Genomic DNA, 57,671 nt, shown 5'->3' with positions numbered 1-57,671 from the left:
GGGTGAAGATAATGGAGATGGAGTTTCTCTCTGTATGGAGAGAATGGATTGAAATTAGTTGACTATTTACAAATTGTTAGAGGCGAAGAAGTTTCTCTCTGTATGGAGAGAATGGATTGAAATAAATAACGCTAATCATTTATTTAAAGGAAAACAGTTTCTCTCTGTATGGAGAGAATGGATTGAAATGGATTCGTTTTTAAACGTTTGGCAACCTCTTTGAGTTTCTCTCTGTATGGAGAGAATGGATTGAAATTATTCGATTAGCGTTGCTACCGCTGCGTCAGCTGTTTCTCTCTGTATGGAGAGAATGGATTGAAATATAGCATTGTTTAATCTGTTTTGCGATTGTTCAAGTTTCTCTCTGTATGGAGAGAATGGATTGAAATTGTAGAACCTTGTTTTGTTGTATGTTCACTTGGTTTCTCTCTGTATGGAGAGAATGGATTGAAATAAACATTGATTACGATACACGATACAGCTACACGTGTTTCTCTCTGTATGGAGAGAATGGATTGAAATAACTCAGCCCAAGCCATTTTAAGGGCCATTGTGGTTTCTCTCTGTATGGAGAGAATGGATTGAAATCTCTACATCATCACTGTGGACGGCAAATGAAAATGTTTCTCTCTGTATGGAGAGAATGGATTGAAATTCCCATTTTTCATAATTCCCATTATGCTTTATATGTTTCTCTCTGTATGGAGAGAATGGATTGAAATAATTTTAGCATTGTATAATTCTAATTTATTCACTAGTTTCTCTCTGTATGGAGAGAATGGATTGAAATCTCTTGTGGCAACCAATTGAAATGTTGACCACATGTTTCTCTCTGTATGGAGAGAATGGATTGAAATTTAGTATTTAAAATTTTTCTCCAATACAATGATCGTTTCTCTCTGTATGGAGAGAATGGATTGAAATATAGCAATATTACGTGAAGCATTGACATCTGCATGTTTCTCTCTGTATGGAGAGAATGGATTGAAATTATTAAAGGAATTAAAATAGATGGGAACAAACGTTTCTCTCTGTATGGAGAGAATGGATTGAAATGGGTAGCTTTTTATCGCGTTTGTGAGCCGGTAAGGTTTCTCTCTGTATGGAGAGAATGGATTGAAATTGTAACTCCACTTTTTATTGATTATTCATCGTTGTTTCTCTCTGTATGGAGAGAATGGATTGAAATATTTTGGTACCATCAGCTTTTATACGTGTCGTTGGGTTTCTCTCTGTATGGAGAGAATGGATTGAAATATGAATGTCAAAATTCAATCTATCTCAGCTTATGTTTCTCTCTGTATGGAGAGAATGGATTGAAATCCAAATCAACATAATTTGACATACCTGTAATATGGTTTCTCTCTGTATGGAGAGAATGGATTGAAATATTTTCGCCATTATATAGAAGAAAGTCAGATATAAGTTTCTCTCTGTATGGAGAGAATGGATTGAAATCACGCATGAGCCTGTTGATTGGTCGTTGGATCAAAGTTTCTCTCTGTATGGAGAGAATGGATTGAAATTAGTTCATAATTTTGTACTTGAAGCTCATTTTTTTGTTTCTCTCTGTATGGAGAGAATGGATTGAAATTTAAAATTAAATGAAGTTGAATTTTTGGATTGGGTTTCTCTCTGTATGGAGAGAATGGATTGAAATAAAACAGAACGCTTAACAGCTCCACGTTTAGCGCCGTTTCTCTCTGTATGGAGAGAATGGATTGAAATGACGCGAACGAAAGAAACAATTGAGCTCACAGGTGTTTCTCTCTGTATGGAGAGAATGGATTGAAATAACTGAACCAGGTGTTGCAGCTGTTATGGCGGCTGTTTCTCTCTGTATGGAGAGAATGGATTGAAATAACTGAACCAGGTGTTGCAGCTGTTATGGCGGCTGTTTCTCTCTGTGTGGAGAGAATGGATTGAAATCTTTATGGTCAAGCATTAGGCCGCGTGCATACGTGTTTCTCGCTGTATGGAGAGAATGGATTGAAATAACTGAACCAGGTGTTGCAGCTGTTATGGCGGCTGTTTCTCTCTGTGTGGAGAGAATGGATTGAAATCTTTATGGTCAAGCATTAGGCCGCGTGCATACGTGTTTCTCTCTGTATGGAGAGAATGGATTGAAATAACTGATCCAGGTGTTGCAGCTGTTATGGCGGCTGTTTCTCTCTGTATGGAGAGAATGGATTGAAATCTTTATGGTCAAGCATTGGGCCGCGTGCATACGTGTTTCTCTCTGTATGGAGAGAATGGATTGAAATCTTTATGGTCAAGCATTGGGCCGCGTGCATACGTGTTTCTCTCTGTATGGAGAGAATGGATTGAAATCAGTTTTCGCAAACTGCCTCATTTTGGGTTTTAAGTTTCTCTCTGTATGGAGAGAATGGATTGAAATTCCCCACCCTGCTACAAAACGCAGTGCATCTTGGTTTCTCTCTGTATGGAGAGAATGGATTGAAATCTCTTCACGCACCAACCAACTATAAAAACTTGATGTTTCTCTCTGTATGGAGAGAATGGATTGAAATTTTAGCTTCTTCTATTGTATCAACCTCATGGTATCGTTTCTCTCTGTATGGAGAGAATGGATTGAAATAAAAAGGCTGGGAAGAGGTGCTTTGGATTTACGGTTTCTCTCTGTATGGAGAGAATGGATTGAAATACGTCTAATTACATTGTTTTGACCGTTTATATTGTTTCTCTCTGTATGGAGAGAATGGATTGAAATACTTATAATGTCCCTATACAGTTCATTATCTTCGTTTCTCTCTGTATGGAGAGAATGGATTGAAATATCAAGTGCATCAACTTTTCTTTTTTGTCTATTGTTTCTCTCTGTATGGAGAGAATGGATTGAAATCTTGCGGTAGCCCTTTGTATGTTGACCTACAAAGTTTCTCTCTGTATGGAGAGAATGGATTGAAATTTTCCAGATCCACTCATATCTAAACAGTTTAGGAGTTTCTCTCTGTATGGAGAGAATGGATTGAAATCATTTGCTCTATCCTTTATAGCCCCCGCTAAACTCGTTTCTCTCTGTATGGAGAGAATGGATTGAAATAAGTGTTTAGTGATGGTTTTAGTCAATTTGCACAAGTTTCTCTCTGTATGGAGAGAATGGATTGAAATAATTGCAATCATTGGTGCAAATGCTGCAACTTCTGTTTCTCTCTGTATGGAGAGAATGGATTGAAATCAAGGAATGATAGATTCAGTGTCCCCACCTTCTCCGTTTCTCTCTGTATGGAGAGAATGGATTGAAATATGGTATGGGTAACCCTCATTTTGAGCATCAATCGTTTCTCTCTGTATGGAGAGAATGGATTGAAATCTGTCTAAGAAGATTAAACAGTGACCTTTGGGTGTTTCTCTCTGTATGGAGAGAATGGATTGAAATAACTTGTTTGGGTTTAATGTTAAACATGACATTAGTTTCTCTCTGTATGGAGAGAATGGATTGAAATTTGAAAAAGCATTGCAAGTTTGTAATGACAGGTTGTTTCTCTCTGTATGGAGAGAATGGATTGAAATAGCTAAAGAAATAAATAATACTTCCAATAAATGCGTTTCTCTCTGTATGGAGAGAATGGATTGAAATTAAATGAAAGTGAAACTCCAGAAGTTGCTACACGTTTCTCTCTGTATGGAGAGAATGGATTGAAATTTGATTAATATAATATTCTTTAGCTAAAGCTAATGTTTCTCTCTGTATGGAGAGAATGGATTGAAATATTTACAAACTCAATTAGAAAAGCTATGGAACTTGTTTCTCTCTGTATGGAGAGAATGGATTGAAATAATAACGGTTGAAATCACGAATAATCTTGAACATGTTTCTCTCTGTATGGAGAGAATGGATTGAAATACCCATGCGGTAGTGACCGTATTTTAAGTCCCTCCGTTTCTCTCTGTATGGAGAGAATGGATTGAAATGATATGAAAAACTTTACATTTGCAGCAACTGGGGTTTCTCTCTGTATGGAGAGAATGGATTGAAATGGATAACCCTACTACAGCAGGGAATCCTGTCGCTGTTTCTCTCTGTATGGAGAGAATGGATTGAAATTTTGATAGTGAAGAAGAAATGAAAGGTGAAGAAGTTTCTCTCTGTATGGAGAGAATGGATTGAAATTTTGATAGTGAAGAAGAAATGAAAGGTGAAGAAGTTTCTCTCTGTATGGAGAGAATGGATTGAAATATTTTATAAGTCAATATTATAATTGATATCACCTGTTTCTCTCTGTATGGAGAGAATGGATTGAAATAACAATGTCAGCAGCTGAATTTGAACAAATATGGTTTCTCTCTGTAAGGAGAGAATGGATTGAAATTAAATGAAAGTGAAACTCCAGAAGTTGCTACACGTTTCTCTCTGTATGGAGAGGATGGATTGAAATAACAATGTCAGCAGCTGAATTTGAACAAATATGGTTTCTCTCTGTAAGGAGAGAATGGATTGAAATTAAATGAAAGTGAAACTCCAGAAGTTGCTACACGTTTCTCTCTGTATGGAGAGAATGGATTGAAATAACAATGTCAGCAGATGAATTTGAACAAATTTGGTTTCTCTCTGTATGGAGAGAATGGATTGAAATATCAAATGTCTTGCCTGTACGCTTTTCATAAGTATTGTTTCTCTCTGTATGGAGAGAATGGATTGAAATAGTATCGTACAAATCACGAATTTTAGTATCCTGAAGTTTCTCTCTGTATGGAGAGAATGGATTGAAATCTAGTCAAAGACCCATGTCTAATAAAAGACCTAAGTTTCTCTCTGTATGGAGAGAATGGATTGAAATAAAGAGCAAGTATCGATCTAGGGCATAAAAAGTGTTTCTCTCTGTATGGAGAGAATGGATTGAAATTAATTCATCATCGTCTAATTCGTTAGCTTCAATGTTTCTCTCTGTATGGAGAGAATGGATTGAAATAAAAAGATTGATATTATCGCTGACGATCCTAAGCTGTTTCTCTCTGTATGGAGAGAATGGATTGAAATCGTCTGAGTTTTGAGATAGTATCCCAGCACTTCTGGTTTCTCTCTGTATGGAGAGAATGGATTGAAATTTTGGTGACGCAAAAGCGTTTTGTGCATTCTTCGTTTCTCTCTGTATGGAGAGGACAATTGAAATTTTGAGCCAGGCTTTTATTATACATTTGATTAGTCATTTCCCTTTGTATAGAGAGTTAGTTAAAGCGTGGTAAAATTAACTAGGCATGATTTATAATCAGCTAGAAAAAATAAAGGAAAACAACCATAAAGGAGACAAGATGGAAAAGACAATTGGTTGGAATTTTGATAATCATTATGTTCATTTGCCCAGTATTTTTTATTCTGAGGTTCCGTTACAGCCTGTACATTCACCAAAGCTAATACTATTGAATGAGGCACTTGCAGCATCGCTAGGATTAGATAGTCAAGCATTGCACACGGAGGAAGCGATTGCTCAATTGGCAGGCAATCAAATTCCAAAAGGAGCTAAGCCGATTGCACAGGCCTATGCAGGGCATCAGTTTGGTCATTTCACGATGCTTGGTGATGGACGTGCTCTGCTATATGGCGAACACCTTACACCTCAGTATGAACGATATGATATTGCATTAAAAGGTTCGGGGCGGACAGCTTATTCTCGAGGTGGCGATGGACGAGCTGCGCTAGGACCGATGCTGCGAGAATATATTATTAGTGAGGCAATGTTTGCATTAGGGATTCCGACTTCGCGAAGCTTGGCGGTTGTGGCAACAGGAGAAACGGTTTTACGTGAAACTGAACTATCAGGTGCGATTGTGACACGCGTTGCAAGCAGTCATTTACGAGTGGGCACTTTCCAATATGCGGCACAATGGGGAACAGATAAGGAGCTACAACTACTAGCAGACTATGCATTAGAACATCATTTCCCTAATAACGGCAATAGCCAAAATCGTTATCTTTATTTACTACAAGCAGTTATTAACCAACAAGCCTCTTTAATTGCAAAATGGCAATTAGTTGGGTTTATTCATGGTGTTATGAATACAGATAATATGACCATTAGTGGGGAAACGATTGATTATGGACCTTGTGCATTTATGGATACCTATGATCCAGCAACCGTGTTTAGCTCGATTGATCGACAAGGTCGTTATGCTTATGGTAACCAGCCAAATATCGGTGGCTGGAATTTAATGCGCTTAGCCGAAGCTTTATTACCACTAATCCATGACAATCAAGAGGAGGCTGTTCAACTTGCACAAGATGCATTACAGCAATACCCACAGCTCTATTATCAAAATTGGCTAACAGGAATGCGTACAAAGCTTGGACTTTTTAATAAAGAGCAGGAAGATGGACAGCTTGTTGAAGACCTTCTCGAACTTATGACACAATACAAGGCAGATTACACAAATACATTTATCGCATTAACTTTAGAGCAGGCTGATGCATCGGAGTTATGGAATGCATCTGCATTTAAAGAATGGCATCAAAAATGGCTTGCTCGCTTAACAAGACAGCCACAAACAAAGGAAATGTCCCAACAATTAATGCAACAGCACAATCCTGCTGTTATTCCACGTAATCATCGGGTAGAAGAGGCATTAGAGGCTGCTGTTGAGCGTGGGGACTATAGCTTGGTTAATAAACTACTGAATGTTCTTGCACAGCCCTTTGCCTATACAAAGGAGCAGCAGGCTTATGCTTCATTGCCAGAGCCATCGCAACAACCATATCGCACTTTTTGCGGCACATAAGCTTAAAACGAGGGGACTTATTCTCTCGTTTTTTGGTGTCCCTATAGCAGCCAAAAGCATATTCTATGTTATGAATATCGCTAAAGGGGAATGGAGAAGATGCATAAATATTCAAAAGGATGGTTTGTAAAAGAGCTACGTGCACATGGAATTTTAGTACATCCTCAATTAAAAAGTCATCTAGGCTTATTTAAGGAGTCCGAATTACGTAATTTATATTATCGCTATGTGGAAGTGCAGGCAAAATAGTTTGAATAACTCCTTTCTTGGAAAAACTAGACGATAGAAAGGAGTTATACTATGTGGATTGGGACGCAAACATGGCAAGATGTATTATTTTTACATTGGCCAATAGCACCTAAAATATTGGTGAAATATATTCCGCAAGAGTTAAAACTGGATATTTATAAAGATAATGCTTGGCTTAGTGTCGTTCTTTTTAAAGTCAAAGGACAACGGCTACGATTTCTCCCGCCACTTCCTGGAATTAGCTCCTATTTACAATTAAATGTTCGTACATATGTGGAGTATAACGGCAGGAAAGGTATTTATTTTTTTCATTTAGATATTACGAATCAACTTCTTGTAAAACTAGCTACAATGGGTAGTTTACCATATCGTTATACAGAAATATTTTTACAACAGGGTTTATATACAAGCCGCTATAAAACATTTGATGAAAGATTAAGGGTTATTTATAAGCCAGCAGATAATACTAATTTAGTGTTCGATCAATGGCTAGTGGAACGTTATCATTCATGGGCAAAATGGGGCAATGCTTTATTTCGTATTGATATTCAACATGCCCCATGGCAGCTACAGCAAGCCTATGCTACGATCCAAAGCAACACGCTAGCACCTTTTCTTAAAAATACATTTCAGCATACACAACCCATCGCTCATTATGCAAAACAGCAAGTAGCAAAGGTTTTTCTACCAGTTATTGAACATACTTAATCTTCATAGATCATTTTCTTTGTCATACCCCCATCAACTGTCAAATTAATACCTGTAACAAAATTATTGTTGGGGTTTGTTAAATAGAAACAAGCTTGGGCAATATCTTCAGGAACACCGACTCGTCCTGATAAATGCTGGGTATGATCGATTGGACGAAGCGCCTTATAATCTCCTGTTTCAATCCATCCTGGTGAAATACAATTTACAGTAATGCGATCAGGACCCAATGACCGTGCTAAAGCATGAGTCAATGCGACAATCCCGCCTTTTGTGGCTGCATAGGCTTCTGTATAAGGCTCAGACATTTCAGCTCGCGTAGAGGCAAGCGAAACAATTGCACCACCTCTTGTATTATTTCTCATTACTTTCGCTGCTTCCCTTGCACAGAAAAAGGCACTTGTTAAATTTGTTTGTAAGAGATAATTCCATTCCTCACATGTCACATCATAAGGAGATTTATGCTGAAATTTGCCAGCATTATTAATGAGTATATTAATCGTTCCAAATTGCTCAACAGTGTGTTGCATTAAATAAACAATATCCTGTTCCTTTGTGACATCCGTTTTCACAAATAAAGCAGGGAGACCTTGCGCTAGCATGTCCTTTTCTAGCTGCTGTCCTAAATCATCATTGATATCAGCAATAACAACGTTCGCGCTATTTTGCGCATAAGCCAGCACAATGCCTTTACCAATCCCTTGAGCCCCACCTGTAACAATCACAACCGAATCCTTAAACATCCACATACCTCCAAGTGTTATAGTGCCAATATTTTAACAAATATTTGCTTGTTCCTACTATCTAAAAGAACAAAGAAATGGCATAATAACGTTGTGGCAACCTATTATTAATCATCATGAGGCAAACCTTGCCTTCAGAGTAAAATTAATGTTGACATTCTGCTTCAAAGTACATATAATAAATATTGTCCTTCATATGGGACATCTAAAATAAAGTATCCAAAAGTATTATAATAATATTATGTCTCAGTAGCTCAGCTGGATAGAGCAACGGCCTTCTAAGCCGTCGGTCGGGGGTTCGAATCCCTCCTGGGACGTCTGAAAATCAGTCACAAACCATTGAGATAATTGAATTTGTGAGAAATTGGGGATTCAGTCACTGATGCTGAGTCCCTTTTTTGTACCCAAAATTATGTCATCTACTACAAACCAAAGTATCTTCCAATTCACGTGAATAGAGGATTTTTTATGTAGATTTTACATTCCGAGCAATGGAGATTATTTATGGAAGAATGCACTATGAATTGCAAACCCTTTTATAAAACATTAGCAGCATAACCATGACAGAGGTGTATGCTGCTAATGCCAAAATATTTCCTTAGATTGTATTAATTATGTTGTTAGTTCCCAATTCTCGGCTGCTTGTCGGATATTGATAAAGTGACGATAGACACCGTTTTCTTTTAACAATGAGTCATGTGTTCCTTTTTGGGCGATTTTTCCGTCTTTCAGCACGATAATTTGATCGGCATTTTGGATCGTTGCTAAACGATGGGCGATGATAATGGTTGTTTTCCCTTGCGTTAATTTTTCAAGGGCAGTTTGGATAAGTGTTTCGTTTTCAGGATCAAGACTTGCTGTTGCCTCATCCAGTATAATAATGGGTGCATTTTTCAAAATGGCACGGGCAATAGAGATTCGCTGTTTCTCACCACCTGATAGTGAAGAGCCGCCATCACTGAGAACCGTGTTATAGCCATACTCAAGTGACATAATAAAGTCGTGACATTGTGCCTTTTTCGCAGCTTCAATCACTTCGTCTTTCGAAGCATTTGGGTTACCAAAAAGAATATTATTATAAATTGTATCATTGAATAAATAGACCTTTTGGAATACCATGCTAATGGATGATAAAAGACTGTTTAACTGTATCGTATTAATGTTAATACCATCAATCAAAATAGCCCCTTTATGGACATCATAAAAACGGGCAGTCAAATTGCAAAGAGTGGTTTTTCCTGAGCCTGATGGTCCAACAATGGCTGTTGTTGTCCCCTCTGGAATGGTGAATGATACATCTTGAATAATAGGTCTATTATCATATGAGAAGGAGACCTGATCAAACTGAATAGTATGATGCTGAAGCTGAATATCTTTACCTTCTTCGTCAATGAAGGTTGTATTTTCAATGGATTCCAGCTTATCTAGGGTACGATTGATCGTTTCTAAGACATGTGTAGCATCACTAATAGGCTCAACACTGTCAAACATCACAAATGAAAATAGGATAATCAAGAACATATCAGCAAGCACCATTTCTTCATTGGTCACGAAGTAAGCAGCAACAAATACTAGCAGTACAGAAGCAAGTTTTAAAGCCATTCGATGTCCGACATTGAAAGCACCAAAACCTTTTTGAATATTGATATTGACTTGCTTGCTATTCTGGAAGGCTTCTTGAATATTGCGAGCTGCAATACCTTCTTGATTAAAATTTTTAATCACGGCCATCCCACGTAAATATTCTAATGTCGCACTGACAAGCTGGTGCTGGCTTTTTTGATGGTAACTAGCATTTTTTCTACTATGATGTTGAAGAAGTTTAAGAAAGATGGTAGAAAAAATAATACCACCAATAGCTACGAAAGCCAGCATTGGCTGATAAAAGAACAGGAAGAGAATCATCGTAAATGTCATAATGTAGCCATTGACAACTACATCAATCATTTTGATGCCCATCATTTCAAAAAATGATAAATCGGTTGTCACAGCACTATTAATGTCACCAATCCGATGCTTATGAAAAAATCCAAGGGAGACCCTTTTTAAGGTATGCCCCATTTTGATTCGGTGGTCAGCTGTTATTTCATAGCCAATGCTTTCCTGCACGATTGCCTTTAAATAGGAAAAGATAAATCGACCAACAATAGATAGCACTAAAAATAATAGTAATAACCAAATTATGTTTACTTCTAATGTTTTTATACCATAATAGTCGTCAAGCATTAGCTGTAAGCCATGAGCGGTGATAACAATTGGTAGAGCAATACAGACAGATTGAAAAAAAGAGAAAACAAAACCTAAATATAAACGCCTTTTGTATGGACCAATCCATTGTGTAATTCTTTGTAAGATTTTAACCATTTGACGATACCTCCTGCGAATTATCCGATTCAGATAGGCGTTCATTTTTCTTTGAACTAATATGTGCCTGCCATAATTTTTGATAAAGATTATTCGTGGCGAGCAGTTCAGCATGGCTACCAATATGATGAATGCGCCCATCTTTTAACACAACAATTTGATCGGCATGCTTAATGGTCGATAGTCTGTGTGCAATAACAATCAATGTTTTAGCTTTCGCTAGTTCATTAAAAGCCTTCTGAATTTCTGCTTCATTTTCAGGATCTGTAAAAGCTGTCGCTTCATCAAGGATAATAATCGGTGCATCCTTTAAGATGGCACGAGCAATCGCAATGCGTTGCTTTTCACCACCCGATAATTTATTGCCAGCTTCACCAGAATCAGTATGATAGCCATTTTCTAATCGAGAAATAAAGGTATCGCATCTTGCTAGACGTGCTGCTCTATATACATCTTCATCACTGGCATGTGGATTACCCATTCGAATATTTTCTAAAAGACTTGTTTTAAATAAAAAATTATCCTGAGCAACATAGCTAATTTGTTTAGACAGGGTATTAGGGTGAATATCTTTAATATTTATACCACCAATGGTAATACTTCCATCTGTCACATCCCAAAAGCGTGCCAGTAGTTTGGCAATGGTCGATTTACCACTTCCTGAAGGTCCAACAAGTGCTGTGTAACTTCTTTCAGGAATCATCAATGAAAGATTGTCAATGACTTTATGCTGGTCATCATAACTAAATGAAATATTATTCATCTCAATCGTATAATTTGTTGGTGTTACAGCCTCTTGAACGGTAATTGGTAGTGACTCGAGCTGTAAATATGCTTTTGTATCCTCAATGGCAAATTCAATAGCCTTGAAGTCATTGACAAAAACAGTAAACTTCATAAGTGGATAAATAAGCCCCATAGATAAAATAAGACAAATCATTAATTGTGCGGGGTTAATGGCATTATTATAATAAAGCCATAAACCAATTGGTAATGTCCCAACAAGCGTAGAGGGTAAAATTGCGTTCCCTAATGTCATCCATGGCCATGTACTACGAAACCATTTCATTGTATAATTTTTAAAATCTGTAATAGCCATAGAAAACTTTTTATAAGATTCATTTGTTTGATTAAATGTTTTAATGACCTCTATACCTTCTACATACTCTACAATAACACTGTTCATATGATTACTAGCATCCATATACTGCTGATATTGCGCGTTAAAATTTTTCATCATAAAGGCATAGACGATAAAAGCAATTGGTACTGTTACAAGTGAGGCAAGTGCTAGTCGATAATCAATCGTTAGCATATAGATGAAGACACCAATTGGTAATAATAGATTGGAAATACCTTCAGGAATAATATGGGCTAGTGGCAATTCCAATGTTTCAACGCGATCAATGACAACGTTTTTGATTTTTCCAACTGGTTGATTAAGAATATGACCGAGTGGTGCTCGTATTAATCTTTCAGCTAGCTGTAAACGTATTTCCTCCAGAATATTATAAGCAGCCCGATGTGAGAAATAGCTTGATATCGCATGAAATACTGTTTGAGCAAAATAACCGATTGCTGCTATCGTAATCCAAAAAATGATACTCTGCATTGTTTGTACATCATCAATTAAAGAAGTGAGTATTTGATAGACGGCTACATATGGAACTAATCCACCAAATACACTAATAATCGCTAATAGCACAGATAATGTAAGAGGTATTTTGGAACTCCCTGCAAATTGAATAATTGACTTTATCCAGTGTTCTTTTCTTTCAATATGTTCCAAGTTTTCACATCCTTTATTTATTAAATATCATTATGTTCTTGATCGTGCCCTGAGCTAATTCAAACGTTCCATCACAACAAAGTGAAATCAGCTCAGGGTCATGGGTAATTATAAAGACTTGTTTATGCTGGTTCCGCAACATATTGACACAATACGCAACCTGTTTCATATGATGATAATCAAGTCCGCTCGTTGGCTCATCCATAATAACTAATTGTGTATCTGCGGCAATCGCAGAAAGAATGGCTATCCGTTGTTTTTCACCACCAGATAGAGACATTGGGTGAGCATTTTTAAATTGAATGGCATCCAATAGGGAAAGTAATTCAAGTGCCCTATCTTTATTAGGCTTAGGCATAGAAAGGAGAATTTCTGTTAAAACACTCTCCGTAAATAATTGATGATGTACATCTTGCATAACAATACTACTTATTTTTAAGCATTGCTTTTTCTTAAAAGAAACATTGTTGATGTGTAGTGTAGGGGAAGCTTTCTTATTGATGCCAGTTAAAGATTTAGCAAATGTTGATTTACCTGCACCATTATGACCAGTGATTGCAAATATTGCTGGAAATGGAAGGTCTAATTTTTCTATACATAATTGAAAATCATGATGAGTATACATGAGTGCGTCAACCTTAAAATGTGAATTTGTCTTTAGGGGGCAGGTTTGTTGAGGCATCAGTTCTTCAAGATGAATTGCTCGAAGGCCAAGCTGATAAAGTGCCTCATTTGACATATTGAGCATCTCTTGTTGTGAAAAAATATATTTGATTGTACCTTCTTCCAGCAATACAAATCTGTCTGCAAGCATCTTTAAGTAATGCAGTCGATGCTCAGAAATAATAATCGTTTTACCTTGAGCTTTCCAACGTACAATCATTTCGCTGAGCTGTGCCGTTGCCTCTTGATCCAAATTAGCAGATGGTTCATCAAGGATGATAACAGGAGGCTCATGAATCGCGACAGATGCACAGGCTATCCTTTGTTTTTCTCCTCCTGAAAGGTGAAACAAATTTTTTTGTAGGAGGGGATATAACCCAAACTGTTCAACAATTTTTGCTTTTCGACTGAGTATCTCTTCTATCTGGTATCCCAAAGTTTTCGACTGTAAAAACAAGCTCACTATCTGTGTCACTGTTATAAAATTGCGTTTTAGGATTTTGAAAGACAGGCCAGTGAGCTTGGCAATTTCGTATATTTTTAAAAATTGAAGATCTTGATTATCCAAAAAAATAGCCTCTTTCAGTTGTCCATCTATGTAATGAGGGATAAGCCCATTCAATAATTTTGTAAGCGTTGTTTTGCCACAACTGGATTTACCACATAGCACGATCACCTCACCTTGAGGAATAGTTAAGTTTATATTTTGCAAGGCCATTCTTGTTTGATGATTGTATAAAAAGGATACATTTTTGAGCTGTATCATAAAAGCGCCTCAAACTAAACGCAGCATATGATAGAGACATAGAAAATGAACTTGATTTAAGTTTGATAAAAAGAATATCAGCAAACAATCCACACACCATCCCAGTAAGTAGCGGATAAATGCCATTTCCACCCATTGACATCATAATTAATCCACAAATAATACCGCTTAATGTAATCATGCCAAATCTCTCAGTTTTTGCTAAAAACAAAATAAAGGGAACACCACCAACAATACCAACTAAAACAGGTAACAATGCATTAAAAATAGGTATGTAGCCTAACAATGAGACTGTAAATAGAAGGGCAAAAAAATGCCTGTGTAAATACCGACTGTCATAAAATCTTCTGTACGTAAAACTTTCTTTTTTTGCATAATAATAACTCCTTTCAAAATAAATTAACAGATTATTTACTTTTTTGAATATTTTAGGTTAATCTAAAAAGAGTATAGTTGATAATGAATATCAATGTCAATTAGATAGTGAAAGAAAATTTTATTTCCGAAAATAACCAATAAAGAGTATTGCATTTATATTTAGAATAATTTAGAATATAAGACATCATCGATAATGATATTCATTCTCAATTAATTATAGAATAATTTTATTGGTATTGTTAAGCAAATATTAAAATATTTTTGAAAGTGTGGAATTTACTTGTTAAAAATCAGTCATATTCAATGTAGAGTAACCAATATTAAAAAGGCTGTTAATGATTTTAAAAAAGCTGGGTTTCAGGTTGAATGGGGGAGGAACCCCAAAAATTCTCTTAATGCATTTATATGGTTTGAACAAGGTCCTTTTGTTGAATTATTTGAAATGAAGCGATTTATGTCACCTATTAGTATTCCATTAGGAATTATCTATGGGAAATCAATGCAAGAACGTTGGAAGAAATGGATGGTTCAGCATGAAGGTCTAATTGACTTTGCTTTAGAAGGATATAAAGAAGAAATTGCTAAGCAAGATAACTTAGACTCCGTAAGAAGAGAAATAAATAATCTAGGCATTAAAACATCTAAAGTGCTAAATGGTAGGAGGAAGAAGCCGACAGGAGAAATTATAACATACGGATTTTTCTCTTTATCACCTATTGAGCTACCCTTTGTTGTTTCTGCTTATAGTACGCCTCAAAGACCTAAATCTATTCACCATACAAATGGGGCTAAGCATATTCATTCGATGTCAATTAGTTGCACCAAACATACAGCAGAGGTACTGAGCACTATTTTGAAAGATGATGTGAAATTGCATATTGATGTGGCTAATAATTTCAAAATTAATAATGTTGTCATTGAAGGATTAACGGAAAAGGTTGACGCTCAATTACTACATGGCGCGAGCTTAATAAACAAGGATTACATATTACATGAAAAAGGTGAGGGTGCGAAGTGAGCCAAAATATGAAGCATTTAAGAGATGAAATATACAAATTAAAGGCACAAGGAATCGTATTATGGACTAGCAACGGTAAGTTAAATTTTAAAGCTGATAAGGATAAGCTATCCGAAGATATTATGTCGTTTCTTAAAACTTATAAAGAGCAATTGATAAATGTTTTGGAGCATGAGGAGCAAGATAATACGTTTCCATTAACACCTATTCAATCAGCTTATTTAGTAGGCAGTATGGATAGTTTTGAATATGGAGGTGTATCAAGTCATATTTATATGGAACTTGAATATGATCAACTAGATAAAACGAAGACTGAGCATGTGTGGATGGCACTAATAGAACGTCATGAAATGCTAAGGACTACAATGAATCATAATGGATATCAAAGTGTATTAGACGAAATGCCAAAAATAGAAATACGCTATGAAGACTTAACAACAAATGGTGTTGATGATTATCAGCGTCTCGATGCAATTAGACAGGAATTAGGGAGTAAAACCTATTCATCAGATCGTTGGCCGTTGTTTGATATTGCGTTGAGTAAAAGAATGCACGGGACAACAATGCATGTGTCTTTTGATTTTTTAATTGTTGATTGGGCAAGCATTTGGATATTAATAAAAGAGTTTGAGACGATTTATTTTAAAGAAAACGTAATATTACCGAATAATGATTTTACCTTTAAAGAATATGTGAAGTTAGTAGATGAGATGAGACATCAAAAGAAATATAAAGAGGATCAAGCCTATTGGTATAACAGAGTAATAGATCTTCCAGCAGCACCTACATTGCCTAAATTGTCATTATTACATGATGAAAAATCTTTTGAACGCTATTTTATTCAATTGAATAAAAATGATTGGGATACATTAAAACGTTCTATTGCTAATAGGGGCATAACTGCTACAAGTGTGTTGTTCACCTTATATAGTCAGTGTTTAGCCAAATGGAGCATAAATAAGCATTTTATCATTAACCTTATTCTGTTAAATAGATATCCTGTCCATCCAAATGTCAATCGCGTTGTTGGTGATTTTACATCTATTAATTTAACCGAAGTTGACTTTAGAAATAAAGAAACAACTTTTTTTAATAATGTGAATAATATACAACAACAAATGTTTCGTGATTTAGACCACAGTAATTTTTCAGGTATAGAGGTGTTGAGAGAGATTACAAGACAAAAGGGACAAGCACATGCTTTTATGCCCTTTGTTTTCACAAGTGCTATCAATTTAATTGATTCACATGGATTAATAGGGAAAATGAATGAATATGGCATTAGCCAAACACCACAAGTGTTTATTGATTGTCAGGTAATGGATGATGACAATGGCTTACGTGTGAACTGGGATGTAAGAAAAGGCGTTTTTCCTGCCAATTTAATTCAAGATATGTTTTCATCATTTGAAGCTGCTTTATTAAGGCTAGTACATGACGATGAGGCATGGGAATCGTCATCGCTAGTGACGTTGCCAGATGCACAAATTCAACTTAGAGCAAGCGTAAATAATACGATCAATAATAGTGTAGTGAACCGTTTGTTACATCAAGGATTTTTTGAACAGGCATTACAACAACCTAATAGTATAGCAGTTATAGAGGGAGAACATCATTATTCATATCAAGCCCTACGCAGTATGGTATTTAAATTAGGAACATTGCTTCAGAAGTATCAGGTCAAAGCAGGTGATAGGATAGCCATTATTTCTGATAAATCCGTATATCAAGTTACGAGTGTATTAGCAATACTATCATTGGGAGCCGTCTATGTGCCAATTGACAAGGCACAGCCAATTAGTCGAATAAAAAAAATAATCGATCAAAGTCAAGTAACCACTGTTTTAGTTGATGAACCTGATCCGATATATAACATTTTGCAGCAGCAACTAATTATAGCTAACCAATTAGTAGAGATTGAGGAGGCATCATACGAAGTTTATGACGGAGATGCTGACAAGCTTGCCTATATTATTTTTACGTCTGGTTCAACAGGAGAACCAAAAGGTGTAGCGATGTCTCATGCAGGAGCAATGAATACAATTGAAGATATCAATAGGAGATTTTGTATTACCAATAGCGATCGTGTTTTAGCATTATCAAAGCTTAATTTTGATCTTTCTGTTTATGACATTTTTGGTTTATTAAGTGCTGGTGGTACGATTGTCTATCCTGAACAAGGACATCTGTATGATGCTAATTATTGGTTAACGTGTATTAAAACAAAGAAGATTACAATGTGGAATACAGTACCTGCACTGATGAAACTGCTTTTAAGTGCAGATGGAATAGAGCAATTAAACATTAAATCGATGAAAACTATTTTATTATCAGGGGATTGGGTACCACCAAAAATGGTCAAACATTGTGCAAGTATTTTTCCTGAAAGTGTCATCATTGCTTTAGGTGGTGCGACGGAAGCGGGTATTTGGTCAAACTATCACCTCTGTTGTAAAGAAGATTTTGATAGAGAGACAATTCCTTATGGTTTTCCATTGGCTAATCAGCACTATAATATTTTGGATGAAAATAATGAAGATTGTCCGAATTGGGTTTGTGGGGAATTGTATATTGGTGGTAAAAGTCTTGCACAGGGCTACTATAATAATCCTGAAATAACAAAGGAGCGTTTTATTACCAATGGTAAACAAGAAAGATTATATCGTACAGGTGACTACGGCAGATATATGGATAATGGGGAAATTGAATTTATAGGACGCCTCGACAATCAAGTGAAATTACGAGGGAATCTTGTGAATTTAGGAGAAATCGAATCATTATTGAATAAACATGAAAAAATTGATATTTCATGTGCTGTTGTACTAAATGAGCAACAACTTTATGCGGTTGTTAAATTATTGGATAAGGGTAGTCAAATAAATATTTATGGTGAGGATTTCATTGATTATCTTACTAGTTTATTACCTCAATATATGGTGCCAGTCAAAATATTTATTCTATCGGATATTCCATTAAATTCTAATGCAAAATTAGACCGACAATATATAAAAAATCAGGTACAACAACTAGTTGTGGAAAGTGCGAATGTTGTGGTGGAAATTGAAGAGGTTGAAACGCAAAATCAATTGGAAGAGGCACTCAGTCATTTTGCACAGGAGATACTTCATGTAGAACATGTTCAAGTAAGCAAAAATTTATACGATTATGGAGCGGATTCCTTAACATTATCGCAATTAGCGGGAAAAATAACAAAATATATTGAGAATGATAATCAATTTCGTGGCTTGACATTTGATTTTATTCTTAGACAACTGTTAAATGAACCAATTATTGAATTTGTTGCACAGAGGTTAGTGCAATCTACAGTGAAAGAAGGTAATGAGGCACACCAATCCATTAAATTGAACCATTCACAATCAATTGGCTTAGTAAAAGAAGAGTCGCCTTTACATGGTGAACCTTTACGTATTGTTGTCCATGCTGGGTTAGGAACGATGAATGCTTTTAAATATTTAAATAAACATTTAGTCGAGCAGGCTGTAGGTACAGTAGTTAGTATATCTGTTCAAGATATTCATCAATATTTAGCAATTGATCCTTCAGTATTAATTGAGCATTTAGCAGATGATTATGTTTCACAAATAGTAGAAAGAGAACCCGCTCAAATTCAATTAATTGGCTATTGTATGGGTGGACTTATAGCTCTTGAAATGGCAAGAAGGTTACTGGACAAAGGAATAGAGATTATAGACTTTACCTTAATTGATAGTGCTCCTGTTTTATATGATATTGAGGATTCAATTCCATTAGAACTAATTTTTATCACAAACTTCTATATTACTGTTGAAGATGTATATGAAGGTGCTACAAATCAAGAATTGATGGATGCTATTATCTATGTTTTTTATCAAAATAATGAAAGTCTAAGTGCGGCAAATCTTGAGGAGCTAAAAAATGAAGCAAAATATGAAGCAATCTACCAATTTATTAGAAAGCTATCACAGCTAAGTAGAGAACAGCGGTTTAAAGATTATCGCGCAGCTATTGAACGAAAAACAGGAGAAATTATCCCAGATGAGATGCTAGAAGGATGTTACAATATTTATTTACAAAGTTTTAAGGGGTCAAACATACGACCGATGGCTTACTTTGGCGATATTCGTTATTTAGTTGCTAAGGAGGATATGGACTTTATCTTCACAAATAAACAGGATACGTTAACATTTTGGAAGGAATTATGTATTGGGCATTTTGAGGAAATACCAATCGAAGGAAATCATATTACATGTATAGAGGATAATGAGAATGCCTATAAAGTTGCTGAAATGCTACTAGAGCCCATCAATCATCAATTAATTAGGAGCATTCATCACCATGAATAGAAAGTCTATTGGAATTGTTGGTGCAACAGGACAAGTAGGTTCAGGAGTTGTTGAGACATTATTAGAAAATAATTCTTACCAATTATTACTAGGTAGTAGAAAAATAGAAAAGTTAGTTGAGAAATATGGCAATGAATCAGAAGCTATCCAATATAAAGCAGTTGATGTTTTTGACAAAAAGAGCCTTATTTCCTTTTGCTATAATTGCGATTTAATGATTAACACTGCTGGGCCTTCCTCTATTGTACTTGATCGAGTAGCAGATGCTTGTATGGAAACGAACACAAATTATCTTGATGTGTCTGGCGATAAAACGATGAAAACAGCGATAAAAGATGCGATGACAAAGCGAAATAGTTCAATAACTCTAGCCATTTCAGCTGGCGTCTATCCTGGATTGACCGAAATGTTTCTTGCATTCTTGATGCAAAATAATCATGAATCTATTGATGATATACGCTGTTATTTTGCAGGTAAAGGAAATTTCTCTGAAACGGGAGCCTACGACATTATATCAAGCCTAGAAAAAGATGAGGGACACGGGATGGCTTATTACTGTAATGGAGCGATTAAGAAGATGACCTCAGGAATAGGCAGTCAAATTATATTACCGCCACCGTTTAATGAAGTATACACTTTACCAGTTATAAGTGAGGAGTATATGGAATGCTTAAACGATTTTAAGATTACAAATGCTCACTTTTATAATACCTTTGCAACGCAAAAAATGTTAACAGATTTTATTACGATTAAGGCAATGCAGTTATTTAAGACAGAAGAGGAAAAGAGAGCTTCTGCTAATCGTTTGATGAAAACCTATAGTACAAAGGATAAAAGCCAAGGATTCATTATATATGTTGTTTGGGATGAAAATGGAGTAAAAAGGAAAAAGTGGTTACAAAGTAGTACAAACTGGAATTATTGTTCTGGTGTAGTAGCAGCTTGTGTGGCCATGCAAATGTTAGATATTGATTTTACAAAGAAAAAAGGGTGCTACTTTGCACAATCAATAATCGATAGTAAAGAGCTTTTTAATCAACTACTGAGAACAGGATATATCTCAATGATAGAGGAGAATTAATGTGGATGTAGAGAAAATGAAGATCATTCATATGATACAAGGCTATTCACAATCGTATGTTGTATATAGCTCTGTAGAATTAGGCATATTTAACACATTATTTACAGAAAGTATGACAAATCAGCAACTTGCTAAAAGGTTAAAGCTCTCTGATCCATTATTAGAACGTTTGATGAAGGTTCTTAGGGCAATGGATTTCGTGAATAAAGAGAAGGACAGGTATTATTTAACTTCTCTTGGTAAGAAGCTATCACGCTATAGTGAGCAATCAATGGAATCTATGATTTTATTTAACGGAAGGATATGTATGAAGGCATGGGTTTTTTTTCTTGAAGGGATAAAAAGCAATAAATCGCCTATTGAACTGATGGAGGATGAAGCTTTTTTTGAGATAAATGCAGGGAGTGATCATAGATTAAGTACATTTAACCAAATGATGCGGCACTCAAGTACCCAGCTAGATTTAGCAATACTATTCCAAACAAGAAATAGAGCTGAGGTTAAACAAATTATTGATATAGGAGGTGGTGCAGGAGATGTAATCGTACAACTTTTAGAGGGTTTCCCTTTAGCAAAGGGAATTATCCTTGACAAGGGTTATATAAAAGAAGAAGCAGAACGAACGATTCATAGACATGGTTTAGAAGAGCGATGTCAGTTTGTAGAAGGAGATTTCTTTTTACCGCTTGAACATCAATCAGATATTTATATATTATCGAGAATTCTTCATGATTGGGATGATTATAAAGTTAGCTTAATACTAAAAAACATTGCAGAGGCTATGACGGATACAAATGTATTGTTTATTGTAGAAAAATTGTTGCCTGAAAGAGTAACTAAGCAAACGCTTCCAGCTTTTTTAGGAGATATGCATATTTGGGCTATGTGTAATGGCAAGGAAAGAACTGAAAAGCAGTATGAGGAGCTCCTCCGCCAACACGATTTATATATTGTCAGAAAGCATTTACTAGATGAGGATGTCATATTGGAGGTTAGAAAAGATGGACAACGTACAGACAGTAGATATAGTTACGAAATTTGTGGAGCATTATGAAAAAGCTGGTTACCTTGAACAGTTATCCTTAGCAGATGCATTAAAAAATTGGGCTGATATGTATAAAGGCAAAGTTGCGCTAGTAGATCAAACTGGAACGGTAACATATGAGAAATTGTATCGTTCTGCAAATTTCTTAGCGCAGGGCTTATTAGCTAAAGGCATTAAAAAGGGAGACAATGTACTCGTACAATTACCAAATACTATGTATTTTATAAAGGCATGCTTTGCATTATTTATTATAGGCGCGAGACCTATTTTGTTATTGCCGACGCATCGAGAAAAAGATATCGCGAATGTAGCTAATTTAACGGAACCAGTAGCCATGATTATTCCATCATCATTTCTTGGCTACGATTATAAATTAATGGCTATGAGCGTAGCAAAGGAACAGCCAAGTATTGTTTCGATTATTACAGATGAACCAAATGATGTATTTATTTCTTTACAAGAAATTGAGGCTGAGTCGTTTACACAAAATAGCGACTTGATGAAACATCAATCTTCTTATAAAGATATTGCTCTATTTTTGCTTTCAGGTGGCACGACAGGTACACCTAAAGTTATTCCCAGATTGCACACGGCGTACTTATATAACGCAAAAGCTGCTGCAGATCATTGTCAAGTGACGCAAGAAAGTACGTATCTTGCTGTGTTATCAATTGCACATGATTATCCACTATGCTCACCAGGGGTAATAGGCACTTTCAGCAAAGGTGGTAAAGTTGTACTTAGTTCAACTAGCACATTTGATGAGGTTCTTGGCTGGATAGAAAGAGAGCGTGTCACGTTTACGTCAATTGTGCCTGTTATTGCAAATTTATGGGTAGAATCTTTAGCTTTAGAAGAACATGCTGATTTATCTTCAATAGAATATATTCTATTGGGCGCAGCTAAGTTAGACAAAAAATTGGCTCTTCAATTGATGACACAATTCCAGTGCCAGTTAATACAAGGGTATGGGCTTGGTGAAGGAATTACATGCTTTACTTCACCAAATGATGACATTGATACGATTATATCATGTCAAGGTCAACCAATTTCTCAAGGAGATAAATTTAAAATCGTTGATGAGGATGGACATGAGGTTCCTCAAGGCCAAGCAGGGGAATTAATTCAAAAAGGACCTTATACATTCCTAGGCTACTATAAATCGCCTGATATGAATAAGAAAAGCTTTACAGCAGATGGTTATTTTAAGACAGGGGATAAGGCAAGAGTAACAAGTAAAGGAAATATTCAGATTCTTGGAAGAGTGAAGGAACAAATTAATCGCGCTGGGGAAAATGTTATACCTAGTGAGGTAGAGAGCTATATTCGTGAACATACTGAAATCATAGATGTTTCCGTTGCTGGTGTTTCTGATGCGGAATTAGGTGAGCGGATATGCGCATTTGTTGTTAAAAAGAACAAGGAACTAACCTTGACTGAGCTGTGTAAATTTTTGACGAAAGTTGGTGTAGCTCATTATAAACTTCCTGACCAATTAATTTATGTAGATGCTATACCTTATATTAATGTAGGTAAGTCTGACAAGAAAAAATTAATTGCACAATATATAGAGTAGGAGGAATTTCAATGAAGCAGGCAGTGGGCTTACTAAAATGGCAAACATTTAAAGATACAGTATGTAGTATGTTGAATCATGGCGGAGAAATAGCAGAGGATGAAAATTTGTTACATATGGGATTATCATCCATTCAAATAATGAAATTAATCAACTTAAGTAAAAAACTAGGCTATCGTTTGACCTTTGAGCAATTGGTGAAAAACCCTTACTTAAAGGAGTGGCAACCATTATTTATGAACGAAGCATTCATACAAGAACAGATGGCATGTAGGGTTGAAATAGAGGATGTAGACATGTATCAGCCTTTCCCATTAACAGAAGTTCAGCATGCTTATTGGATAGGACGATATGATGGCCAGTACCTGGGCAATTTAGGCTGTCATGGATATTTAGAGGTTAATGTTCAACATATAGATACTGAAAGACTCGCTTCTGCTTGGAAGAAGCTGCAAGAGCACCACCCTATGCTGAGATCTATTTTTACCGCAGATGGAAAACAGTATATTTTAAAAAAATCACAGGTAAGGCCTTTAATTATTCATGATTATCGAACAGCAAATAATCATCAAATTCAAGAGCATTTAGAAGAGATGCGACATCAAACCTCTCATAGGTTATTAAAAATTGAAGAAGGCCAAGTCGCAGAATTACAAATTACTTTATTGCCAGACAATAAGGGTCGCTTATTTTTCGATATTGATCTTTTAGTGGCAGATGTTCAAAGCTATCAAATACTATTAAGAGATTTAGTGGCGATATATAATCGAAATGTGCAGCCTCAAGCACCTCTTGGATGGAATTTTGCTACATATTTGGTAGAAAAAGATGAAGAGCAAAAAAATGAAAGAAACGAGGCAAAGGCTTATTGGACAAAAAGATTGGCAACCTTGCCAACTAAGCCTTTATTGCCTGTTGCCAATAAGTCAGAAATAAGGCCTCTATTTAATCGACGTTCTTTCTTTTTAAGTGCAGAGTTATGGAAAAAACTACAGCATCTTTCTTCTAAATCAGGTGTTACACCAGCGATGGTATTGCTAACCATCTATAGTCTTGTTCTAAATAAATGGAGTGAAAATGATCATTTTTTAATCAATATTCCGTTATTTAATCGACAATCATCTGATAAATTTAATATTGAAGAAGTAGTAGCAGATTTTACAACACTGCTTTTATTAGAGGTAGATTTAAAGGAGCCAAGACCATTTTTACAGGATATACAAGCAATTCAGGCGCAATTTCATCAAGATATGCAATATACATCCTATTCAGGTATTGATGTTCAACGAGATTTTATTCGTCAGCATGGCAGTGAACAACAAATTGCACCAGTTGTTTTTTCTTGTAATATAGGTACACCTTTATTGAATGAAGAGTTTACCGAAGTGTTTGGTGATATTCACTATATGATTTCTCAAACACCACAAGTTTGGCTAGATTTTCAAGTATTTGAACAAGACAATGGTTTATTACTAATTTGGGATAGTTTAGATGATATTTTTAAGCCTCATATATTGGATGATATGTTTGCAAGCTTTAAACAAACCGTTGAATATATATGCCATACCGAGGATTGGTCAAGTCCTTTACTTGTTCCTCTAACAGATCAACTAAATGTAAGAAACAATGTGCTAACACAATTAGAAATTGAGCCTACTTGTTTACATGCTCCGTTCTTTGAACATGCTCAAAGATCTCCTAATGATGTAGCATTGATTTTTCCTGCAGCTAACATGTCATGTACATATGGCTTATTACAGGAAAAAGCCCTTAGTATTGCACAATACTTGAAAAATAATGGTATTAAAAAAGGGGATGCAGTAGGAATACTAATGGAACGAGGCATCCAGCAAATTGCTACAATCTTAGGCATTTTAGCGGCGGGGGCAGTATATGTCCCAATTAGTCTAAAGCAGCCATTGTCACGAAGAAGCAAAATTTATCAGGCAGCCGATATATGTGTTGTTGTAACGGATCAGCCACAATTGGAGAATGGCAGTGGTATTTCCTTTTTATCTGTTACTGATGCCGAACAATGTCGTCAAAGTGTTGAAATTTCATATGATCCAGCTTCAACTGCATATATCATTTTCACCTCAGGTTCAACGGGTGTACCAAAAGGTGTAGAAATGACCCATGAAGCTGCATGGAACACGATTTATGCTGTGAATCAATTACAGCAAATTGACGCTTCAGATAGCGTGTTGGCCGTGTCAGCAACTGAATTTGATTTATCTATCTATGATATGTTTGGCTTACTAGCTGTAGGCGGTAAACTCATTTTACTTAATGAACATGAGGTTCGAACTGCTGATAAGTGGGTCAAGTACGTGGAGGAATTTAATATTACAGTATGGAATTCCGCCCCTATTTTATTTGAGATGTTATGCGCTGAATTAGAACATGAAGGAAAGATTCTTTCATCCGTTAGGTATGTTTATCTTTCTGGGGATTGGATTAAGCCGGATTTAGTCAAGCAAATGCAGATCAAAACACCTAATAGCACCCTTATCGCGATGGGCGGAGCTACTGAAGGTGGTATTTGGTCCAATTATTATCAAATAACAAATGATGAAGCGTGTGAGCTGTCTAGCATACCGTACGGATACCCGTTACCAAATCAAGCATATCGAGTAGTAAATGAAAGAGGAGAAGACTGTCCAAATCAAGTAGCTGGTGAATTATGGATTGGTGGTAAAAGTATTGCAGTAGGCTATAAAGGGAATGAGCAACAAACCAAAAGCCAGTTTGTTTATATAGATGGTGAAAAATGGTATAAAACAGGAGATTTTGGTAAGTATTCAGAAGATGGCATTTTAGAATTTTTAGGTCGTAAAGATGAACAAATTAAAGTCAATGGACATCGCATTGAGCTAGGTGAAATCGAAAGAAGCTTAAAGGGAAATAAGGGTATTAAAGATGCAGTTGTCTTAGCAAATCAACAGAAAAATGCGAATACTCTTCATGCGTTTATTACGGCTGATAGTTTTGGTGATATTTTTGATATTCATTCAACCTCATCTGACATACCAAAGCTTATACAAAATGTAATGGAAGTTATTTCTGAAAGCTTTAGTGTCGATGCTCGAAGCTGTTCAAAAACCATACAGCACTTTCGTACAGAGATCGAACAATTAACTTGCTATGGTATAACGTTCATCCTACAACAAGCTGGTTTCCCTATGAAACAAGGAGATGTTTATCATTTACAACAAATACTGGAAGAAAATAATATAGATGCTAGGTATTATGCACTTTTCCATCAATGGTTTGGATTCCTGCATCAGCTTCAGCTAGTAACTACAGCAGATATGGTAATCTATGAAAATACATGTGACCTGTCTGATTGCAAGATGCCATTATTAGAAAATTATCCAAGAATAAAACAATTTGGCACTGCTTTTATAGAGAGTGGGCAAGCCATTATTCAGGGAGAAGTGGCGCCAGCAACTCTATTATTTACAGAAGACACATTAACACCAATGGAAGTAATTTCTGAGGAGCCAGGTGCTAAGGAAAGTAATCAAGTGCTGGCAACTATTATTCACATGCTAAGTAGTGCCAAAAATAAATGGAAGCGTCCCCTGCAAATTTTAGAATTAGGTGCAAGAGGTAGCTCGCTTACAAAAGCAATTGTGAAGCAACTAACAGGGATTAACTATCGCTATACAATTACAGATACCTCCATGTATTTTAAAAACAAGTTTGAAAAAATACTATCAGACACTATTGAATATAAAACTTTAGATATCGACATAGACCCTATTTTGCAGGGATATCAACGTAATCATTATGACATCATTATTGCCAACAATGCATTGCATAGAGTGAAAAACTTACCAAAAGCTATGCGATTGATGGAACAATTATTAGATGCAGATGGGCTGATGGTTGTTACAGAAAATACACAAAATAATAGTTTACAGTTAATTACGACAGGTTTTGAAGAACAAGGCTTTACACAATTTGAAGATAATCGAAAAGATGTTTGTCAGCCGCTATTATCGGATGAGCAATGGCTAGATGTTTTCAGTGAATCAGGTTATGCGAATGTGAAAGTAATTAACCATCCGCAACTATATGCGCATCATATTTTTCTGGCACAACCATCACCAGTAAAGATTCAACTAAATCAAAAACAATTAGAGAGCTACTTAAGAGAGCAATTGCCTGATTATATGATTCCTAAAAATGTAACAATGTTACTTGAAATGCCTGTTACAAATAACGGGAAATTGGATCGTAAGTTATTAAGAACAAGCATCAATACAGGTGTTCATGAGCAGATGGAGCCTACACGTTCAATGAATGCTTTAGAACAAAAAATCGCAAATATTTGGCAAGATGTTTTAGACAAATCGCCTATTTCACTAGAAGATAATTTTTACCAACTTGGTGGAGATTCATTAATTGCGACACAGCTTAATAGTCAATTACAAAAAAAATTAAATATACCAATTTCATTGGAAACAATTTTTAAATATCCTATATTTGGTGATTTTGCGAATTATGTATCTGAACATTTGCAGATTGTAGAAACAAGTAATGCGGATAGTAAATTGACTTCATTTGCCGCTATCCAATGTGATACAGACCATTTATATGATCCATTCCCATTGACGGATATTCAGCAGTCATATTGGCTAGGAAGAAGCGGTGTGTATGATTTAAGTGATGTTTCTGCTCATTGTTATTTTGAGCTTGAGTGTGACGAATTGGATATGGCGACAGTTACAGCTGCGTGGAATCAATTAATTCAACGTCATGATATTATGAGGGCTGTTGTATTAGACAATGGACTTTCTCAAAAGATTATAAAGGAAGTACCCTATTATCAAATTAAGATCAATGTTTACAAATATCAAGATCAAGTAGCTTTTGAAAAAGGGGTGTTATCTACAAGAAACAAGATGTCACAACGCCAATTTGATGTCAGTAAATGGCCCTTGTTTGCCATTGAAGCAAGCTTAAGTCATGATCAAAAAAACCGATTACATGTCAGTTTTGATAATACGGTATTTGATGGTTATAGCATTTTTCTATTATTTGATGAATGGTACAAGCTATATAATGCGCCAGCTCTAACCCTACCAATGATTAATATTAGCTTTAGAGATTATGCGATTGCGCTCGCTGATTTAAAAAAATCTTCTCAGTATAAAAAAGATATGGACTACTGGGAGGCACGCATTCAAAAGTTGCCACCTGCACCTGAATTGCCGATAGAAAAGCAGCCACATGACATTGCTGAACAAAAGTTTACTCGATATCAAGCTATGTTATCGAAGGACAAATGGACAGCCATAAAGCAAATGGCATATCAACTTAAATTGACGCCTTCAAATGTTATTATGACTGCCTATGCAGAAGTTTTAGGACGCTATAGTAGACATCAACATTTTACATTAAACTTAACACATTTTAATCGATTGCCCTTACATGAAGATGTAGATAAATTAGTTGGTGACTTTACATCATTAGTATTGGTTGAAATAGATCATCGCCATGAAAGCAATTTTATTATGCGATGTCAAGATACGCAAAGACAATTATTACAGGACCTTGAACATACATTGGTGAGTGGTGTAGAGGTAGAAAGAATGTTGAGGAAAGAAAAGAACACGCAGTTTAATGATATTGTCATGCCTATTGTTTTTACAAGTGGTATTGGTGTAAATAAGGATCACTTGGAGGATATATCATATTTAGGGAAAATTGTTTATGGAGCCTCTCAAACACCTCAAGTTTGGTTAGATCACCAAGTATTTGAACAAGATGGTGAACTTATCCTATCGTGGGATGGTATTGAAGCATTATTCCCTACAGGTCTGTTGAACGAAATGTTTCATGCCTATATTCAATTATTAGATAAACTTAGTCAAGGTATTGAGGCGTGGCAGCAATCATCTTTCTTAATTGTTTTACCAGATGCTAAACAGAGAGAAGTGATTCATCAAGCAGCTATTATCCCGTTATCAGAAGAAACATTGGTTAGTTTGATAGAAAAACAATGTATAGAGAATAGGAAGAATACAGCTATTATTGCTCCTTCAGCTACCATTTCCTATGAGGAATTGGATACACTGTCTAAAAATATAGCTTATTCAGTAAGCCCAGGACAAGCACAGGTCATTGTCGTGTTAATCGAGAAAGATTGGCAGCAAATCGTTGCAGCGCTAGGTATTATGAGAGCAGGGATAGCCTACTTGCCAGTAGATATAGATACACCAATAGAACGATTACATCAAATCATTCAGCAAGCACAGGTCGATAGTCTAATGACAACCCAGTCTTTGGCTAGTCGTTATAGTAATTTAAGAATGAATATATATATTGTGGAAGAGCTTATTGCGACTAATAAAGATAAGCCATCGATATTTAGAGATGTAAAACCAGATGATTTAGCCTATATTATTTTCACTTCAGGTTCCACAGGTAAACCTAAAGGTGTTGAAATCACCCATCGCAGTGTTGTGAATACAATTTTAGATATTAATAAACGTTTTGACGTAACAGATTCTGATAGAAGTATTGCCTTATCGAATTTTACCTTTGACTTATCCATTTATGATATCTTTGGCCTGTTATCTGTCGGAGGAGCAGTTGTTATACCAGAAATTCAGAGGTTGAAGGACCCCGAACATTGGTTAGATATGTTGCATAAACATCACATTACGATATGGAATACTGTGCCAACCTTTATGGAGATGTTAGTTGATTACCATAAAACAGCTCGTACGATTGCTGAAAGAGGTCATGATTTAAAAGCAGTGCTATTAAGTGGTGATTGGATTCCATTAACTCTACCAGAAAAAATAAAGAATATTTTTGAAGGGGCAAATGTAATTAGTTTAGGTGGTGCAACAGAATGTTCTATTTGGTCTAACTACTATATTATCAATACAGTACAAGAGAGCTGGAAGAGCATTCCTTATGGCAAATCACTATCACATCAACAATTGTATGTATTAAATAAAAACTATGAAGATTGCCCTGTCTGGGTGAAAGGGGACTTATATATTGGTGGTATTGGTTTATCCGTAGGGTATTGTCACGATCCTGAAAGAACCAAAGCACACTATATCCACCATCCAATAACAGGTGAACGTATCTATAAAACAGGGGATCTAGCTAGATTTCTTCCTGATGGCAATATTGAGTTTTTAGGCCGTGAAGATCAGCAAGTTAAAATCAATGGTCATCGAGTAGAATTAGGTGATATTGAAGCGAATTTATGTAAATTCCCTATCATACAACAGGCGGTTGTCACGATGCAAGAGCAAAAGCTCATTGGCCATCTGAAGCTTTATGAACATATTCAGCATGAGCTTATTCAAACGATTGCAACAGATACAAACCTAGTGAAAAGCATCGAGATGATTAAAAAGGAACTAGCGCATTCAACCGCAAATTTGCGAATAAATCAGCTTGCAGATTATACACAGTCGATTGAATGGCTTAGTGTCGGTACGATGTTTTTAGATTTATATGCTTTAACTATTTTTAAAGCAGAAGGGCAAGTATTTATAAAAGAGGATATTATGAGGTCCGTTGCAAATGTGTACGCATCTCTGATGGAGCATTGGCTAGATTATCTTGTTCACTATGGTTTTGTGGAAAAGAGGGCTTCTAGTTATATTGTCAACTTCAGTGAGAATGGTGCTTTAAACTATATAAATCATCAGTTAAATGACTTTAATCTTGATGAAATGAAGCAAACACTTCAACAATTGAGAGAACAACTTATAACATCTCGATCTGCCCGTCTTGCTATTTTAAAAGGAGAGCAATCAGCAAAAGCTTATTTATTGGATTCACAGGGGTTTTTAACGCCAGAACAATTAGGACAGTATAATTTATGGAGTCGGCATACCGAAAAATTAGTTGAGCATATGCTAGCAACATTAGCTAAATCTGATACAAATCAGGCTTTGAATGTCTTAGAACTTGGCACAAGAACAGGACATGGCACGGATAATTTCGCCAAGGTATTTAAGAATGCTGGACAGTACACCTATTGTGACGAATCAAGCGACTTTATAAATTGGAAAAAGGCATCAACGACACAAGAACATATAAAGTTTAAACAATTTGATGTCAATATCCCACCAGATAATCAACAATATGCGCTGCATGATTATGATATTATCATTGCCGAAAATACATTGCATAGAAGTCATCATTTGAATAACACCATGGCTTATTTAAAACGTCTATTAAAGCCTGGCGGTCTTATTATCCTAACTGAAAATGTAAAGAATAATGCCCTTTTATTAATTACTGTAGCATTTTTTGAAGAAGGCTATCATCAGCTTAGAGATTTTAGATGTACAGAAAAATTGCCTTTACTCAATCGAGAAGCCTGGCAAAGCTTAATGAAGGATGAGGGCTATACATGTTTATTGGAGTGGCCGCAAAGTGACTCGAAATGGTTAGGGGAACACATTATGATAGCAGGAGGACCAGCACAAATCAAATCACTATCTGTTGAGCAGTTTGCAGAAGAGGTGAAAAATACTATTCCTAAGTATATGTGTCCAGATCATTATTTCGTTCATGAAAGATTTCCAATAACGGCTAATGGCAAGCTTGACCGTAAGCAACTAGCACAATATCAGACTTTCCACCAGCCTGATATCGTTGAGCAAGGAAGACTAGCAGTTACATTAGAGGAGCAGGCTATTGTGAAGGTTTGGAATGAAATATTGGAGACAGAATATAGAAGTATAAAAGATAATTTCTTTGAACAGGGTGGCGATTCTTTAAAAGCAATCCGCTTTATTAATAAACTCGATGAACAAGGCTATGTTTTAACATTAGAAAAATTATTTTTACACCCTACCATTGAAGGGCTAGCTCTGAATCTCGAAGAAAAGAAGGACGAACAAGATAAAGAAGAGGCACAAGTGACAGGCTCACTTTAGTAAAAAGAAAAGGGAGCTGCGAGCATAATTATTCTATTCAGTTTAGGCAAACAATGAATTTCTATTGAATATATTATGCTCACAAAGGCTCCATTTTAAGTGAAATAAACTTGGTATATTGCTTTTAGCAATGAGTGAAGGGATGATAAGCAATTGACACGAAAGTTACGTGTACTTGTATGTGGTACAAGGTTTGGTCAATTTTATTTAGAAGCTATTAAAAACGCCCAGCACTTTGAACTAGCTGGCATTCTGGCACAAGGAAGTCAAAGATCACAGCTATGTGCTAGCGTGTATGAAACTGACTTATATACAGATATAGAAAATATACCTAAAGATATTGATATTGCTTGTATTGTTGTGCCTACTAGTATTATGGGTGGCTCTGGTACAGAGCTAGCTATTGAGTTAATGAAGAGAGGCATTCATGTCTTAGTCGAGCAGCCAGTCCATTATCAAAACTTAATAGAGTGCTACCGTATTGCGAGACAATACCGTGTAAAGTTTGTTGTAGGTGATTTATATGTAAATTTACCTTATGTAAGGAAGTTTATTGATATTGCCAAAAAAATTATGGAAAAAGAGGAGTTAATATATCTTAATGTGGATATGGCAACTCAAGTTTCGTTTCCTTTAGCCCATATATTAACAAAATTATTTGGCAATCTACAGCCCTGGAGTATTAAAGATCACATTTCAGGCAATACGCCGTTTCAAATGCTTTCCCTCATAATAAAAGGTGTTCCGACAACGATTCGAGCACAAAATCAGGTAGAGGTAGCTGTTTCTGATAGCTATATGCATTTAATGCATCAAATAACAGTAGGATTCGATAGTGGTAAACTAACTTTGTTTGATACCAATGGACCAGTTGTGTGGACACCTAGAATGCAAATGCCTGATACTACTTTGATTCCAAAAGATTTGATACAGGAGATGTCATATTCATTAACAACGCCAGTGAATGAAATGTTTGAGCCAAACAGCAGCTTAACCTATAAAGAGATTTTAACAACAATTTGGCCATCCACTATCTTAAAAGATCTTAAAAGGTTAGGAAACTTGATTATCAATAATAGTCAATCAAGTGCGATGATGAGAGAAGGGCAATATATTATCCAAGCAGCACAACTGTGGAGTGATATTACAAGTTCACTAGGATACCCTAATGACTACAAAAGAAAGGCACAACCGTTTTTAAATATTGGGGATGTAAAAGCACAACTCCATAAAGAAATATCTATTGAAGCTCGCTATGAGCAATTAACAGTGGATAGCGTTAAACAAGCTGTAGCGAAATTTAATGAGGTATGTTTAAAAACTATTTTATTAGAATTTCAGAAAAAAAATATTTTAACTGTAAAAGGGAAAGTCTACTCAGTGGACGATATTCAGCATTCAATTCAAGTAGCTGAAAATTTAAAATTTATCCCTCAGAGATGGCTAATTGCACTTGCAAATCATGGCTATATTATTAGTGCTAATGCTGGCTACATGTTGAATTATCCAGTTCTAACTACTGATGAGGTCAAACAGGATTGGATAGAGCTTAAATCACTTTGGGCAGATCAATTAGTACCAGAAAAAGTAATGGACTATTTTTATAGCCATGCACAAATACTAGATGGTTTATTAAGCGGACAGCAGTCTGTTGTGCAGCTTCTATTTCAATATGGTGAGATGGACATCGCAACAGCATTGTACAAGGAAACGATAATTGCCCATTATCTTAATCATGAAGTAGCCAATACTGTCTCAGCACACATTGCTATGAAAGACCATGTGCATGTATTGGAAATTGGTGCTGGAACAGGCGCTACCTCTACCGTGGTTATTGATCATATTCTCAAGCAGCAACTGCAGAAAAATATAAAGTGCTATTTATTTAGTGATATTTCTAATTATTTTATTAATGAAGCTAAAAAAACATTTCAAAACATAAACTGGCTGGACTATATGAAATTAGATATAGAAAATGATACGGATATCGCTTCTATTGAGAATGATTCTCAAGATATTATTGTAGCAGCAGGGGTTTTAAATAATGTAAAAAATACGCGGGAAGTCTTATCAAGGCTTAAATTACTATTAAAAAATGATGGTATCGTCCTTATAACAGAAGCGGATGGAGAAGCATTGCAAATGTTAATTTCACAAGTATTTATGATGAAGCCTGCTAGTGACATAAGAAAAGAAACATCATCTACTTTTTTAACTACCTCTCAATGGTTGGAAATATTTAATGAGGTAGGATTAGAATGTATATCTATTCAACCAGATAAGGCACATAAGCTCTATCCATTAGGGCAACGATTATTTGCGCTAGAAAAAAGGAGGGTGCTGTAATGGATATGAAGATTTGGTTTCCATTCTCATGTAATCACCAAGCTGATGTCAACTTATTTTGCTTTCATCATGCTGGTGGATCAGCCTCTAATTATAGGGAATGGATATCAGGATATAGGCATTTAAATATATATAGTGTAGAACTACCAGGCAAAGGAACCAGGAGAATGGAAGAACCGATTTTAAACATTGCTGCATTAGGTGCAAAAGTAGCGCAGGCCATTGAAAGTATTTCAAAAGACAAGAAGGTCGTATTATTTGGCCATAGCATGGGGGCTGCCATTGCATTTGAAGTAGCTCACTATCTTGAAAATTATACAGATGTACAGCTTCAACTATTGGTAGCTGCAAGTCGCCAAGCTCCACATTGTAAAGGCAAGGATAAATATCATTCAACGATGGCAGATCATTATTTAATACAGGAATTACATCGCTTGGGTGGTACACCACAATGCCTATTAAACAATCAAGAGTTTCTTAACTTTGTCATACCTTCTATAAAAAATGATTATATCTTGCATGAGTCTTTTTCCTATACGGGACAGAAGCTGAATATCCCCGTTATTGCTCATTATGGTGATGAAGATCCTGACCTTGCAGATACAGATATGTCGTGTTGGAGGGAAGTTACGAATAATAGCTTTTCATTTGAAAATTTTCAAGGCAGTCACTTTTATTTGTACGAATTAGGAGATATGTATGTAAAGGTGATAGAGGATACGATCCTCCATTATAGCGTTAGTACACCATGACAAGCTTCAATCAATCTATGAATGTCTATTTATACAAGATAAGTGATGCCGATAATAAGTATTCTGATTTGTTTAAACGCTATATTCTATTGAAGGAAACTGGATTACAAGATATTCAATTTGAATATGGTCCATATGGAAAGCCATATGTAAATAGCTCAGGCTATACGAATCTTCACTTTAATATATCTCATTCTGGCGATTATTTTGTAGGTGCAGTCTCTTTAGATTGCTTTATCGGTATTGATATTGAACAAATAAAACCAGTTGAGTTTGATTGTATCGAATATTTTATGAGTGAACAAGAGATCATACAGTTTCATGGGTTTCCATTAAAGGAAGATAAGCTAGATTATTTTTATACCATTTGGACTTTAAAAGAAGCTTATTCCAAAATGATAGGTATGGGATTAAATATGAATCTAACAAAAGTAAACTTCTTACTCGAAAATCAGCAATTTCAATCAATTTTAGGCGATGTATTTTGTCATTCCATGATCGTTGATAATAATTACCGTTTGTCGCTCATTAGTAGTAAAAAAAAGAACATACGTGTAGTGAATATCACAGAAAATCTATTAATAAAAGAAGCAGATAAGTGAGTTGAAAACGATGATGAAAACAAAACTTTCTGAAATCCTTCAGAATTTTCAAAAACAGGATACCCTATTTAAAACACCTGAACAACTATTATTATGTAAAGGAAGCTGCAAAAGGTTTAGGATAGAATACAACGACCCTTCAAAGTTCAAAGATGAAATGATAAAACTTCAGCAACAATATAAGACACAAATAATGATTGCAGCAATTCCATTTGATGGACGTACAAAGGCAACCATTATTGTACCAGAAAAACTTGAGCGTTATGATAAGTGTCGCTTGATTATGGACTTGCAAGTAACCACTCATCCCTTAATGATAGAACAGAGTCAGACTATCCCTGATAAAGAGCAATTTAGTGAGATGGTTCGAAAGGCAATCAATTTTATTAATGATCAGCATTTTAATAAGGTAGTTTTAGCTAGAACATTAAACTTCCACTTGAAGGACAATCCGCCAATATCTTCATGGTTAACAAATTTACTATATAAAAATAATCAGGGCTATATTTTTTCAATGGGTACAGATGATTGCCAAACACTTATTGGAGCAAGTCCCGAGTTACTTGTAAAAAAGGATGGAGCTATGGTAACGATTAATCCCTTAGCTGGTTCACGAAAACAAACTTTTAATAAGATAAAGGATGCTTATTTAGAGAAAGAACTACTTAACTCTGATAAGGATTTGTATGAACATAAAATTGTTGTGGACTATATGTGTGAGAAATTGCACCCTTATTTAAGCGATATAGAGTTTAATCAAAGACCTGAGATTCTTTATACAGATACAATGATCCATTTATCCACAGTTATTAAAGGGAAGCTGACAAATAATACGATGGATGCATTGGATTTAGCTCAATTGTTACATCCCACCCCAGCAATATGCGGGGAACCGCAAAAGCAATCCTTACATTTTATACAGGAAATAGAGCCATTTAACAGAGGCTTTTATACAGGGTTAGTTGGCTATATGGATAGTAATGGCGATGGGGAATGGGTAATCACTATTCGTTGTGCAGCAATAGAGGATAAAAAGGTTACATTGTTTGCAGGGGCTGGAATAGTGAACAACTCAGTGCCAAATAGTGAATACAACGAGATCTCTGCGAAATTAACAACAATGTTAGATGCAATGGAATTAAAAGAATAATTGAAATACTATTGAATAAAGATAATTCCTACATCTCCAATGCCAGCGTTGTGATAGTGAATGTATTCAATGAATAGCACATCAAGTATTAACTTTACAAAGAAATATGCGTTGATTAGTTATATATTAAAAATGTCCGAAATATTGATCTCTCAATATTTCGGATGTTTTTTAATTTCAGGAAAATTATAAACTTTTATTTGAACTTTAATATAGTAAGATGATGATAAATTTCTATGAAAGTGGAGGGGCTGGTCAAGGAAGGTATATATAAAACATTTTTTAATGCGCTTGCTGGAAGGTTAAGTAGTCTAAATTTGTTTGTGTTTGCTCTCAAATCTTTTGGGGATATGTGGGAATAAAGAATACAAAATTAAAAAGCACGAGAAATAACTTTAGTGATATGTACTATCATCAATATTTTCTCTATTTCCATAAATAAAAGGTATACAAATTACAAGCACGACACTAAACATCAATATCCATATATTCACTTTTTTGTGTTTCACAATAGCTCTCCTTCTGTAGTGAATCCTAATAATGGCTACTTATTGATAGTGAAATGATAACAAAAGATAAATGCCCTAGGATCATATTTTTACCAATTACATTTTATAACCTCTCCCAAAAAAAAAAACCTAATTTAACCAATCTCTAGTCATTTGATTAAGAGGTTTCCCCAATATATAAATAAAAAACATTGTATAAATGATGTTTTTGATGTAAAATTATCCATATTTGGATAGGTTGCTTTCATCCAATAAATAACAACAAGGATGGCTTAGCGTGTGATGGATAGTTTTAAAGGGATATTAGATAAAGTTTACACGGGTAAGCAGATGGGGGTAGCTGATAAATGAGAACAATAATAAGGGTAGTGCTAGCGGTCTTAGTTATTTTTGCAGGCTTTTCAAGTACCTTTACAGCAAACGCAATGGAAGGTAGTGTGGATGCAAATGACATGATGTCCACTGTCGAGGTTTTGTCCTCCTATCCACGAGGACATGATAATGAAGAAAAGGAGCTTGCAAGGCAATTCATTATAGACACATTTGAACAATATGGTCTTACGGTGACAACGCAGGCGTTTGAAGCAGAACATTTCAATTGGGATTTAGCTGAAAAAGGGGAAGAGCCTTTCACCAAATATTCAGCAACCAATATTATTGGAACGATTTCGCCGAATACAGCGGTAAAAACAAATGATATTCTGATTATTGGTGCGCACTATGATAGTATCAGAAATATACCAGCAGCCAATGACAATGCTTCTGGTGTTGCAGTTATGCTTGAGCTTGTGCGTTTATTACATAATGTACCTACTGATACGGAAATACGTTTTATCGCCTTTGACGCAGAAGAGGACGGCTTGCTTGGCTCGATGCATTATGTGGATCAGTTAGGGGCCGATAGTGATAGAGTGATTGGGATGCTCAATTTCGATATGCTAGCGGCAAAAAAAGAGCAGAATGTGAAAATTTATTCGGCTGATGGGGAAGCAAGTTTTTTATCTGATTTACTAAAGAGCAATGACAATTATAAAAATATTCAAGTTGTTGAGTATAACAGTGGTGGGACAAGTGACCATGCTGCTTTTGCTCCAAAGCTTATTCCAAATTTATTCTTTTCCCACCCAGCTGTACATGGGGAGTATCATAATGAGAATGACACGATAGAACATGTCAGCCCTGATATGCTTGTGTATGCGGCAGATGCGGGTCAGGTGATTGCTAGGGAAATTATGAGCGATCAAACGCCGTCCTATCAGGCCATATCACGACCTATCTTTGATCATACGGTATATCCAATCTCTAGTACGATAAGAATACCGCATAGCTCGAAAAAAGAGATAGAGGAAGCAACGGGTATCCGATTCAGTCAAGTTCCATCTGAAGATCGCAACACGAAGTATCAGGCAAGGGTACAAATGTTTAATATCTCGGAACCACTTACATTAACTGCAACGAGTCAGTGGGGATGGCTTAGTTCACTCACTATAGATTTCCAACAAACAGGTATTTCATTTGAAGAATTAGGCGCGATTTTAGATAAGGAGTTTGGTAAGTCTGTCAACGAGAGATGGCATAATATTTACGGAAATTCCTATCGTATTGAGTATGATGAGCAGGAAAATATTTTTACATTGTATATAGAGCCTTATTATGATGAGGTAGAGGAAGGCTATACGCTTATCAACGGTGAGCTTGTTCGTATGGAATCATCGTATGGAGCTGATCAAACGCGTATTTTCAAAAAAGACGGTGAGATTATTAAAGAGGAAATCCCTAATAAGCCCTCTGCTACATTGCCTGTGACAGATCATGCAAAGCAGGCATGGGAGAAGGTAAAGTCACAGCTTTCAGTCAAAGAACTAACAGAAATTAGCTTTATTCAGATTGGCTCAGATGGGATAGGTGGCGATCTAACAATTGGGATGCAAAATAATATTGACGACGATGAGGCGACAGAGGTTATAGTTGGAGAGGAAGATTTGCAGGAGGGGAGCGAGTATGGTTTATACAAGACCATAAAGGGTGTACATCTTTATCTTGACTATATTGATCTCACAAATCCGCTAGGAAAAAGTTATACTGACAAGGATATGCAAGCCAATATGACGATGGCAAGAGCAATGAAAGCTCAGCTATTCCCATATGAGCTTCGCAAAAATTATTATGGGGGTATTAAAAGAGCTGATTTTTCTATGCTTATCGCTAGACTTCTTTTCCAGAAAACAGATTGGGAGCCAGATATGATGGAGCCTACGCCATTTGAGGATACATCAGATGAGTATATCGTTGCCATAAATAAGCTTGGCATTATAGAGGGTAAGAGTGATACGCTATTTGCTCCAAATGAAACGATTACCCGCGAGGAGGCTGCGGTAATTCTTTATAATATCTATAAATATTTAGATTTAAAGGATATCTCAGGGGACGGCAATCCTCTGATTTATCAGGATGACAGTGATATCTCCGCTTGGGCAAAAGACAGTGTCTATGCTATGCAACTTGCAGAGATTATGGCTGGTACGGAACAAGGCCTATTTTTACCAAAGAACAATTATACATTGGAGCAAGCAATTATTTCGATGTTAAAATTGTATGAAAAGGAATAAGCACAATAAAACAGATAATGGGGCAGCTACATGTTAGTGTTTAGCTGTCCTATTTTAATGATGTTGCAAAGAAAGGAAGTAGCCTTATGCAAAAACAATTTGAAAATCTAACAGAATTTTTAGATATATAGCTACTATATGAACATGGATACAAAGTTCATATTTATTAGGCGCTTTGCAGCCCGATTATGAGCGATTGGATAAGGTGATTTGTCCTTATGGTAAACACCTATTATTATGGTTATTTTTGATAAATTACAGAGATGTAGTTGAAAAATGCTATTTAATGGAATAAGGGGTAGGCAGGAATGACTGTCTTTTGTATAGTATGGCAGTAATTTGCTTATGCAGCAGGAGAAAAGTTTTACATTAACAGGAAATTGTAGCATATTCAATGGCTTTAGTTGCCTCTAATAGGGAGGAACTTCCTAAATATAGGTCAATATACGACAAGAGTTGATCAGCCAAACATTTATAAATACTTTTGTACAAGCCTAGTGTTCCTTAACCTACCGCGTTTGAGGTTATGAATATGTATGACAAAAAGCAAGCAGAGGAAGCAAAAACAACGCGCAGCATTTATGGATATAGTGACTGGGGGGATAGAAGCATAAAATATAATGAAAGCGTTTGCAAAATAAATATAAATAAGTTATTATTCTGTTAATTCTGAAAATTGGTAAGGGGGCAATCAGTATGAATGTAAGTACAGCATTATGGCTGAATGCATTAAGACATCCAGATAAGCTCGCTGTTATTTATGGGGAAAGAACGTATTCTTATCAGACATTAAATGAGGAAGTAAATCGTGTCGCCAATGGGCTAATTGAACAAGGTTATAGAAAAGGCGAAAAAATTGGGCTTTTTATGAAGAATTCCGATTACTTTATCATTGCGTTTTATGGGATTGTACGGGCTGGTTGTGTAGGTCCCTATTAATTTTCGATTAACGGCAATAGAAACAGAGTATATTTTAACACAGTCTGAGACAGTATGTGTATTTTGTGATGAGGAATTAGAGTCGGTTGTGGAGGATGTAAATAAGAAACTTTCAACGCCACTTACAGCTGTAAGTGTTCCCACTTCGGCAAGTAAAAATAATGAAGAGTGGGCTACGTTTTTATCTACCAATCGAGAGCAGCCAGCAGTGCATGTTTCCATATTAGATGATGCGGAGATTTTATATACTTCTGGTACAACAGGCTATCCTAAAGGGGCTTTGTTTACACATCAAGCCATTATCAATGTAGGTATAGCATTTTTGCAAATTAGCCAATTCAATCCCCAAGATGTAACAATTTGTATGGCACCGATGTTCCACTCTGCACAGTTAAATTTAATTAATAATACAGCGATTACAGTAGGAATGACGTGTATAGTTCATCGAGATTTCAACCCTGTGCAAACATTAGTAGATATTGAGAAATATAAAGCAACAACATTATTTGGTGTACCTGCTATGTATAATGCCATGTTGAATGTGCCAAATGATAGCTATGATTTATCATCTATAAGAGCTTGCTTCTATGGTGCAGCCCCGATGGCTCCTAAGCTTGTACACGATGCGATTACCTTATTTGGTACAGATCAATTTTATAATTTATGTGGATTAACAGAGGCAGGACCTGGTGGTGTTTATTTATTGCCAACCGAGCATGAGGAGAAGGTGGGAGCTGGGGGTAGGGCAATGCCACTAACGGTTGCAAGGGTTGTTAATGATGAGATGGAGGACGTTGTGCCTGGTGAAATCGGAGAGTTTGTGTTAAAAGGGGAAACGATTATGAAGGAATATTATCGTAAGCCAGAGGAAACGCAAAAAACATTCCGAGATGGCTGGCTCTTGACAGGGGATTTAGCAACAATTGATGCGGATGGCTATATTACGATTGTGGATCGTAAGAAGGATATGATTATTTCAGGTGGGGAAAATGTTTATTCAGTGGAAGTAGAGCAAATTTTGAATAGTTATCCTGATATATTAGAGGCAGCAACAATTGGTTTACCTGATGAAAAATGGGGAGAAACGGTGGCAGCTATTATTGTTACAAAGCTTGGGCAAAGCGTTAATGAGGCAGCATTAATTGCTTTTTGTCGTGAGCGTCTTGCAGGCTATAAAATTCCGCGTCAATTCCATTATGTCGATGCTCTGCCACGGAACACATCCGGAAAAATTTTGAAATATCAATTGCGTGATAAATTTACGGTGAAGGTATAGCGTAAATTGCGGATAATGATTGCTAACGCATCCAGCACTTGAAAAATAAAATAAGTATAGGAGATAATTTGTACATTATTGGCTTGTACAAGTTATCTCTTTTTTATTTAGCGAAATTTCGGCAAACACTGTATTTATAGGGGGGCAACGATAGGTTGCGCCTTGATGCACCTATAACTATCTTTACTTTTTTTATTCACTCTCCGCATAATGAATAGTAAGAAAGGGCGATGAACAACATGATTTTTAGCGAACGATTAAAACAAGAAAGAGAGAAAAGAGGCTGGTCACAAACGGAGCTTGCTGAAAAAATTCAAGTTAGTCGTCAGGCAGTTTCAAAATGGGAAACAGGCAAGAACTATCCTAGTATTGAAGTCATTATTGATTTAAGCGATTTATTTGGCATTACGATCGATGAATTATTAAGGAGTGATGAAGAATTGAAGGCGAAGGTTATTCAAGATAGTAAACAGTTAGCCTATCCAAAATGGAAGGTATTTTTTGATAGTGTATTTTTATTAGGGGCTTTAATGCTAGTCGTTAAGTTAGGCATTCTTGCGTTAAATCATTTTGCAGGGACAAATATTACGATTTTAGAGGGATTACCAAAAGCTGTGCCTAATTTTTTGCCATTAGCTTTGATGCTAATTGGGGGCATTGCTTCAGATCAGTTGAAAAATAAATATGTGGATTAATTATAGAGAGGCTACTTCTAAATTTTAAGAAGCAGCCTCTTTAAATTATTTAGTTGGTTCTGGTAGTAAGTCCTTGCCGTTCAGTGTTAGTTTAGAGGCAGAGATAAGAATAGCTCTATTTGCTTCGTAATAAGGTTCTAAGATATTATAAAATGCTGTCCATTTTTCATCAGCTTTTTCATCTTCACCACTTCGACTAAGAGCAATTGCTTCTTCATAATATTGCTGTAGCTTTACGTAATCGTCTTCACGAATATCAAATTCCATATCAGCTATATATTCTTCAAAAGGAACAGGCTTTATATGGGCATTCAGAGTTTGATAGAATTGCTCCCATAGCTTTGTGGATAATTCCTCGTTCTTAGCTGTATCTGCTTTTAGCGCTTCTTCATAGATAGCTTTCAAATTTGCAAGCTCTTCTTCTGGTACCTCTATTTCGATATCAGTCATATATTCCTCAAATGTGAGCGGCGGGTATAGTTCATCGAAATACGGCGCAAGAATTGTATAGAAGGTATCCAGAGTTTCACTTGCTTCTTCTGTTTTATCTTCTTTTGTAAGCTTAATGTATTCCTCATAAAGCGTTTCAAGCTGCTTTCGATCCTGTTCTTTGATAACAACATTTTTTTCAGTAAATTCAGCCTCGTTAATAAATTCTTCAAAAGACTCGGGCTCCCAATTTGCTAGCTCGTAAGGTCTTACGATGCGATCTATTTGTTCCCAGGATTTTTCCATCTCTTCATAATTATCTTCTTTAGCTGCTTTTTTCAGATCATGAAAGAATTTCTCTAGCTGTACTAACTCTTCGGCTGTTACGCCCTCAGGTAAGGTCTTTTTATATACATCGAATGTAAGAAAGTCTAAATAATCGTCCACGATGCTACCCTCAACCGTAATTTCCTGACCTTCTGCTAATGGCCATTGCTTAATTTGCTTGTCAGAGAATTTGTATAGACCGATAAAATAATTTTTGCCATCTGTTCCCTTCAACATAATGCTTTCTTCATCAAAATATTGAATCGTTCCTGTAATGGTTTGTTCTAATTGTATAACGGTATTATTTGTTGTTTCTACGGGTGCTGCACCAACGTAAAGGGGTGTTAAAACAGTCATTCCTAGTGTAAGTGCTGAAGCGGCTATCCATGTTTTTGTAAATGGCTTTTTCATTGTCATCAATTCTCCTTTTAGATTAACTGGTGTTACCAATTATTGGACTTTTTACCAATTGAAAAAGTTTTATCTTTTTAGAAAAATTTTAACTTTGTATCCTCATTTAAAGCAGATTTTTACCTTGTTACATTTCGTCCTGGAAATAGATTTTATAGAACTTTCGATTGGTTGCTTCATCATAGCCTACCTCAATCAGTTCGTCGATTTGCTCAATATGCTGAATATTTACTTGGATTTCAATATGGGAATCCAACTTAATTTTACGTTTATATGTCTTTTCCGCCTTTTCAAGTGCGCTATCCGAAATAATGGTTTCATAAGGCTTAACAGTGTTGACGATCATATCCTTTTGGGTCGCGTCTACTTGCTCAAACACCGCATCAATATAATGGTCTACGTGAAACTCCTCTTCCTGTCTAAAATAGTCCAATGTTTTGTTTAACAGCCCTAGCTTCTCTGTGCTTGTATAATGCTCTTCTTTTAAAATATATTTCTTACACTCAACTAAGGCTAAATTTGTTTTATAATAATGCTCATCTGCTGCTTTTATTTTTAAAAAACGCTCTTGCCAATAAACAATATCCTCTTTACGTTTTGTTTTGATAAAAACAGCAGGAGGTTGCTCTAGTCCCCTATCAATAATAATTGCTGCATTATTAATTTTTTTAACATTAATACCATCGATACCGTTGACTGTCATTGTATGATGGTCGTTTTGTACATCCAAAAATGTTTCTTTTTCATCAATTTTGACAATGGCGATTACTTTTTTAGCTTCATCCACTAATAAACAATTGTCAAACAATCCAATAAATAGCTCACCACTTTTTATATTGGGATGCTGGGACACACTATGTAAGTGTTTAGCAATATTTTGAGATTGTTCAAGAAAGCTATTTTCCTGTGCAAAAATTGCCTGTACATAAGTAAAAACCTCATTAAGAGCAATATTTGTTTCATGGAAAAATTCGTACTGCTGCTCCATATCTATTTTATGAAAGGCGAGCTGTGTAAAGGCTGCTTCTAGCATTACCTCAGGCTGTGTAAATGCCTCTTCCCCTAAAATAAGTGATTCACTTATAAAATGCATACCATATTGTGTTAATTTACTTTCACTAACTTCTAGCATAAAATTCACCTTCTAATTATTCATCGTAGCTAGTATACCATATCTTATTTTAGAGGATATTTTCATGGAATAAGTAGCTAATAGAACGTGTTTGTAATCCCTCTATTTAGGATAGACTTTTAGCAAGTAAAAGGAGGATGCACAATGTTACAATTTGAGTCAAAAATTATTGGCAAAGAAATTGGTTTTGGTTATTTGCGAGATAAAATTATCAATCAAGGTTTTACGATTGGTGGAAATTGGGAATATGATAAAGGAAGCTTCGACTCCATATTGTGGAAGGAAGAGGGAGAAACGATTTATTTACGCGTGCCCTTTATCGTCACAGCAGGTGAGCTTGATAATGAAGATGCACAAATTCGTTTTCAAAAGCCATTTGTGATTAAGCATGTTGTCAATATTGGTTTAGATTATGATGAGGGGTCATTATTAGATGCAACTGGAGCAAGCCAATTTCAGACACCACTTGAGAAGGATGGATATATTCATGATAAAAGTAAATGGATTCAAGCTGGAGAACAGGCTGTTGAAGAAAAGGTATTACCTTATTTCCTGCACTAGTATAGATAAATATCAATAGTCATTGGGATATTTATATGTCTTTTATCCTTTATAACTTTGGGAACATATAATCAAAAATAGAAATAGAATTGCTGTAATAAATTTCTAATCATATAATAGGGGTAATAGATCATGTTTACGAGGTGAGTTTATGGATAAAGCAACTATAGACGATTTTCAACACTCTTATCAAAAAGTGCAGCAAGAACGACTCATCAATCGAAAAGAAGCCTATCTCGAGGTGCTAGAAAAAACAAAGGCATCAGGCGAAATAATTATGTTTGAAAGTATAAAAATCAGTAAAAGGGGCGTCTAGGATGGCGTCCTTTTTTATGTTTCATGATAAAACATGTTATGCAATTTTACTTTTAGCAAAGGTGCTGGGTGCCTATTTACAAAAGAAGAGTCTATTGCATAAACTTTATTGAATATCGTTATGGTATAATTATGGAGGAAGGTATGAAAAATAGGGGAGGACTAACGTGGCTAACTATCTTAAAATCGCAGTAGCAATTGATTTCTCAGAGCAATCATTAAAGGCTTTTGAAAGAGCCAGTCAATTAGCCATTCAGTATCACGCTACATTGCTATTAGTCAGCGTAATTGATACAAAATCATTTGGTGCGGCTTCAGCTTATGATTTAAAATATGCAGAGGCCTTAAAAAAGGAAAATAGCAGTAAAATTGAAAAATTGGCAAAGGATGCGCTACAGGCAGGTGTGAAAGAGGTGGAGTCTGTGGTAGAGGCAGGCTTGCCTAAAGCAATCTTAACACAACTACCAGATGTTGATTTAATTGTTTGTGGGGCAACGGGGTTAAATCGAATGGAAAAAATGCTGTTAGGGTCCGTTGCAGAAAAAGTGGCTCGTCATGCATCGTGTGATGTGTTAATTGTACGCTAGATGAGAAAAAACAACCTGCTTGTACGCTAAGGTAGCGACAGGCAGGTTATTTTACTTACTCAATTGTTTGTGCGTTATCGATAACTTCTTGAGGGATATCAATTGTTTTTAGGTGATCGAATTCAGTGTATGTGATGACTGATTTTGTATTCATTGTTAATTCTTGCCCTTCAACATTCATTTTTAAATCAAATTTCATATCCATTTTGTTTGTATCAAATGTATCTTTGTCAATGTATAAAACATAGTTGATTTGATCAATTGTTAGTCCATCTAGTGGATTTTCACCTAGTTCCATACCTTGCATTGATTTTTCAATTTCTTCATCAATTAATGCTTTAAATTTATCGCCTTCTGCATCTAATGTCAGTACATATTCATCATCTGTTTGTTCAAATGAAAAGTCATTGATAAATGATTTTAGCTGCTCTAATTGCTCCTTTGCATCTGCAGAGGAAGCTGTTTGCTCTAAAATGTCATCAAAGTTATCATCTGGAAGCTTTAACCAGCTATCAGATGCTGTATCCTTCATGAAGAATCCTGTACCTTGTTTCATATACATTTCTATCGGTAAGTCTGTTGTTTCTCCACCTTCACCGAACATATTAGGCATCGTCATCGTGCCTGATAAATGCATTTCAAGCGGATCAACGATAAAATCCATATCCATTTTTGTGCTAGAAGAAAGCTCCATCGTTTCCTCACCAGCACTAACCTTTGTTGCCTGTGTCATATCCATAGTAGCACTTGCGCTTTTAATGTTTGCTTGGCGTTCTACAGCCTTGTCATATACTTGCTCTAAAGTAAGGTCACTTGTCTTTGTTGTCTCCTTTTTAGGCGTAGCGCTAGAATTACAAGCAGCGAGTGTTAATGCGAGTGTCCCAACTGCTAATACTTTGATAAATTTCTTCATTCGCTTCATCTCCTATTTTCGATAATAATTACTATCTTAATCTAGTATACATGGTAAAAAAGGAAAAGTTTCGTTATTTAAAGAAAATCATCGGATTGTACTAGCTGATGAGGGTCAAAGGAATCAAATAAAAGCTGTCGTCAAAATACCATTTAGCATGGTATTTTGAGACAGCTTTTTGTTTATTAATGATAGCCCCAGATCATGGCAAATAATGTACCAATGATTGTGACAACTCCTACGAATACTGAATATAAAATCGTTGTATATAATGTTTTCTTATCTTCAGATTCACCAATATGCATAAATAATACTAATTGTACAGTTGCCTGTGCAAGAGCAGTTACTAGTAAAATTCCAAATGCCATATTAAGAGACATATCAAATTTTACAACTGCTAAAGCTACGATTGTTAGTAATAGTGAAAAGCCGAAGCCCATCACATGTTGTTTTGGGAATAATTCCTTCATCAGCTAATCAGTCCTTTCAAGTAGACGAAGCTGAAGATGAAAATCCAAACAACGTCTAGGAAATGCCAGTACAATGAGAAGATAAACGCTTTGTTCGCTGTTTGTGGATTTAAACCACGTTTAGCTACTTGGATTAAAATAGCTACGCCCCAGAAGAAACCAAATGTTACGTGGGCACCGTGCGTTCCAAGTAGAGTCATTAGTGACGATAAGAATGCGCTTGTTTGAATCGTCGCACCTTCGTGTACATAAGTGACAAATTCATCAATCTCAATAGCTAAGAAGCCAAGACCTAGTAAAAGAGTGATGATAAAGAATGTCATCATCGCTTTTTTACGACCGATACGCATTGCATGAACACCAAGACCAATTGTGAAACTACTTGTTAATAATAAGAATGTTTCCCATAGAACTGGAGTTAATTCGAAAATTTCGGCACCATTTGGTCCACTACCTGTACGTGTATGAAGTGTGAAATACACTGTAAATAATGTGGCAAATAACACGATTTCGGCGCCAAGGAAAATCCAAAAACCAAAGATTTTTAGACGGTTTTCCTCTGTACTATATTCTAATGGAAGTGAAGAATCGATTTTCATATTATTTATCACCTCTCAAGCTTTTCTCAGTTGCCATTACTTCCTCAACTGAAATGTAACGACCATGATCTTTTTCGAATGAACGATGGATCATGAAGCCAAATACACCAAGCATACTGATGATGGCTGGAATCCATAGATTGAATACAGCGAAGAATGCTGCAAGGAAGAAGAATCCACTCATCCAGAATGGTGTGCCTGTATTATTTGGCATGTGAATTTTTTCGATTGGACCTGCAGTAATATCGCGACCTTCTTTTTTTGCGAACCAAAACTCATCTAAGCGAGTAACAGTAGGCACTACGGCAAAGTTATATTCTGGTACTGGAGAATGAGTAGCCCACTCAAGTGTACGACCATCCCAAACATCTGCCTTTTCATTGCGAGGCATATGTTTCCAGCTGTAGTAAATGTTATAGACAATTAATGCAAAGCCGACTGCAAGTCCTAGCGCACCGACGAACGATAACATGTTCAATGGACCATAACCAGTAGACTCAGAATAAGTGTACATACGACGAGCATAACCATCTAAACCTAAAATGAATAGTGGGAAGAATGTTACGTTGAAGCTGATGGCAATAAACCAGAAACCAGCTTTCCCTAATTTTTCATTTAGACGGAAACCGAACATTTTTGGCCACCAGTAGTGGTAACCTGCAAGCACACCAAATACTGTACCTGGAATTAATACATAGTGGAAGTGGGCAACTAAGAACATCGTATTATGATATTGGTAGTCGGCACTTGCCATCGCGAGCATTACCCCTGTAACCCCACCAATTGTGAAGATAGGAATAAAGCCAAGTGCATAAAGCATCGGTGTTGTAAATTGAATTTTCCCGTGCCTCATTGTGAGTAGCCAGTTGAATATTTTAACCCCAGTAGGAACGGCGATTGCCATTGTTGTAATAGAGAAAACACTGTTTACCATTACACCATGACCCATTGTATAGAAGTGGTGGGCCCAAACTACGAATGATAGTAGGGAAATGACCACCATACTCATCACCATTGATTTGTAACCGTATAAGTTTTTACGTGCAAATGTCGCAATAATTTCTGAGAAAATACCGAAAGCAGGTAGGATAACGATATAAACCTCAGGATGCCCCCAAACCCAGAAAAGGTTGGCCCAAAGCATATCCATACCACCGTCTTGCATCGCAAAGAATTTTGTGCCGAATTGACGGTCAAACATCATAAGAGCAAGCGCTACAGTTAAGACTGGGAACGCGAATACGATAATAATGTTTGTAATTAAAATTGACCAAGAAAACATTGGCATTTTCATTAATGTCATACCAGGAGCACGCATTTTAATGATCGTCGTGATAAAGTTAACACCTGTCATTAAAGTACCAATACCTGATAATTGAAGGGCTAAAGAATAATAGTTATTCCCTACAGTCGGACTAAAATCCGTACTTGCAAGAGGGAAGTAGGCTGTCCAACCAGCGTCTGGTGAACCACCGATAATGAATGATAAGTTTAATAAACCAGCACCTGCTGCAAATAGCCAGAAGCTGACAGCGTTTAGACGTGGGAAAGCAACGTCACGTGCACCGATTTGAAGTGGAATGACAATGTTCATTAAGCCGATAACAAATGGCATCGCCATAAATAGAATCATTAATAAACCGTGTGTTGTGAAAATTTCATTATAGTGTTGTGCATCGAGAAGTCCGTTATCTGGAACGGCTGTTTGTGCACGCATTAATAGTGCATCGATACCACCGCGGAATAGCATTAATAAGGCTACTGCGATATACATAATCCCGATTTTTTTATGGTCAACAGTTGAGAGCCAGTTTTTGTAGAAATAGCCCCATTTTTTAAAATAAGTAAGGCCTGCTACGATTACCATTGCACCAACTACGATACTTATAGCTGCCGCTAAAATCATCGGTTCTTGCATTGGATGGAATAATTCTTCCATACTCATTGGATGCGCTCCTTTCAGCATTCAAAGTTAATAGGTATATGCGTTCAATATTAATGACCTGAATGTTCATGGTCCATGTTTTCATCAGTCATATCATCATGTTCCATATCGTCCATATTCATGTGTTTACCATGTTCCATTGGTGCAGGTCTAAAATCTAAGTGTGTAGATGAGAAGCTTTGGCGACCAACATGTTCTGCCTCTAAAAGCTCATCAAATTTTTCTTCTGTTAATGGGGCCTCTTTCGCTTTGACATCAGCCACCCATTTATCGAAGTCTTCTTGTGTCATAGATTGTGCTTCAAATTCCATTTCTGCAAAGCCGCGTCCATTAAAGTTAGAGTTACGTCCCATAAATGAACCAACTTCATCTGCTGCAAGGTGGATTGTTGTTAACATATCACTCATCGCATATTTTTGACCGGCTAATTGAGGAATCCAGAAACTTGTAATTGGACCAAATGAGTAAAGTTTAAACTCGATTGGACGATCCACCGGAATGTTTACATAGTTAACTGTTTCAACACCTTCTTCTGGATAACTAAAATGCCATTTCCAGTTTGATGATGATGCATAAATCACTAAAGGCTCCTTATCGTCATAACCTGCTGGCTGCGCTTCTACAGTAGATGTTGTTTTAACAGTTACAATCGCCAAAAATGCTACGATAATAATTGGAATTACTGTCCATGTAATTTCAAGCAGATGGCTTCCTTCTTCATGAGGAGGCTCATAATCTGCAGCTGCTTTTGATGCACGATATTTTGTAAGCATAAAGGCTAAAAGCACATACACGACTAGCAATATAAAGGCCATTGTAATAATGGATAAGATAATTGTGTTTGATAATGTTTCAGCATTAGGTCCTTTTGGATTGAACACTGTTAATGGTTCACATCCAGCAAGAAGAGCACTTAATGCTACAAACAGTAAACTTAATTTTTTCTTCATGTTTGACTCCTTTCTATAGAACGGCTATTCATAAAATTCATGTGTTTTTTGTCAGTGTCACATTTACAAATAGTAGATACTGAGGTCACCTCTTTTATCTTGGGGTATCAATCAACAACAGAAAAATTTCCAATGGCATGGCTCATGCTGAAACATACAAACTACTGTTGATTGATCTGATGCAAGCGTTAGCATCTGTGCAATCGTTTTAAATACATACTTGCCTAGTTATGATTGTCACAATGTATCGTTGTTTGCACATTGGATTATACGCCCTGTTTTTAAGAAAAAACATTATTTTGTTATAAAAATGATAGTAAAGTGGAGTTGAATTTGAACATTTTTTGAACAGAAAACATTATTTTAATATTAACATTTTGAAGTTTGGTTTATTAAACACTGTAAAAACGTTGAAAACACTGGATTTTCGATGTTTACCTAAGTAAATAAATTTTTTTGTGAAAAATCCATTTCACATTTTAGACGCTGTTTTGTAATAAAGTCAGGGATTTACCGGGTGTGGGTTTATTTTTTATTTGCCTTTTTTTAAAAAAGGGAGTAGAGGCTATAATATCTTGAGGAAATAATAGGATGGATTTTTACTGACAAAAATAGAGAGGGAAGAAGAAGTTAGGAAGGATTATTGTTATTTTGGAATAATAATAAAATTTCTTGTGTATCCAAAAAAACCCATTTTATGTTTTGTCTGAAAAATAAAAAGCAAACTAAGAGTTGACCTAGTTTGCTAGTGAGGTAGAAAAAAGTATGCAAAATAAGAAGGATACGCATTAAATTAGCTTTTTTTAAAGCTTTGTTAGGCACCAAGCTTTAACCATTTCGCTACTTGTCCATAAATCATGTTTTGAAGCTGAGGGGCTTTATTATTCATTTTTAAAGAAAAGTACAATGTTTTCATAAAGTTTAATGTACAAGTACGCCCGCTAAAGAAGCTGTCATTATAGCCCTGTGTCATTAAGTGTATTTCAAATTTATCAAAAGCCTGTTCAACAAATTCAATAAGTGCTTCCTCAGAATATTGCTGATCCCATAACGCCTCCACAATATTGACGAAACGCTCCTCTTCATCATTGGTATAAACGATGTCTTTCCAAGTGACAAGCTTTAATGCATGTAAGATAGAGGGGGCGTATTGTAAGTCAAATTTGGGGTGTTTAATCATTGTTGCCGCTAAATCTGCACCATGTGCAATGCTATGAGCCCATCCTTTGTCTTGTACATATCCTCTTGTATCTTGCTCTAATAGTAAATAGCGCCCAATTTTTTTAAAGAAAGTTTGCAAGTCATCATCATGTAAAACAAGTAATTCAGTATCCTTTGCAAGTAGACCAGCGACAAGCAGAGCAGAGAAGGAGCGAGTAAAAACGCTATCTGTGCCGTTTTCACCTATCTGTAAATACAAGAAATCTTCGCTTATTGCTGTTTGAAATAAATATTGCAGCTGCTGTGTGCTTAATAAATTATCACTTAGTAACTCGATAAATGTGCGATAAATAGTATGATCACGTAATTCAGCATCGACAGAGCCAATATGCGTCAGCATTTCTTGTAATAGCCATTCACCCTGCTGTAATATAAATGCTTGCCGTTCAGAGAGCCCCATAGTAGAAAAGTTTTGTAATGCTTCTTGAATATTCATGTTTTGATAAACCCCTATCGTAGAATTTGTACGATTCCATTATAGCTTGAATTGATGCTGCAAACATGCGAGAGATTTGTACAGCGTAATGACTTACTTTCCAGAAACGATAGAAAGTTGCTATGATAGAAACGCACTAAAATGGCAAGGCTTAAAATAAATAATAAAAAGACATACCTATTTAAAAGTATGTCTTTATCTAGTTATAATATGGATGCTGATTTTATACCGATTGGCCATTCTGTATAGGTGTGTTGGTTTGTCTTTAATTCAACAAGAATATTGGCATTTTTTATAGCATCAATTAGCCACTCACCATAGTGCTGATCTGGCTGGGGGTGCTGTAAAATTTGTTGCATATCTTTTTTATCGAGATGTAACAGCTTGTAATTACATTCAATGCTTACTTTTTGAGGAATAATCGACAGTGATTCATATGGATGCCCCAGTGCAATGGCATTAGGGATAAATCCTTGAATACGTAAAATATGGGTATAGGCTTCTTTGGTGTGTACATCCACTTTTGTGCGTGTTAAAAATTCAAACTCCAACGGACTATCTTGAAAAGGTCCGTTTGCTGTAGCAAATGACATGACTTTGATTGATCGCTCTTGAAATGCAGATGAGATACAATGATTAAATTCAGTGATTGTATCCAGTAATCGCATGTAGTCCACTCCTTGTGAAAAACTTGATTTTCTTGTTGCAGAGAGTTTGTGAATGGTGAAAAAATTTAGACTATTCTAAGTATAATACAATTTATGACAAAATATGAATACAAAAGCAACGTTTTTTTAGTGAATAACTTTAAAATGTGTAAAAATGATTACTATTTTATTTTTATGTGATAAGTAAGAGCTGTGAGACCTCGTGAGAAAAGGAACTTACACAAAGAGGTGAAAGCTGAGCCTATGGAAAGCTCTAGTGTGTTAATAGAAATCATTGTTTCAAAATTCGCTTATGGCGTGGAAATAATGAAAATAGTAGTAAAGAGGTGAGGGACATGACAAAACGGAAGCATGATGTCATTAAACATAACAATATTGTTGTTTTTCCAGGCACTGTTCAAGCTTTAATACGTGAAGGACATATGTTTGCTGAGAACCATCAATATGACAAGGCAGTCGCAAGTTTTGAAAAGGCATTTATGTATGAAATGGGCGATGAGTTTGCTCTTAGTGCCTATGCCTTTGCTTTATATGAGTTAAAAGACTATGATAAAGCTAAAAATGTGTGTGAACAGCTACTGGCTATGGGCACGACCTTGTATGTAGAAGTGATGGAATTATACATTACCGTATGTATGCAATTAAAGGAATACAATCAAGTGGAAACATTGATTACAACGCTTCTCGAAGAAAATGTGTTGCCAAATGATCAGATCGAGAAATTTGAGCGCTTGAAAAATTTAAATAGGGAAGTGTCTAACAATCTTGCAAAAAAGGAGCAGGCACACTATTTGATAGAGACCCAAGAATATGAGCTATTACAATTTTGTGCACTTACACCAAACGAGCAATCCATTCGCTTACATCGTCTTATAGATACAAATGTAAGACAATTGAAGGTAGCTCTAAAGGCTATTATTGAATGTTCCACAATCCATCCCTTTGTGCGGAGTCTAGCTTTAATTTTACTAGTGGAACAAGAAGTAGCAATTGATGTGACTGTGTCAAAATTTAATCACACAAAAACCATTAATCCTGCTCACCTCACGTTACCTAATCAGTTATCACAATATGAAGAAATAAAAAATATTGTTGAAAATAAATTAGAACAAGACCCATCGACCCTAGAAATGGTACAATATTTAATGGCGAAGCATGCTATTGTGACGTATCCGTTTGAATGGCAGCCATTTGAAGCCGAGGATGTTGCCTATGGCTATATTGATTTTGTCTTATCGATGTTAGGAAATGTACAAGAAATGGATGATGAAATTAGCGAATTCTTACAAATGTTAGAAAAGCTAACAGAACTACATTCGCTATGAAAAAAGTTGAAACTACACACATCTATGTTATACTAAAATGGTTGTCAAACTCGTAGTTACGAATGAATTGTCTAACATTTAAACTTGATTATTTATTTGGAGGTATTTATACATGTCAGCAAAATGGGAAAAACAAGAAGGTAATATTGGTACTCTTACAGTTGAAGTACCTGCTGCAGAAGTAGACGCAGCAATGGACCAAGCGTTCAAAAAAGTTGTAAAACAAATTAATGTACCAGGTTTCCGTAAAGGTAAAATGCCTCGTAAAATGTTTGAACAACGTTTTGGTATTGAATCTCTATACCAAGACGCACTAGAAATCATCGTTCCTGATTCTTATGCAAAAGCAATTGATGAAGCAGGAATTATGCCAGTTGATTATCCAGAAATCGCTGGTACAGAAAACTTTGTGCATGGTCAAGATTTCACATTTACTGCACAAGTAACAGTGAAACCAGAACCAAAACTTGGTGAATACAAAGGTTTAGAAGTGGCAAAGCTTCCAGTAGAAACAACAGATGAAGAGGTTGAAGCACAAATTCAAGAGCAATTAGCTCGTAAAGCAGAGCTTGAAATTAAAGAAGACGAAGCAATCGTAGAAGGCGATACAGCAGTAATCGACTTCGAAGGCTTCGTAGGTGAAGAAGCTTTTGAAGGCGGTAAAGGTGAAGACTACCCACTAGAAATCGGTTCAGGTTCTTTCATCCCTGGCTTTGAAGAGCAACTTGTAGGTGTAAAAGCTGGCGAGTCTAAAGATGTTGTTGTAACATTCCCAGAAGAATACCATGCAGCTGAATTAGCTGGTAAAGAAGCTACTTTCAAAGTAACAGTGAAAGAAGTTAAAACAAAAGTTCTTCCTGAATTAGATGATGAATTTGCAAAAGAATTAGACCCAGAAGTTGAAAGCGTTGAAGCTTTACGCGCTAAAATTAAAGAACAAACTGCTGCTCAAAAAGCAACAGAATCAGATGCAGCTCTTCGCGATGAGCTAGTAGAAAAAGCAGCCGATAATGCTGAATTTGACGTACCAGCAGGTATGATTAACTCAGAAACAGACCGCATGCTACAAGAGTTTGCTCAACGTTTACAAATGCAAGGTATGAATTTAGATCTTTACTATCAATTCTCAGGCCAATCTGAGGAAGATTTACGTGGTCAAATGAAAGAAGAAGCTGAAAGCCGTGTACGTGTGTCGTTAACACTTGAAGCGATTGCAGAGGCTGAAAAAATTGAAGCAACTGAAGCTGATATTGAAGCAGAATTGGAAAAAATGGCTGCTCAATTCAATATGACAAAAGAGCAAATTACTGATGCTTTAGGTGGTACAACTGTATTAGAAAATGACATTAAAATTCAAAAAACAGTTGAATTTTTAGTAGAAAACGCTAAAATTACTGAATAAGATTTTATGGAACTTGATAGTTAATAGAAGGCAAGGTACGGCATTTAACCGTGCCTTGTTTTATCACATAGACTGGTCAGTCAGTCCCCATCCATTTACTTTACACTTCACTTTATACATAGTATTGTTAATTTTTACACGATGTAAAATTTAGCTTCATTCAACAAAATTTTTCTCTGGATGCAATAAGGCTTGGCGAATAAATGTAGTAGATTTTAAAGGAAAGCTATGTAGCTGAACGAGGTGTCAGTCATTTTAAGCCGTCTTGTATCGTAAGTGTCAGTAGTGAAGAGCCGTAACATCCGAACACAGTAAGGTCGTGAAGCAAACGGATTCCGAAAAAACATACTGCAAATAGCAAAGGAATGCTAAATGAGCAAAATTGATGGCTCATATTTCGTGGAAGAGCTTGTTATGCTAGTAGGAGACTCTCTTTCAGAAAAGCTTCATTCATTTAATGAGAATAGATCTATATTGTTCAAAGTTTGTTCATCGTGAGATAATGAAGTAAAAAACATGATTAATTGCCTGCATAAATGCAATGACATAAATCATGTAGACAATTTATTTGATAAAGGTTCAATAATCTTGTAAGATTGTTGCTTGAATAGGGGTGAAACATATTGTTCAAATTTAATGATGAAAAAGGCAATTTAAAATGTTCATTCTGTGGAAAGCCACAGGAACAGGTACGTAAATTAGTGGCAGGTCCTGGTGTTT

Annotated in this window: 37 protein-coding genes, 1 tRNA gene and 1 CRISPR repeat array (2 of these 39 running past the window's edge); of the genes, 24 read left to right on the top strand and 14 right to left on the bottom strand. The window is 35.9% G+C overall.

The annotated features are described in order from the left end of the window. A CRISPR array of direct repeats spans positions 1 to 5,070; the repeat unit is 33 nt; unit sequence GTTTCTCTCTGTATGGAGAGAATGGATTGAAAT; it reaches 717 nt to the left of the window's first position. Positions 5,071 to 5,274: 204 nt separating this feature from the next. From ADM90_RS18440 to ADM90_RS18435, 3 genes are all read left to right on the top strand, one after another. Beyond that, positions 5,275 to 6,735, top strand: coding sequence for a protein adenylyltransferase SelO (locus tag ADM90_RS18440; protein WP_053996374.1), 1,461 nt, complete (start codon positions 5,275 to 5,277; stop codon positions 6,733 to 6,735). A gap of 99 nt (positions 6,736 to 6,834) precedes the next feature. After that, positions 6,835 to 6,984, top strand: coding sequence for a DUF2639 domain-containing protein (locus ADM90_RS24050; RefSeq protein WP_083448608.1), 150 nt, complete (start codon positions 6,835 to 6,837; stop codon positions 6,982 to 6,984). Between the two features lie 51 nt (positions 6,985 to 7,035). Next, positions 7,036 to 7,692, top strand: coding sequence for a YqjF family protein (locus ADM90_RS18435; RefSeq protein WP_053996373.1), 657 nt, complete (start codon positions 7,036 to 7,038; stop codon positions 7,690 to 7,692). Here ADM90_RS18435 and ADM90_RS18430 read toward each other — a convergent pair. Beyond that, positions 7,689 to 8,435 (bottom strand): SDR family oxidoreductase, encoded by a 747-nt coding sequence (locus ADM90_RS18430; protein WP_053996372.1) that lies wholly within the window; start codon positions 8,433 to 8,435, stop codon positions 7,689 to 7,691. The genes ADM90_RS18435 and ADM90_RS18430 overlap by 4 nt on opposite strands. 243 nt (positions 8,436 to 8,678) lie before the next feature. Here ADM90_RS18430 and ADM90_RS18425 point away from each other — a divergent pair. Next, a tRNA-Arg gene (locus ADM90_RS18425) sits at positions 8,679 to 8,752 on the top strand. 295 nt (positions 8,753 to 9,047) lie between these two features. Here the strand turns inward: ADM90_RS18425 and ADM90_RS18420 are convergent. From ADM90_RS18420 to ADM90_RS25610, 4 genes are read right to left on the bottom strand one after another with little or no spacing between them, the layout of a single operon-like run. Continuing rightward, a complete protein-coding gene (locus ADM90_RS18420; RefSeq protein ID WP_053996371.1) occupies positions 9,048 to 10,799 on the bottom strand; it encodes an ABC transporter ATP-binding protein in 1,752 nt (583 codons plus the stop codon). Continuing rightward, positions 10,792 to 12,579, bottom strand: a complete 1,788-nt coding sequence (locus tag ADM90_RS18415) for an ABC transporter ATP-binding protein (RefSeq protein ID WP_053996728.1) — start codon at positions 12,577 to 12,579, stop codon at positions 10,792 to 10,794. Before ADM90_RS18415 ends, ADM90_RS18420 begins: the two co-directional genes overlap by 8 nt. A 22-nt stretch (positions 12,580 to 12,601) precedes the next feature. Beyond that, positions 12,602 to 14,017, bottom strand: coding sequence for an ATP-binding cassette domain-containing protein (locus ADM90_RS18410; RefSeq protein WP_053996370.1), 1,416 nt, complete (start codon positions 14,015 to 14,017; stop codon positions 12,602 to 12,604). Further along, a complete protein-coding gene (locus ADM90_RS25610) occupies positions 13,929 to 14,273 on the bottom strand; it encodes an MptD family putative ECF transporter S component (RefSeq protein WP_412177001.1) in 345 nt (114 codons plus the stop codon). The genes ADM90_RS18410 and ADM90_RS25610 overlap by 89 nt, the downstream gene beginning before the upstream one ends. 402 nt (positions 14,274 to 14,675) lie before the next feature. Between ADM90_RS25610 and ADM90_RS18405 the strand changes: the two genes are divergently transcribed. From ADM90_RS18405 to ADM90_RS18345, 14 genes are all read left to right on the top strand, one after another. Further along, positions 14,676 to 15,413 carry a VOC family protein gene (locus ADM90_RS18405; protein ID WP_053996369.1) on the top strand — a complete coding sequence of 246 codons (738 nt, stop codon included), beginning with the start codon at positions 14,676 to 14,678 and terminating at the stop codon, positions 15,411 to 15,413. 8 nt (positions 15,414 to 15,421) lie between these two features. Further along, positions 15,422 to 19,756 (top strand): amino acid adenylation domain-containing protein, encoded by a 4,335-nt coding sequence (locus tag ADM90_RS18400; RefSeq protein WP_161804089.1) that lies wholly within the window; start codon positions 15,422 to 15,424, stop codon positions 19,754 to 19,756. Continuing rightward, the gene (locus ADM90_RS18395; protein WP_053996367.1) at positions 19,749 to 20,837 is read left to right on the top strand and encodes a saccharopine dehydrogenase NADP-binding domain-containing protein; all 1,089 of its coding nucleotides are present in this window, start codon (positions 19,749 to 19,751) and stop codon (positions 20,835 to 20,837) included. Before ADM90_RS18400 ends, ADM90_RS18395 begins: the two co-directional genes overlap by 8 nt. A 1-nt stretch (position 20,838) precedes the next feature. Next, positions 20,839 to 21,891, top strand: a complete 1,053-nt coding sequence (locus ADM90_RS18390; protein WP_053996366.1) for a methyltransferase — start codon at positions 20,839 to 20,841, stop codon at positions 21,889 to 21,891. Then, positions 21,839 to 23,458, top strand: a complete 1,620-nt coding sequence (locus tag ADM90_RS18385; protein WP_053996365.1) for a (2,3-dihydroxybenzoyl)adenylate synthase — start codon at positions 21,839 to 21,841, stop codon at positions 23,456 to 23,458. The genes ADM90_RS18390 and ADM90_RS18385 overlap by 53 nt, the downstream gene beginning before the upstream one ends. Before the next feature lie 11 nt (positions 23,459 to 23,469). Continuing rightward, positions 23,470 to 32,382 carry a non-ribosomal peptide synthetase gene (locus tag ADM90_RS18380; protein ID WP_053996364.1) on the top strand — a complete coding sequence of 2,971 codons (8,913 nt, stop codon included), beginning with the start codon at positions 23,470 to 23,472 and terminating at the stop codon, positions 32,380 to 32,382. Between the two features lie 153 nt (positions 32,383 to 32,535). Beyond that, entirely contained in the window at positions 32,536 to 34,728 is a 2,193-nt protein-coding gene (locus ADM90_RS18375) for a bifunctional Gfo/Idh/MocA family oxidoreductase/class I SAM-dependent methyltransferase (RefSeq protein ID WP_053996363.1), read from the top strand. Then, positions 34,728 to 35,480 carry a thioesterase II family protein gene (locus ADM90_RS18370; RefSeq protein ID WP_053996362.1) on the top strand — a complete coding sequence of 251 codons (753 nt, stop codon included), beginning with the start codon at positions 34,728 to 34,730 and terminating at the stop codon, positions 35,478 to 35,480. Before ADM90_RS18375 ends, ADM90_RS18370 begins: the two co-directional genes overlap by 1 nt. Further along, the gene (locus ADM90_RS18365; protein ID WP_053996361.1) at positions 35,477 to 36,082 is read left to right on the top strand and encodes a 4'-phosphopantetheinyl transferase family protein; all 606 of its coding nucleotides are present in this window, start codon (positions 35,477 to 35,479) and stop codon (positions 36,080 to 36,082) included. The genes ADM90_RS18370 and ADM90_RS18365 overlap by 4 nt, the downstream gene beginning before the upstream one ends. A 10-nt stretch (positions 36,083 to 36,092) precedes the next feature. Then, entirely contained in the window at positions 36,093 to 37,232 is a 1,140-nt protein-coding gene (locus ADM90_RS18360; RefSeq protein WP_152928046.1) for an isochorismate synthase, read from the top strand. Positions 37,233 to 38,088: 856 nt separating this feature from the next. Continuing rightward, a complete protein-coding gene (locus tag ADM90_RS18355; RefSeq protein WP_053996359.1) occupies positions 38,089 to 40,350 on the top strand; it encodes a M28 family peptidase in 2,262 nt (753 codons plus the stop codon). Positions 40,351 to 41,046: 696 nt separating this feature from the next. Then, positions 41,047 to 41,289: an AMP-binding protein gene (locus tag ADM90_RS25460; protein ID WP_327037035.1), complete on the top strand. Its 243-nt coding sequence runs from the start codon at positions 41,047 to 41,049 to the stop codon at positions 41,287 to 41,289. Further along, positions 41,285 to 42,565, top strand: coding sequence for a class I adenylate-forming enzyme family protein (locus tag ADM90_RS18350; RefSeq protein WP_327037045.1), 1,281 nt, complete (start codon positions 41,285 to 41,287; stop codon positions 42,563 to 42,565). The genes ADM90_RS25460 and ADM90_RS18350 overlap by 5 nt, the downstream gene beginning before the upstream one ends. A 239-nt stretch (positions 42,566 to 42,804) precedes the next feature. Continuing rightward, positions 42,805 to 43,260 carry a helix-turn-helix domain-containing protein gene (locus ADM90_RS18345; protein ID WP_053996358.1) on the top strand — a complete coding sequence of 152 codons (456 nt, stop codon included), beginning with the start codon at positions 42,805 to 42,807 and terminating at the stop codon, positions 43,258 to 43,260. A 45-nt stretch (positions 43,261 to 43,305) separates the two neighbouring features. Here ADM90_RS18345 and ADM90_RS18340 read toward each other — a convergent pair whose 3' ends face one another. Further along, complete coding sequence (locus ADM90_RS18340; protein WP_053996357.1) at positions 43,306 to 44,427, bottom strand: hypothetical protein; 1,122 nt, start codon at positions 44,425 to 44,427, stop codon at positions 43,306 to 43,308. Between the two features lie 127 nt (positions 44,428 to 44,554). After that, a complete protein-coding gene (locus ADM90_RS18335; protein ID WP_053996356.1) occupies positions 44,555 to 45,559 on the bottom strand; it encodes a nucleoid-associated protein in 1,005 nt (334 codons plus the stop codon). 144 nt (positions 45,560 to 45,703) lie between these two features. Here ADM90_RS18335 and ADM90_RS18330 point away from each other — a divergent pair, with 144 nt between their 5' ends. From ADM90_RS18330 to ADM90_RS18325, 3 genes are all read left to right on the top strand, one after another. Continuing rightward, on the top strand, positions 45,704 to 46,120 hold the full coding sequence (locus ADM90_RS18330) for a YugN family protein (protein ID WP_053996355.1): 417 nt from the start codon (positions 45,704 to 45,706) through the stop codon (positions 46,118 to 46,120). Positions 46,121 to 46,271: 151 nt separating this feature from the next. Beyond that, a complete protein-coding gene (locus ADM90_RS24740; RefSeq protein ID WP_162838611.1) occupies positions 46,272 to 46,436 on the top strand; it encodes a hypothetical protein in 165 nt (54 codons plus the stop codon). A gap of 166 nt (positions 46,437 to 46,602) precedes the next feature. Further along, on the top strand, positions 46,603 to 47,022 hold the full coding sequence (locus tag ADM90_RS18325; protein ID WP_053996354.1) for a universal stress protein: 420 nt from the start codon (positions 46,603 to 46,605) through the stop codon (positions 47,020 to 47,022). A 55-nt stretch (positions 47,023 to 47,077) separates the two neighbouring features. On the opposite strand, the gene ADM90_RS18320 is transcribed toward ADM90_RS18325, so the two are convergent. From ADM90_RS18320 to ADM90_RS18290, 7 genes are all read right to left on the bottom strand, one after another. Continuing rightward, on the bottom strand, positions 47,078 to 47,935 hold the full coding sequence (locus ADM90_RS18320; RefSeq protein ID WP_053996353.1) for a DUF6612 family protein: 858 nt from the start codon (positions 47,933 to 47,935) through the stop codon (positions 47,078 to 47,080). Between the two features lie 185 nt (positions 47,936 to 48,120). After that, entirely contained in the window at positions 48,121 to 48,405 is a 285-nt protein-coding gene (qoxD, locus tag ADM90_RS18315) for a cytochrome aa3 quinol oxidase subunit IV (RefSeq protein WP_053996352.1), read from the bottom strand. Further along, positions 48,405 to 49,004: a cytochrome aa3 quinol oxidase subunit III gene (gene qoxC / locus ADM90_RS18310; protein ID WP_004226587.1), complete on the bottom strand. Its 600-nt coding sequence runs from the start codon at positions 49,002 to 49,004 to the stop codon at positions 48,405 to 48,407. The genes qoxD and qoxC overlap by 1 nt, the downstream gene beginning before the upstream one ends. Before the next feature lies 1 nt (position 49,005). Further along, the gene (gene qoxB, locus ADM90_RS18305; RefSeq protein WP_053996351.1) at positions 49,006 to 50,949 is read right to left on the bottom strand and encodes a cytochrome aa3 quinol oxidase subunit I; all 1,944 of its coding nucleotides are present in this window, start codon (positions 50,947 to 50,949) and stop codon (positions 49,006 to 49,008) included. Positions 50,950 to 50,999: 50 nt separating this feature from the next. Then, complete coding sequence (gene qoxA, locus ADM90_RS18300; RefSeq protein WP_053996350.1) at positions 51,000 to 51,899, bottom strand: cytochrome aa3 quinol oxidase subunit II; 900 nt, start codon at positions 51,897 to 51,899, stop codon at positions 51,000 to 51,002. 814 nt (positions 51,900 to 52,713) lie between these two features. Then, positions 52,714 to 53,556 (bottom strand): DUF2785 domain-containing protein, encoded by an 843-nt coding sequence (locus tag ADM90_RS18295; RefSeq protein ID WP_053996349.1) that lies wholly within the window; start codon positions 53,554 to 53,556, stop codon positions 52,714 to 52,716. A gap of 203 nt (positions 53,557 to 53,759) precedes the next feature. Further along, the gene (locus ADM90_RS18290) at positions 53,760 to 54,224 is read right to left on the bottom strand and encodes a hypothetical protein (RefSeq protein ID WP_053996348.1); all 465 of its coding nucleotides are present in this window, start codon (positions 54,222 to 54,224) and stop codon (positions 53,760 to 53,762) included. Positions 54,225 to 54,559: 335 nt separating this feature from the next. On the opposite strand from ADM90_RS18290, the gene ADM90_RS18285 reads away from it, so the two are divergent. The 3 genes from ADM90_RS18285 to clpX form a co-directional block, all read left to right on the top strand. Next, positions 54,560 to 55,549, top strand: a complete 990-nt coding sequence (locus tag ADM90_RS18285) for a DUF3196 family protein (RefSeq protein WP_053996347.1) — start codon at positions 54,560 to 54,562, stop codon at positions 55,547 to 55,549. Positions 55,550 to 55,661: 112 nt separating this feature from the next. Next, positions 55,662 to 56,951 (top strand): trigger factor, encoded by a 1,290-nt coding sequence (gene tig / locus ADM90_RS18280; protein ID WP_053996346.1) that lies wholly within the window; start codon positions 55,662 to 55,664, stop codon positions 56,949 to 56,951. Positions 56,952 to 57,574: 623 nt separating this feature from the next. Then, positions 57,575 to 57,671, top strand: the 5' portion of a protein-coding gene (clpX, locus tag ADM90_RS18275) for an ATP-dependent protease ATP-binding subunit ClpX (protein WP_053996345.1). The gene runs 1,175 nt beyond the window's last position; only the first 97 of its 1,272 coding nucleotides appear in the window; the start codon lies at positions 57,575 to 57,577; its stop codon lies off the right edge, out of view.

The sequence above is a fragment of the Lysinibacillus macroides genome (genome assembly GCF_001281525.1).
GTDB lineage: Bacteria > Bacillota > Bacilli > Bacillales_A > Planococcaceae > Lysinibacillus > Lysinibacillus macroides.
The sequence above is the reverse complement of the archived record's forward strand: the minus strand, read 5'-3'. Positions and strand labels throughout refer to the sequence as shown.

Excerpts from the sequence above, each read along its gene's own strand:
- ADM90_RS18440 (WP_053996374.1), top strand. The coding sequence starts at position 5,275 with ATGGAAAAGACAATTGGTTGGAATTTTGATAATCATTATGTTCATTTG.
- ADM90_RS24050 (WP_083448608.1), top strand. The coding sequence starts at position 6,835 with ATGCATAAATATTCAAAAGGATGGTTTGTAAAAGAGCTACGTGCACAT.
- ADM90_RS18435 (WP_053996373.1), top strand. The coding sequence starts at position 7,036 with ATGTGGATTGGGACGCAAACATGGCAAGATGTATTATTTTTACATTGG.
- ADM90_RS18430 (WP_053996372.1), bottom strand. The coding sequence starts at position 8,435 with ATGTTTAAGGATTCGGTTGTGATTGTTACAGGTGGGGCTCAAGGGATT.
- ADM90_RS18420 (WP_053996371.1), bottom strand. The coding sequence starts at position 10,799 with ATGGTTAAAATCTTACAAAGAATTACACAATGGATTGGTCCATACAAA.
- ADM90_RS18410 (WP_053996370.1), bottom strand. The coding sequence starts at position 14,017 with ATGATACAGCTCAAAAATGTATCCTTTTTATACAATCATCAAACAAGA.
- ADM90_RS18400 (WP_161804089.1), top strand. The coding sequence starts at position 15,422 with ATGAAGCATTTAAGAGATGAAATATACAAATTAAAGGCACAAGGAATC.
- ADM90_RS18395 (WP_053996367.1), top strand. The coding sequence starts at position 19,749 with ATGAATAGAAAGTCTATTGGAATTGTTGGTGCAACAGGACAAGTAGGT.
- ADM90_RS18385 (WP_053996365.1), top strand. The coding sequence starts at position 21,839 with ATGGACAACGTACAGACAGTAGATATAGTTACGAAATTTGTGGAGCAT.
- ADM90_RS18380 (WP_053996364.1), top strand. The coding sequence starts at position 23,470 with ATGAAGCAGGCAGTGGGCTTACTAAAATGGCAAACATTTAAAGATACA.
- ADM90_RS18370 (WP_053996362.1), top strand. The coding sequence starts at position 34,728 with ATGGATATGAAGATTTGGTTTCCATTCTCATGTAATCACCAAGCTGAT.
- ADM90_RS18365 (WP_053996361.1), top strand. The coding sequence starts at position 35,477 with ATGACAAGCTTCAATCAATCTATGAATGTCTATTTATACAAGATAAGT.
- ADM90_RS18360 (WP_152928046.1), top strand. The coding sequence starts at position 36,093 with ATGATGAAAACAAAACTTTCTGAAATCCTTCAGAATTTTCAAAAACAG.
- ADM90_RS18355 (WP_053996359.1), top strand. The coding sequence starts at position 38,089 with ATGAGAACAATAATAAGGGTAGTGCTAGCGGTCTTAGTTATTTTTGCA.
- ADM90_RS25460 (WP_327037035.1), top strand. The coding sequence starts at position 41,047 with ATGAATGTAAGTACAGCATTATGGCTGAATGCATTAAGACATCCAGAT.
- ADM90_RS18345 (WP_053996358.1), top strand. The coding sequence starts at position 42,805 with ATGATTTTTAGCGAACGATTAAAACAAGAAAGAGAGAAAAGAGGCTGG.
- ADM90_RS18340 (WP_053996357.1), bottom strand. The coding sequence starts at position 44,427 with ATGAAAAAGCCATTTACAAAAACATGGATAGCCGCTTCAGCACTTACA.
- ADM90_RS18335 (WP_053996356.1), bottom strand. The coding sequence starts at position 45,559 with ATGCTAGAAGTTAGTGAAAGTAAATTAACACAATATGGTATGCATTTT.
- ADM90_RS18330 (WP_053996355.1), top strand. The coding sequence starts at position 45,704 with ATGTTACAATTTGAGTCAAAAATTATTGGCAAAGAAATTGGTTTTGGT.
- ADM90_RS24740 (WP_162838611.1), top strand. The coding sequence starts at position 46,272 with ATGGATAAAGCAACTATAGACGATTTTCAACACTCTTATCAAAAAGTG.
- ADM90_RS18320 (WP_053996353.1), bottom strand. The coding sequence starts at position 47,935 with ATGAAGAAATTTATCAAAGTATTAGCAGTTGGGACACTCGCATTAACA.
- qoxD (WP_053996352.1), bottom strand. The coding sequence starts at position 48,405 with ATGAAGGAATTATTCCCAAAACAACATGTGATGGGCTTCGGCTTTTCA.
- qoxC (WP_004226587.1), bottom strand. The coding sequence starts at position 49,004 with ATGAAAATCGATTCTTCACTTCCATTAGAATATAGTACAGAGGAAAAC.
- qoxB (WP_053996351.1), bottom strand. The coding sequence starts at position 50,949 with ATGAGTATGGAAGAATTATTCCATCCAATGCAAGAACCGATGATTTTA.
- qoxA (WP_053996350.1), bottom strand. The coding sequence starts at position 51,899 with ATGAAGAAAAAATTAAGTTTACTGTTTGTAGCATTAAGTGCTCTTCTT.
- ADM90_RS18295 (WP_053996349.1), bottom strand. The coding sequence starts at position 53,556 with ATGAATATTCAAGAAGCATTACAAAACTTTTCTACTATGGGGCTCTCT.
- ADM90_RS18290 (WP_053996348.1), bottom strand. The coding sequence starts at position 54,224 with ATGCGATTACTGGATACAATCACTGAATTTAATCATTGTATCTCATCT.
- ADM90_RS18285 (WP_053996347.1), top strand. The coding sequence starts at position 54,560 with ATGACAAAACGGAAGCATGATGTCATTAAACATAACAATATTGTTGTT.
- tig (WP_053996346.1), top strand. The coding sequence starts at position 55,662 with ATGTCAGCAAAATGGGAAAAACAAGAAGGTAATATTGGTACTCTTACA.